Origin of the sequence: Enterococcus sp. 7F3_DIV0205 (assembly GCF_002141365.2) — a bacterium.
Taxonomy (GTDB): domain Bacteria; phylum Bacillota; class Bacilli; order Lactobacillales; family Enterococcaceae; genus Enterococcus_L; species Enterococcus_L palustris.
Genome location: NZ_CP147244.1, coordinates 1730145 through 1787815, shown reverse-complemented (window position 1 = coordinate 1787815; position 57671 = coordinate 1730145). Strand labels below are relative to the sequence as shown.

General features: G+C 34.4%; 59 protein-coding genes, 1 pseudogene and 1 other annotated feature (2 of these 61 cut by a window edge). Of the genes and pseudogenes, 53 read left to right on the top strand and 7 right to left on the bottom strand.

All coding sequences use genetic code 11. The features are described 5' to 3' along the window. Window positions 1-458, top strand: partial view of a Cof-type HAD-IIB family hydrolase gene (locus A5821_RS08510; protein WP_086314119.1) — the 3' portion only. 343 nt of this gene lie to the left of the window's left edge; only the last 458 of its 801 coding nucleotides appear in the window; its start codon lies off the left edge, out of view; it ends in the stop codon at window positions 456-458. A gap of 434 nt (window positions 459-892) precedes the next feature. On the opposite strand, the gene A5821_RS17585 is transcribed toward A5821_RS08510, so the two are convergent. Further along, window positions 893-1015 carry an AgrD family cyclic lactone autoinducer peptide gene (locus A5821_RS17585; RefSeq protein ID WP_422392082.1) on the bottom strand — a complete coding sequence of 41 codons (123 nt, stop codon included), beginning with the start codon at window positions 1013-1015 and terminating at the stop codon, window positions 893-895. A 126-nt stretch (window positions 1016-1141) separates the two neighbouring features. Here A5821_RS17585 and A5821_RS08505 point away from each other — a divergent pair, with 126 nt between their 5' ends. The 12 genes from A5821_RS08505 to A5821_RS08450 all read left to right on the top strand — a co-directional run bounded on the left by A5821_RS08505 (window position 1142) and on the right by A5821_RS08450 (window position 9482). Then, on the top strand, window positions 1142-1879 hold the full coding sequence (locus tag A5821_RS08505) for a LytTR family DNA-binding domain-containing protein (RefSeq protein ID WP_339099103.1): 738 nt from the start codon (window positions 1142-1144) through the stop codon (window positions 1877-1879). Beyond that, on the top strand, window positions 1867-3171 hold the full coding sequence (locus tag A5821_RS08500) for a GHKL domain-containing protein (protein ID WP_339099102.1): 1305 nt from the start codon (window positions 1867-1869) through the stop codon (window positions 3169-3171). Before A5821_RS08505 ends, A5821_RS08500 begins: the two co-directional genes overlap by 13 nt. Beyond that, window positions 3161-3709, top strand: coding sequence for an accessory gene regulator B family protein (locus tag A5821_RS08495; RefSeq protein ID WP_339099101.1), 549 nt, complete (start codon window positions 3161-3163; stop codon window positions 3707-3709). Before A5821_RS08500 ends, A5821_RS08495 begins: the two co-directional genes overlap by 11 nt. A gap of 149 nt (window positions 3710-3858) precedes the next feature. Next, entirely contained in the window at window positions 3859-3990 is a 132-nt protein-coding gene (locus A5821_RS08490) for a hypothetical protein (protein ID WP_283936098.1), read from the top strand. Window positions 3991-4024: 34 nt separating this feature from the next. Further along, window positions 4025-4159 carry a hypothetical protein gene (locus A5821_RS08485; protein ID WP_283936097.1) on the top strand — a complete coding sequence of 45 codons (135 nt, stop codon included), beginning with the start codon at window positions 4025-4027 and terminating at the stop codon, window positions 4157-4159. 42 nt (window positions 4160-4201) lie between these two features. After that, window positions 4202-4336 (top strand): hypothetical protein, encoded by a 135-nt coding sequence (locus tag A5821_RS08480; protein ID WP_283936096.1) that lies wholly within the window; start codon window positions 4202-4204, stop codon window positions 4334-4336. A 67-nt stretch (window positions 4337-4403) separates the two neighbouring features. Continuing rightward, window positions 4404-5696, top strand: coding sequence for a PqqD family peptide modification chaperone (locus A5821_RS08475; RefSeq protein WP_086314118.1), 1293 nt, complete (start codon window positions 4404-4406; stop codon window positions 5694-5696). Next, the gene (locus A5821_RS08470) at window positions 5683-6375 is read left to right on the top strand and encodes an ATP-binding cassette domain-containing protein (RefSeq protein WP_086314117.1); all 693 of its coding nucleotides are present in this window, start codon (window positions 5683-5685) and stop codon (window positions 6373-6375) included. Before A5821_RS08475 ends, A5821_RS08470 begins: the two co-directional genes overlap by 14 nt. Then, window positions 6368-7024, top strand: coding sequence for a hypothetical protein (locus A5821_RS08465; RefSeq protein ID WP_086314116.1), 657 nt, complete (start codon window positions 6368-6370; stop codon window positions 7022-7024). Before A5821_RS08470 ends, A5821_RS08465 begins: the two co-directional genes overlap by 8 nt. Window positions 7025-7035: 11 nt before the next feature. Beyond that, window positions 7036-8151, top strand: a complete 1116-nt coding sequence (locus A5821_RS08460; RefSeq protein ID WP_086314115.1) for a metallopeptidase TldD-related protein — start codon at window positions 7036-7038, stop codon at window positions 8149-8151. Next, window positions 8144-9277 carry a metallopeptidase TldD-related protein gene (locus tag A5821_RS08455; protein ID WP_086314114.1) on the top strand — a complete coding sequence of 378 codons (1134 nt, stop codon included), beginning with the start codon at window positions 8144-8146 and terminating at the stop codon, window positions 9275-9277. The genes A5821_RS08460 and A5821_RS08455 overlap by 8 nt, the downstream gene beginning before the upstream one ends. Before the next feature lie 22 nt (window positions 9278-9299). Next, window positions 9300-9482 (top strand): hypothetical protein, encoded by a 183-nt coding sequence (locus A5821_RS08450; protein WP_086314113.1) that lies wholly within the window; start codon window positions 9300-9302, stop codon window positions 9480-9482. Window positions 9483-9742: 260 nt separating this feature from the next. On the opposite strand, the pseudogene A5821_RS08445 reads toward A5821_RS08450, so the two are convergent. Further along, window positions 9743-10038, bottom strand: a pseudogene (locus A5821_RS08445) (transposase); the annotation flags it as partial. Window positions 10039-10184: 146 nt separating this feature from the next. After that, window positions 10185-10317, top strand: a sequence feature (ribosomal protein L20 leader region). Window positions 10318-10386: 69 nt separating this feature from the next. Between A5821_RS08445 and infC the strand changes: the two are divergent. The 11 genes from infC (at window position 10387) to A5821_RS08390 (ending at window position 23067) form a co-directional block, all read left to right on the top strand. After that, a complete protein-coding gene (gene infC / locus A5821_RS08440) occupies window positions 10387-10908 on the top strand; it encodes a translation initiation factor IF-3 (RefSeq protein WP_010762696.1) in 522 nt (173 codons plus the stop codon). Window positions 10909-11019: 111 nt separating this feature from the next. Then, on the top strand, window positions 11020-11220 hold the full coding sequence (rpmI, locus tag A5821_RS08435) for a 50S ribosomal protein L35 (RefSeq protein ID WP_010762697.1): 201 nt from the start codon (window positions 11020-11022) through the stop codon (window positions 11218-11220). Window positions 11221-11298: 78 nt separating this feature from the next. Continuing rightward, window positions 11299-11658: a 50S ribosomal protein L20 gene (gene rplT / locus A5821_RS08430; protein WP_069639337.1), complete on the top strand. Its 360-nt coding sequence runs from the start codon at window positions 11299-11301 to the stop codon at window positions 11656-11658. Between the two features lie 232 nt (window positions 11659-11890). Then, window positions 11891-14818 carry a glycoside hydrolase family 3 C-terminal domain-containing protein gene (locus A5821_RS08425; protein ID WP_086314112.1) on the top strand — a complete coding sequence of 976 codons (2928 nt, stop codon included), beginning with the start codon at window positions 11891-11893 and terminating at the stop codon, window positions 14816-14818. Window positions 14819-14995: 177 nt separating this feature from the next. After that, window positions 14996-16099 (top strand): UDP-galactopyranose mutase, encoded by a 1104-nt coding sequence (gene glf / locus A5821_RS08420; protein ID WP_170922978.1) that lies wholly within the window; start codon window positions 14996-14998, stop codon window positions 16097-16099. Window positions 16100-16137: 38 nt separating this feature from the next. Continuing rightward, window positions 16138-16845, top strand: coding sequence for a LytR/AlgR family response regulator transcription factor (locus A5821_RS08415; protein WP_086314110.1), 708 nt, complete (start codon window positions 16138-16140; stop codon window positions 16843-16845). Next, a complete protein-coding gene (locus A5821_RS08410) occupies window positions 16842-18155 on the top strand; it encodes an ATP-binding protein (RefSeq protein WP_086314109.1) in 1314 nt (437 codons plus the stop codon). The genes A5821_RS08415 and A5821_RS08410 overlap by 4 nt, the downstream gene beginning before the upstream one ends. 122 nt (window positions 18156-18277) lie before the next feature. Next, entirely contained in the window at window positions 18278-20731 is a 2454-nt protein-coding gene (locus tag A5821_RS08405; RefSeq protein WP_086314108.1) for a glycoside hydrolase family 3 C-terminal domain-containing protein, read from the top strand. Between the two features lie 43 nt (window positions 20732-20774). After that, on the top strand, window positions 20775-21224 hold the full coding sequence (locus A5821_RS08400; protein WP_170923008.1) for a GtrA family protein: 450 nt from the start codon (window positions 20775-20777) through the stop codon (window positions 21222-21224). A 2-nt stretch (window positions 21225-21226) separates the two neighbouring features. Then, window positions 21227-22237, top strand: a complete 1011-nt coding sequence (locus tag A5821_RS08395) for a glycosyltransferase family 2 protein (RefSeq protein WP_086314106.1) — start codon at window positions 21227-21229, stop codon at window positions 22235-22237. A gap of 161 nt (window positions 22238-22398) precedes the next feature. Continuing rightward, window positions 22399-23067 carry a CPBP family intramembrane glutamic endopeptidase gene (locus A5821_RS08390; protein ID WP_086314105.1) on the top strand — a complete coding sequence of 223 codons (669 nt, stop codon included), beginning with the start codon at window positions 22399-22401 and terminating at the stop codon, window positions 23065-23067. A 174-nt stretch (window positions 23068-23241) separates the two neighbouring features. Here A5821_RS08390 and celB read toward each other — a convergent pair whose 3' ends face one another. Beyond that, a complete protein-coding gene (gene celB / locus A5821_RS08385; RefSeq protein WP_086314104.1) occupies window positions 23242-24564 on the bottom strand; it encodes a PTS cellobiose transporter subunit IIC in 1323 nt (440 codons plus the stop codon). A gap of 460 nt (window positions 24565-25024) precedes the next feature. Between celB and psiE the strand changes: the two genes are divergently transcribed. Next, window positions 25025-25477, top strand: coding sequence for a phosphate-starvation-inducible protein PsiE (gene psiE, locus A5821_RS08380; protein WP_086314103.1), 453 nt, complete (start codon window positions 25025-25027; stop codon window positions 25475-25477). Window positions 25478-25547: 70 nt separating this feature from the next. Here psiE and A5821_RS08375 read toward each other — a convergent pair whose 3' ends face one another. After that, window positions 25548-26594, bottom strand: a complete 1047-nt coding sequence (locus A5821_RS08375; RefSeq protein WP_086314102.1) for a YeiH family protein — start codon at window positions 26592-26594, stop codon at window positions 25548-25550. A 106-nt stretch (window positions 26595-26700) separates the two neighbouring features. Here A5821_RS08375 and A5821_RS08370 point away from each other — a divergent pair, with 106 nt between their 5' ends. The 16 genes from A5821_RS08370 (at window position 26701) to A5821_RS08295 (ending at window position 40617) form a co-directional block, all read left to right on the top strand. Then, the gene (locus A5821_RS08370) at window positions 26701-27525 is read left to right on the top strand and encodes a LysR family transcriptional regulator (protein WP_086314101.1); all 825 of its coding nucleotides are present in this window, start codon (window positions 26701-26703) and stop codon (window positions 27523-27525) included. Window positions 27526-27744: 219 nt separating this feature from the next. After that, window positions 27745-28101, top strand: a complete 357-nt coding sequence (locus A5821_RS08365; RefSeq protein ID WP_086314100.1) for a DUF7006 family protein — start codon at window positions 27745-27747, stop codon at window positions 28099-28101. A 359-nt stretch (window positions 28102-28460) separates the two neighbouring features. Then, complete coding sequence (locus A5821_RS08360) at window positions 28461-29264, top strand: PTS mannose/fructose/sorbose/N-acetylgalactosamine transporter subunit IIC (protein ID WP_086314099.1); 804 nt, start codon at window positions 28461-28463, stop codon at window positions 29262-29264. Next, a complete protein-coding gene (locus A5821_RS08355; RefSeq protein ID WP_086314098.1) occupies window positions 29257-30075 on the top strand; it encodes a PTS system mannose/fructose/sorbose family transporter subunit IID in 819 nt (272 codons plus the stop codon). The genes A5821_RS08360 and A5821_RS08355 overlap by 8 nt, the downstream gene beginning before the upstream one ends. 31 nt (window positions 30076-30106) lie before the next feature. Then, window positions 30107-30583, top strand: a complete 477-nt coding sequence (locus A5821_RS08350) for a PTS system mannose/fructose/N-acetylgalactosamine-transporter subunit IIB (protein WP_086314097.1) — start codon at window positions 30107-30109, stop codon at window positions 30581-30583. A 19-nt stretch (window positions 30584-30602) separates the two neighbouring features. Continuing rightward, complete coding sequence (locus tag A5821_RS08345) at window positions 30603-31454, top strand: MurR/RpiR family transcriptional regulator (protein ID WP_086314096.1); 852 nt, start codon at window positions 30603-30605, stop codon at window positions 31452-31454. A gap of 9 nt (window positions 31455-31463) precedes the next feature. Next, a complete protein-coding gene (gene murQ, locus A5821_RS08340; protein WP_086314095.1) occupies window positions 31464-32372 on the top strand; it encodes an N-acetylmuramic acid 6-phosphate etherase in 909 nt (302 codons plus the stop codon). Window positions 32373-32386: 14 nt separating this feature from the next. Further along, window positions 32387-32806, top strand: a complete 420-nt coding sequence (locus A5821_RS08335; protein ID WP_086314094.1) for a PTS sugar transporter subunit IIA — start codon at window positions 32387-32389, stop codon at window positions 32804-32806. A 168-nt stretch (window positions 32807-32974) separates the two neighbouring features. Then, a complete protein-coding gene (locus A5821_RS08330; RefSeq protein WP_086314093.1) occupies window positions 32975-33502 on the top strand; it encodes a MepB family protein in 528 nt (175 codons plus the stop codon). 1106 nt (window positions 33503-34608) lie between these two features. After that, the gene (locus A5821_RS08325) at window positions 34609-34818 is read left to right on the top strand and encodes a hypothetical protein (RefSeq protein WP_086314092.1); all 210 of its coding nucleotides are present in this window, start codon (window positions 34609-34611) and stop codon (window positions 34816-34818) included. Window positions 34819-35015: 197 nt separating this feature from the next. Beyond that, window positions 35016-35270 (top strand): hypothetical protein, encoded by a 255-nt coding sequence (locus A5821_RS08320; RefSeq protein WP_086314091.1) that lies wholly within the window; start codon window positions 35016-35018, stop codon window positions 35268-35270. 84 nt (window positions 35271-35354) lie between these two features. Continuing rightward, window positions 35355-36620 carry an efflux RND transporter periplasmic adaptor subunit gene (locus A5821_RS08315; protein WP_086314090.1) on the top strand — a complete coding sequence of 422 codons (1266 nt, stop codon included), beginning with the start codon at window positions 35355-35357 and terminating at the stop codon, window positions 36618-36620. Next, complete coding sequence (locus tag A5821_RS08310; RefSeq protein ID WP_086314089.1) at window positions 36607-37299, top strand: ABC transporter ATP-binding protein; 693 nt, start codon at window positions 36607-36609, stop codon at window positions 37297-37299. Before A5821_RS08315 ends, A5821_RS08310 begins: the two co-directional genes overlap by 14 nt. Beyond that, entirely contained in the window at window positions 37299-38519 is a 1221-nt protein-coding gene (locus A5821_RS08305; protein ID WP_086314088.1) for an ABC transporter permease, read from the top strand. The genes A5821_RS08310 and A5821_RS08305 overlap by 1 nt, the downstream gene beginning before the upstream one ends. A gap of 11 nt (window positions 38520-38530) precedes the next feature. Then, a complete protein-coding gene (locus tag A5821_RS08300) occupies window positions 38531-39187 on the top strand; it encodes a response regulator transcription factor (protein WP_086314087.1) in 657 nt (218 codons plus the stop codon). Next, window positions 39184-40617 carry a sensor histidine kinase gene (locus tag A5821_RS08295; protein WP_086314086.1) on the top strand — a complete coding sequence of 478 codons (1434 nt, stop codon included), beginning with the start codon at window positions 39184-39186 and terminating at the stop codon, window positions 40615-40617. The genes A5821_RS08300 and A5821_RS08295 overlap by 4 nt, the downstream gene beginning before the upstream one ends. Before the next feature lie 351 nt (window positions 40618-40968). Here A5821_RS08295 and A5821_RS08290 read toward each other — a convergent pair whose 3' ends face one another. Beyond that, window positions 40969-41532 carry a DUF1307 domain-containing protein gene (locus A5821_RS08290; protein ID WP_086314085.1) on the bottom strand — a complete coding sequence of 188 codons (564 nt, stop codon included), beginning with the start codon at window positions 41530-41532 and terminating at the stop codon, window positions 40969-40971. Window positions 41533-41727: 195 nt separating this feature from the next. On the opposite strand from A5821_RS08290, the gene sapR reads away from it, so the two are divergent. The 9 genes from sapR (at window position 41728) to A5821_RS08245 (ending at window position 52796) form a co-directional block, all read left to right on the top strand. Continuing rightward, window positions 41728-42402 (top strand): two-component system response regulator SapR, encoded by a 675-nt coding sequence (sapR, locus tag A5821_RS08285; RefSeq protein WP_086314084.1) that lies wholly within the window; start codon window positions 41728-41730, stop codon window positions 42400-42402. A 13-nt stretch (window positions 42403-42415) separates the two neighbouring features. Then, on the top strand, window positions 42416-43441 hold the full coding sequence (gene sapS / locus A5821_RS08280) for a two-component system sensor histidine kinase SapS (RefSeq protein WP_086314083.1): 1026 nt from the start codon (window positions 42416-42418) through the stop codon (window positions 43439-43441). Between the two features lie 196 nt (window positions 43442-43637). Next, entirely contained in the window at window positions 43638-43955 is a 318-nt protein-coding gene (locus tag A5821_RS08275; RefSeq protein ID WP_212637416.1) for a hypothetical protein, read from the top strand. 104 nt (window positions 43956-44059) lie between these two features. Then, entirely contained in the window at window positions 44060-44923 is an 864-nt protein-coding gene (locus tag A5821_RS08270; protein ID WP_086314082.1) for a GRP family sugar transporter, read from the top strand. 83 nt (window positions 44924-45006) lie between these two features. Next, window positions 45007-46395: an amino acid permease gene (locus A5821_RS08265; protein WP_086314081.1), complete on the top strand. Its 1389-nt coding sequence runs from the start codon at window positions 45007-45009 to the stop codon at window positions 46393-46395. Window positions 46396-46529: 134 nt separating this feature from the next. Beyond that, window positions 46530-47894, top strand: a complete 1365-nt coding sequence (gene fumC, locus A5821_RS08260) for a class II fumarate hydratase (RefSeq protein WP_086314080.1) — start codon at window positions 46530-46532, stop codon at window positions 47892-47894. Window positions 47895-47924: 30 nt separating this feature from the next. Further along, complete coding sequence (locus A5821_RS08255) at window positions 47925-49103, top strand: NAD(P)-dependent malic enzyme (RefSeq protein WP_086314079.1); 1179 nt, start codon at window positions 47925-47927, stop codon at window positions 49101-49103. A gap of 267 nt (window positions 49104-49370) precedes the next feature. Next, entirely contained in the window at window positions 49371-51380 is a 2010-nt protein-coding gene (metG, locus tag A5821_RS08250; RefSeq protein WP_086314078.1) for a methionine--tRNA ligase, read from the top strand. A gap of 183 nt (window positions 51381-51563) precedes the next feature. Next, window positions 51564-52796: a hypothetical protein gene (locus tag A5821_RS08245; protein ID WP_086314077.1), complete on the top strand. Its 1233-nt coding sequence runs from the start codon at window positions 51564-51566 to the stop codon at window positions 52794-52796. Window positions 52797-52874: 78 nt separating this feature from the next. Here A5821_RS08245 and A5821_RS08240 read toward each other — a convergent pair whose 3' ends face one another. Together A5821_RS08240 and A5821_RS08235 are read right to left on the bottom strand one after the other, a co-directional pair. Then, a complete protein-coding gene (locus tag A5821_RS08240) occupies window positions 52875-53465 on the bottom strand; it encodes a hypothetical protein (RefSeq protein WP_086314076.1) in 591 nt (196 codons plus the stop codon). A gap of 163 nt (window positions 53466-53628) precedes the next feature. Then, window positions 53629-55803, bottom strand: a complete 2175-nt coding sequence (locus A5821_RS08235; RefSeq protein WP_086314075.1) for a HelD family protein — start codon at window positions 55801-55803, stop codon at window positions 53629-53631. Between the two features lie 152 nt (window positions 55804-55955). Here A5821_RS08235 and A5821_RS08230 point away from each other — a divergent pair, with 152 nt between their 5' ends. The 3 genes in view from A5821_RS08230 to rsmA are tightly spaced (at most 26 nt apart) and all read left to right on the top strand, a layout consistent with a single transcriptional unit that may run on beyond the window. After that, the gene (locus tag A5821_RS08230) at window positions 55956-56726 is read left to right on the top strand and encodes a TatD family hydrolase (protein WP_086314074.1); all 771 of its coding nucleotides are present in this window, start codon (window positions 55956-55958) and stop codon (window positions 56724-56726) included. After that, the gene (gene rnmV, locus A5821_RS08225; RefSeq protein ID WP_170922977.1) at window positions 56723-57289 is read left to right on the top strand and encodes a ribonuclease M5; all 567 of its coding nucleotides are present in this window, start codon (window positions 56723-56725) and stop codon (window positions 57287-57289) included. Before A5821_RS08230 ends, rnmV begins: the two co-directional genes overlap by 4 nt. Window positions 57290-57315: 26 nt before the next feature. After that, window positions 57316-57671 carry the beginning of a 16S rRNA (adenine(1518)-N(6)/adenine(1519)-N(6))-dimethyltransferase RsmA gene (gene rsmA / locus A5821_RS08220; RefSeq protein WP_010771172.1) on the top strand. The gene runs 526 nt beyond the window's last position, so 356 of the gene's 882 nt are visible here — the first part of the coding sequence; it begins with the start codon at window positions 57316-57318; its stop codon lies off the right edge, out of view.

Here is a 57671-nt window from a genome sequence, read left to right as displayed (position 1 = left end):
CCGAAACTGAACCAGAGTCCTTCGTGAAACATGGTAAAAAATATTACCATCGACTAAAAAAAGTATCAAATTTGTTCGAAGTGAAAGAGGATACTTTATTCAAGTTTGCATTGAGCTTTCCTGTTGAGCAAGTAGGAGAAGTGCTCGAGCAATTACATCTAGCATTAGGCGATAAAGTAATCCCCGTTTCTAGTGGACATGGCGATGTGGATCTAATTATTCCAGGAATCCATAAAGCGCATGGGTTATTGCAACTTCAAGAATTATGGGACATAAAGAATCATGAAGTGGCAGCTTTTGGTGATAGCGGTAATGACATAGAGATGTTGAAACATGCAGAATATAGCTATGCAGTGAGTAATGGACAACCTAAAGTCAAAGTAGCCGCCAAAGAAATTATTTTATCCAATGATGAAAATGGTGTGCTCGTGAAAATAGCAGAGCTACTTGGAAATTAAAAATGATAGATAAGGCTAAATAAACGGTGGGGAAGAAGCAAATACTATGTTTCACTCGGTTCTCTTTTCAAGTAAAACAACAGGTACACAATAAAATTTGGTTTGCGCTAGTTCCGATAAATTTAAGGAAATATAGGTTAAATAAGCTAGCAAACAAGATTGATTCTCACAATAATCTAAAAAAATAGAAGACTGAAAATCTTTTTTACGATTTTCGGTCTTCTATTTTGTGTTTCTTGGAATTTATGTCCCAAGCTCATTAACAATCATAGGAATATCATTTATTTGTATTGATTGTCTAGCTTAATTTTACTACTGATATTGTTATAGGATAAGAATTAGAATAGGACTAAAATGAAGTTAATTGTAGAGAAATTGTGAAATATTTATAAAACAAGGAGATACATTTTTTAATCTTCATTTGTGCTAATAAACTATGGTTTTTTCTTTTTTATTTGAGGCATTTCAGGTGAATATAGCCACCAAAAGGATTTGCTAGTTGCTGTTGATCCAATTGATAAAACCAAATATGAGAATAAAAAAAATATTTTTTCCATTAGAAAAAACTCCTTTCTTAGTGTATAATATAATTAAACTATAAGGTAAGTTTTATATATATTTTGTTTTATTGTTTGTATAGTTGAGATATGTGTATGAATGGTCAAATTATATTTTGAAAGGGTGTGAATTTTATAATTAAGGTAGCCATACTTGATGATGAAATAATTTTCACAAAACAGATAAAAGTTGCACTAGATCAGATTGTATTTAAACTCAATCTAGATATTAGAACAAGGGTTTTTCATAATTCGTTGGATTTTATAAAGGATGTTACTGACAATACGTATCATATTCTTTTTTTAGATATTTCTATGCCTAATATTGATGGGATTACTTTATCTAAAGAGTTAGTAAAATTAAGTCCAGAGACAATAATAATTTTTATTTCAACACAAGAAGATCTAGTCTTTGAAGCTTTTGGAATGAATGTTTTTAGTTTTATTAAAAAAGAAGAATTAAGTAGAAAATTAGAACAAGTATTTTTGAATACTCTAAATTATTTAAAAGAAAATGATAGCTTATTTTTAAAAACTATGGAAGGAAATATTTTTGTAAAAGTAAATGAAATTTATTATTTTAGTTCCATTAATAGAAAAATATACCTTCATACACAACGGGAGTGTTCTAGAGTAAACTATATGTTTTTAAAAATTTTATCTAAAGAACTCCCACCTCTATTTATGTTTATAAATAGATCAACAATTGTAAATGTAAAACATGTAGAAATATATTCTAAAGATAGTGTCATAATATCCAATGACAGTAAAGATAAATTATACATATCTCGTGGGAGACAAAAAGAAGTATTGGAACACATATTAAAATATCGTTCGAAGGACAAAAATATATGGATGCTGTAATAGATATTACTGTGGTTTTGGATTTTATTCTATTATTTTACTTTGGACAGATTTTTTTCACTCCTGTTAATAAAAAGATGAGACTCATTGTTTTAGCTATGGTAGTAATATCGTCAATATTTTTACATGAGACTTTTGGAACAGCTCCTATTGTAATTTATGCTGATTTAATTCTGTGTATTCTCTTTTTAGTTCTTACATTTTATGAGCGCCCCTTAATTCTAATAATGTATGCGGTTATTTTTTATTTAATGTTAGGGATATACAATTTTACTTTAGTAATAATAACCAATATTTTTTTGGGATATGACTATAAGTTTATGGTTTCTTTTTCCGTAGCAAAAATACTATTTATTGTGTTATCTAAATCTCTATTGATTGCGATATTCTATATTTTTAAAACCAGTATAAGGGATGGCTTGTTTTTTCATCTAACTCGAAATTATAAAATTATGAATATTATTTTAGTACAGACATTAATTATGATTATGACTTTATTATATGGCAGTACGGTACAATATGCTTTTACTCACGCAACAGTATATTCGATTTTAATTTGTTTCTTTATAGTATGTATAATAATAATAATTTTTAGTATATTTAAATTAATAAGTAAAAAAAATGTCGAAAATAATAGATTAGAATTTATTTCAAATGTTAATGAGATGAACAATGATTATTTTCGGGAAGTAGAAAAAAACCAAGAAATAATTAAACATATGAAGCATGACATGAAAAATGTGTACCTTCATATTTTATACCTCATAGAAGAACAGGACTACATTAAAATAAAAGATACCTTAAATAAGCAAATAGGATTATTGAATAATACAATGACTGTAATAGATACTAATAATAAAATTATAAATTTAGTTTTAAACCATTATATTTCTAAATATCCAACTGTAAAATTTAATTTGAATATATCTATAGATAAAAATAAATATATAGACGATTTAGACCTGATTAATATTCTATGCAATTCTCTAAATAATTCCGTAGAAGCTTGTGAAAAATTAACCAAAGAGAAACGTGAAATAAATTTATTTATTAATTTAATTTCTGAAAACTTAATTCTAAGAATAAGTAATCCTTTTAAAAATGTTAATATAATAAAAGGGAAAATAAAAACGACAAAAAAAGAACCCGTGAATCACGGATATGGTTTATTAACAATTTCCTCTGTTGTTAATAAGTACAATGGTGAAATTGACATAGATACAACTAATAATGTATTTACAATACTTGTGTGTATACCTATTAGTGAGGAGGAATCTCATAATGTTACATAGGTTATGTAACTATTTAAGCCATAAATTTAATAGTTGGGGATATATAGAAGCAGAACAACTAGAAATTTTTCGTTTTGGACTTGAAATTATAATTAGCCAAGGAACAGTTTTTGTCTTTTTATTAATTTTAAGTAATTACTTAAATATTTTTCATTTTGGATTAATTTTTACTTTAGTATTTGGTTATCTTAGAAGCACGATTAATGGGTATCATGCTACTTCGTTTATTGGATGTTTGACTTTTACAACAGGAATTTTTTTATTATGTAGTATACATCAAATACTGTCTTTATCAATTCAAACAATGATTTTTTTATTTCTGTTTATTGTTATTTTAAACGTACTAATAATATTAAGGTATAAAATTCTGAAGTTTAACTATAAAAAATATTTTCTATTGATTTTATTAGGGGTGTTAATACTTTTCTATAAGAATAATCTGGATATAGCACTCTTAATAAATAATGCTATATTTTCTTGGATTTGCATATCATTTAAAAATATTGTTTCAATTAATGAAACGAAAGTGGGACAATAATCAGGTTTTTTCTGATTATTGTTCCACTTTTTCTTGTTTTTAGATGAATATTTTTTATTCAAACGAAAATACTCACAATTCAAACAAGAACATCAAGATATCTTATTTTTTCTATTATATTTAGAGCATAGAAAGGGAGGTGAAACTATATGCAAAAACCAGAAATTCTAAGCTGTAATCTTGGTGTGTGTACGATCAATCCAGGATTAGCAACAATTGGATTTGCTAATACTCCAGCAATGATTGCTATTTGTGGCGGTTTAGCAACATTAATGGGCTAGTAGAAATTATTTATACGATAAGAGAGGTGTAAAAATGGAAAAACCAGAAGTACTACAATGTAATATCGGAGTTTGTTTATACAACCCAGCTTTAGCAGCATTATCTGTCAAGTTAGGTGCGGCTGCCCTTATAGCTGCTTGTGGCGGACTTGCTTCAGCAATTGGATAAACTTATGGATCAATATAATTATGTATAAATGGAGGTCATAAAATGCAAAAACCGGAAATTTTAAATTGTAATATTGGAGTTTGTATTTATAATCCAGCTCTTGCAACGCTTGGTGGCAAGTTTGGTGGGGCAGCACTTGTAGCCGCTTGTGGTGGACTTGCTTCAGCAATTGGATAAACTTATGGATCAATATAATTGTGTTGGATTATATTGATCCATTCATCTTATAAAAAAGGAGATCTTTATGTATTATTTTTTAAAAAACAGTGCAAGAATACAAATTAGTTTAGATAAATATTACCTTTCTTTTATTGAATCAAACACAAAATGTATCGTGGAATTAAATAAATCAGGATTTGAAATACTGTCACTTTGTAATGGGAAAAATACATTGGATATGATTATTAACCAATTATATAAGAGATATCCTGCTGAGGATACTGCAATATTTATAAAAGAATTCCTGCAAACATTTGAGAATAGTAAAGTTGTAGAAAAAAAGGCAGAACGATATAGTGGCCAAAATCAGGTGATCTATGGGACTAATGAATACTATTGCCCAGTCTCAATTATGTTAGAACTAACAAATTATTGTCCTCTAGATTGCTTACACTGTTATTTAGGTAAAAAGAAAAATCAGCATATGGGAAAGAATGATTTAATAAAAATTCTAGAGTCTATTACTTCATTAGGTGTTCAATACATCCAATTAACTGGGGGAGAAGTTTTGACATATCCTCATTTAGAATATGCAATAGATTATTTAGTTAGTAATCATGTTCAAGTAAATATTTCAACCAGTGGAATTATTGTGAATGATAATATAATAGAGACTGTTTCAAAAATAAAAAATACTGGCGGTATAATTAGAGTTAGTTTAGACGGTTTACCTGAATATCATAACAAGATTAGACAAAATAAAAAGAGTTTTCAAAACGCTACCGAATTTTTGAAAAGAATAATGACTAAAAAAATTCCTTGTGAAGTTGCAACATGTATAATTGATCAAAATAAAGAGGATATTTTTGAGTTAGTAAAATTTACCAAAGAGCTAGGTGTTCATAAGCATGCTTTTGAATTAGTTTATCTTCAAGGAAATGCACAAAATAATAACATAGAAAGTAATTATAGATATAGAGATTTTGAGATTCTATTAGAAGAATTATCAGAAGAATATGATGATAAAAAATTCTCTATTTCAAAAGCAGAAGAATGTCATGAAGCAACAAACTGTGGAGCAGGATATAAAACATATAAAATTTCTTATGATATGAAGGTAACCCCCTGTATCACGATGAATTATGAACTAGGTGATTTAACAGAATCCACATTTTCTGAAATAATAAGCAAACATTATGAGTCATTTCAAAATTTACAAGCACCTTGTAAAATGGTTTGTGGTGATTGTGAGCTGGTAAAGCATTGTGAAATGTGTATGTCTAAAGCACTTCAATATAAAGATAGTGTCAAGAATTGTTCGTGGTTTAAATCGCAAAATGTACTTGTAGACAAGGAGCAAACATATGTTAAAAATTAGTAATTTAAACTTTTCATATAACTCGAACGAGTGTGTGTATAAAAATTTCAATATGAGTTTTGCTGCTGTTGGAGTCAATGTTATATTAGGGCATAATGGGGCAGGAAAAACTACTTTATTAAAATTAATAAGTGGTGAATTACAAAGATCTACAGGCAAATTTCAATTTGATCATAGAATTGTAAATAATGCAGAAGATATTTTTTATTTACCTGAATATTATGGATGTTATCAACAACTAACTGTAAAACAAAATTTTGAATTCTTTTCAGGTATTTCTAAGAAAAATATGGATATTGAAGCCATTTTAAATCAATTCAAATTAAAAAATAAAGTAAATAGTAAAGTTGTTGATCTATCACAAGGACAAACAAAACGGGTGGCTTTAGCTAATTCTGTTTTGATTGGTGCAAAATTTATACTGTTAGATGAACCAACAAATGGTATAGACCCAGAAACGAAAGATATCTTAATAAAGACTATTAAAGAATTAGCAGCTCAGAAAAGATATTTTATCATTTCTACTCATGATCTAGAATTTGCATCTGAAATTGCAGATTTTATTCATATTTTAAATAATGGAAGTATTGTTTGGGATAATAAACTAAATGGTACAGATTCAAAAGATTTAAAGAGTATCTATTTACAATATACAGATGAGGAGAATAAAAATGATTAAGATGGGTGTGATTTTAAAAAAAGATTGGATAAATACTTTTGCTCAGAGAAAATACATTATTATGATGTTAGTTTTCTCCATAGGAATTCCTTGTTTAATTCCGACCATTAGTGGCAACAGTTTTTTACAACTTTTTTCAGTAACTATATTAGCTTATATTATTCCTTGTTTCACTTCAATTATATGTTCATCGCAACTAGTCATTAATAATTACCTCGAAGATATAAAGTCAAATATTTCTTTGATAACTTTATATTCAAGAATAAATATGGGGATATATATATTTAGCAAAGTAGTTTATGCAGTGATTTCAGGGAGTATCTGTGCAATTATTTCGATGCTTAGTTTTCATTTTTTTGTTCAAAACATCACAAATAGAGATATGTTATATATAATCATTATCTCTGCTTTATGGTCGATTGCATCATCTTTACTATCTTTTCTATTGACTACATTAAAACTAAAAAATGAAATTATCTTAACGTATCTAATGATGGTTGTAACGTATGGTTTTTATGCTTGTATAACCTACATTTCTAGCCCAGTTGATAAAATGGCACTACATATCATACTAGTTCTAATAATATCAATTTTAAGTGTTTTAATAAGTCTAATTTTCATAAAAAAAGCTAAGCTTGTCATAGATTAATGAGGTGAATCATGTTTATTCAGGAAGTTCAAGAAATTGAAATAAAAAATATGTATGGACACTACTTTATTGATAGAAAACATGAAAAAGGTAGCTCTGAATACATAAATGGAATTTTAAAAGCAAAAACATTAAATGATTTTCAATTATCCTTTGATGAAAAAATAGTTGAAAACGTAATAAAGATATTTGACAAATGCTACGATTGGACAATATTCAATAGTGATAATTTAATTTTATATTATAAAAAACATCATGAGATAGTAAATATGGATGATAAGATAAACGAAAGAGGTTATTCTTTTGTTCGAATCGTTTATAAGAATAGGCTGCATGCTACATTAGTGGAAGAATTAGAGTTTGATAATGATGAGTTTTGTTTGGATAAAGTAATGGATGGAATAAGAAAATTGGAAAAACATTTATCTTATATGTTAAATCAAACTAAAACAAGGTTTAGTAGTACTAATTCTGTGATACTGTCTCCAATTTCATCAGGTTATTTTGTTCATGAAATAATTGGGCATCTTTTAGAGGATGACTTATTTTACCATAAACAATCTATCATCAATAAATCAATTCAAGCATCTAAAATGCTAAATGTCAGTGATATTGTGACAGAAAATATAGATATTAATGATTTTGATGATGAAGGAAACCCCTGTAAAGATATTGTACTAATAAAAAATGGTGAAATTATCAATTGTATGTCTAAAGCAAGTGGAAATCGGCGACGACAAAATTATAAATTTCCATGTACTACAAGAATGAGAACAACATACGTACATCCAGTAATTGAAAAAAAAGTAGATCAGTTTATTAGTGAATCAGATGGTGATATATATTTTGATAGAATTATATTCGGACACATGAACCCATTGACAGGTGATTATTTAGTAAGTGGGTACGGGTATAAAATAACTGATGGTCTAAAGACAAACTTTATTAGCGATCTTACTATAAGTGGTAATATCATTGAAGATTTAGTAAAAATTCAAGAAATTGGAAATGATTTATTTAAACAAGGTAGTGAGTGTTTAAAGCTCAGTCAAGTTATTAGGGTAAACTGTCTATCACCTTCTATGAAACTTGAAAATATAAATATTATGGGAGAAATATATGAATGATGTAAGAAGGTTAACTTTGTTCTTAATGAAGAACACGGATGACTTTAGAATAATCCATTATATAAAAAAACAGATTAAATATACAAAACTTTTAGGTGATAATAATTATCAAGAAAGTGAGGAAAGTAATTATAAGGTTTATGTTAAGAAAACAGGAAAAAATTATTGTATTGAGTCGAATGATTTAAAAAATCTTGAAAATCATATCAAAATTTGGCTTGAAAAACTTAAAACAACGCAAGAATACTTGTGGAGCGAACAAGATTATCAAAATCAGTCAACCAGTGAATATACACGAAATAAACAAATTTATGATAACTTCTCGTTTGAAGAGTATGAACTTTGGTTAAACGATTTGAGTCGAAATATGACAACTAAGCAAACATTTCAATATTATTGCACTATACTAAAGTCTATTATGATTAGTGAGAAACAAACTATGGAGCAATATATTAATACCTCTCAACTACTGTACTATGATACTGTTAAAAATAATTTTGTATTAAAAAATGATAATGTTTTTTGCGGAGAATATCCAGTTGAGATAGTGGAATATGATACTTTAAATAATATTGCGTTATCTGATGTGGATTTTTCATTGGAATCTATAAATACGTTAGTTAGTGGATTAGGAAATTATTTTTTTGGAGAATCTATAATAAACAATGCCTCTTTCATAACTAAAGAAATGTTTAAAAAAAGAGTATTTGATAAAAATGTTGACCTGAAAGCGATACCTGTGTTATCTTATGATAGAAATGGATTGCAAAAGAAGCCGTCTTATCTTCTGAAAAATGGTGTTGTTAATACTTTTATAAACAGCCTAGAGAGTTCAATTATTTTAAACCAAAATGGTGGAGGGAATTCACTTTGGTTGGAAGCTTATGAATTAGAAGGGTTTGAATTTGAGCTAACAGTTCCATTTAAAAAGTATAAAGAAAGAAATATACTTATTGAACAGATAGAACAAATACAATTTAATTTTGATTCTAATGAAATTAATACGGAAATAAAATGCTTGATCAATAAAAATGGTGAGAAATATAAAACCGAGATGTTCTTTAGTTTTACAGATTTTATGAATAATTTATGGATGGATGAGAATTATTATTTTTATTTGACATAAAATATTATGATGGAGGTTGTCTATGAAAAAAATACAATTTGTTTTGCTAATGGTTACTACAATTTTTATTTTTTTAATTCCTAAGTTAAATTTGACGAAAGAATCTCTAGATAATGTAACATATGTTTCATTAGGGATTTATTTTGTTCTGTTAGCAAATTTAACTAATAATGTGTTAAAAAATATAGCTAGTAAAAATGAATAAGTCGAACTTTGTAGTGCCCGCATAAAGCTAGACTATTGAAAGCTAAGCGTAACAACTGCTTGGCTTTTTTGTCATAGTATCATTTTTAAAAGATATTCTTCAGGAGAAAGCCAGTTTAATTTCTTGTTTGTTTTTTGTTGTAGATGAATCATCCAGTCGTTAATTTTTTGTTATTAACATTTCATAGTTTGTAAAAGTATATCTATAGTAAATTTCTTATTTAAGCACTCCAAAAAAATTCTCTATCACAAAATCATCGTGACAGATTCCTTGTTAATCACATAATTTGCAATCAACTGAGGACGAAACAAAACGAAAATTTTGGCTAAAAGCTGAGCGGTCGTTTCATGGCTTTGGAATCAGTTGACCGTGTGACAGCCGATTTGTTCGTGGTTGAATAACCAACGCATACTGTAGCTAGTGTCTAGTAAAAATTCAATCTTTCTATTAGAAAATACTCGTTGAGTTTACACATAAAGAATAATTTTGAGCAATATTTTTGGGTGATAGATTTTAATAGAGAATTGACCGCAAAAGCGACGTCCGTTTCTAGAATAAATTGTCCAACACTCTAGGAATTCAAATAACCGGTAGAAGCGAAAGTAACGCCTTCTTATTTCTCAGAGTTAAACACTCTGTCCAAAGCTCAGTAAAAATAGTATTGACAAAAGTTAATTCGTATCTTATACTAGTAAAGTTGAGAAATGAAAGCAGAAGCACCCGCTTCTCGCCTTAGCTGACAATGTCACTGGGCTAGATATTGGATTCTTTATATCAATCGATATGAGTCCGAAAATCGCGGGATCTGTATACAGAGCCTGTTTTTTATTTTATTTTTATAAGATAACAGACTTTTGGAATAAGAGTTTCAGCAACGATTTTCTCTTAAAAAACTTGGAGGTGAATGACCATAGCAAAGGATATGATGGTGAACGACGGCATTCGTGCACGCGAGTTACGTTTGATCGGACAAGATGGCGAACAACTAGGTGTAAAAACAAAAGTGGAAGCATTACAAATTGCTGAAACAGCCAATCTAGATTTAGTTCTAGTAGCGCCTACTGCAAAACCGCCTGTTGCGCGAATTATGGATTACGGTAAATTCCGTTTCGAAACGCAAAAGAAAGAGCGTGAAGCTCGTAAGAAACAAAAAGTGATCAACGTAAAAGAAGTACGTTTAAGTCCAACAATTGATTTAAATGACTTCAATACAAAACTTCGTAATGCACGTAAATTCTTAGAAAAAGGCGATAAAGTGAAAGCTTCGATCCGTTTCAAAGGCCGTGCCATTACCCATAAAGAAATTGGTCAGAAAGTTCTTGATCGCTTAGCGGAAGAAACTGCAGATATTGCTACAGTGGAACAAAAAGCGAAAATGGACGGACGCAGCATGTTCCTAACGCTGGCACCGAAGAATGAAAATTAAGCTAACAAGCTGATAACTAGTTAATGAAAATTTTTGAGGATGCTAGTTCAACTTTTTTAACTAATTTAGTTGAACTGTATGCGAAATGAAAATGTAGGAGGAAAATTAGTCATGCCAAAACAAAAAACACACCGCGGATCAGCAAAACGTTTCAAACGTACTGGTAACGGCGGGTTAAAAAGATTCCGTGCGTTTACAAGTCACCGTTTCCACGGCAAAACAAAAAAACAACGTCGTCAATTGCGTAAAGCAGGAATGGTTTCATCAGGCGATTTCAAACGTATTCGTCAACAATTAGCAAGAATGAAATAAGCAAGCTGAAAAATTCTTGTACTAACCTAGCAATTAAAATAACTCATAGAGATAACAGATATTTAGGAGGAATTAACCATGGCACGTGTTAAAGGTGGCGTAGTAAGCCGTAAACGTCGTAAAAAGATCCTTAAATTAGCGAAAGGCTATTACGGATCAAAACATACTTTATTTAAAACAGCAAAAGAACAAGTAATGAAATCTTATAGTTATGCATACAGAGATCGTCGTCAAAAGAAACGTGATTTCCGTAAATTATGGATCGCTCGTATCAATGCAGCGGCTCGTATGAATGGCTTGAGCTATTCTAAATTAATGCACGGTTTGAAATTGGCAGAGATTGATATCAACCGTAAGATGTTAGCTGAATTAGCAGTTAACGATGCAGCAGCATTTACAGCATTAGCTGACCAAGCTAAAGGTGCTTTAGCTAAATAATTAAATTCTTGTTGATGTATCAACATGTTTACCCACTCATTTAGAGTGGGTATTTTTTTTCTTTTATATTTTGTGTGGGTGTCATTGATCGACCAAACAAGTTATGAATGAAATGCTACAGTTTGCGAAGGAAACGTTTTCATGTGGTGCTTTGCTAGATATAATCTTGTTGTAATTAGAGAAACAATTGACGATACGATCGGTATTCTCTAAAGAACAAGGAGGAAAACATGTGAAAAAGCTAAAAATGACTAAAAAGAAATGGGCAATACTGGGAGGCTGGCTTGCGATTGTCGCACTTATTTATCTTTATTTATTTAACCATGGCAAAGCGAGTGGAAATAACCCGTCATTTGGTATTAATGTACAATTTTTGGTTGGCTGGATTACTAAAATCATTTTCGTACTAAGTATTTCTTTGGTTGTCTATTCTATTTATAGAATTATCAAGATTCGCAAAACAAGGAAGATTTTATATGTCTTATCCTGCTTATTATTGGCTGTACTAATTATCTTTAATGGGGCAGTAAATCAATATGCAATGATTATCAATACTTATTTTTCTGCTTCACAAATCGATCAATCTGAAGTAAAGAAAACGACAGAACAAGCCATGGCTTTAACTGAAAAAGTGGCAGGAGAAGGTTCTGTTCTTTTAGAAAACAAAAATGAAGTATTACCCTTACAAGGAAAAAATGTAAACATATTTGGCTACGCATCTAGAAATGTTGTTTATGGCGGAACTGGTTCTGGCGGCGGTAAAGAAGATAACAATATCGATTTACAAAAAGGACTAGAAAATGCCGGCTTCAAAGTAAACGATCAACTAACAAAGTTCTACGATGAGCGATATGTTCCTAGAGAAAAAATCAACATTCATAAATTAGTCGGTGGTGATTTCAATATTCATGAGCCAAAAGTGAGTGAATATAGTGAATCGCTAATGAAATCAGCAAAAGAATTTAGTGATACAGCCTTAGTCGTTTTTTCTAGAAATAGCGGTGAAGGTGCTGATATTACAAATGAAATGAAAGATTACACCGGTGGAACAAAAGGGAAACATTATCTAGAACTTTCAGAGAATGAATCAGCTACCCTTGATCTAGCAAAAGAAAATTTTGATAAAGTTGTCGTGATTCTAAACTCATCATTCCCAATGGAACTTGGCTTTTTAGAAGATGAAAAAGTTGACGCTGCCCTTTGGATCGGCGGTCCTGGTTCAACTGGGTTTAATGCAGTAGGAGAAATTCTATCTGGAGAGATCAATCCATCTGGTCGATTAGTCGACACATATGCGTATGATGAAACAAGTGCCCCTTCTTTCAATAACATTGGAGAATTTCCTTACTCTAATTCAGAATTTGATTACGAAAAAAATACTTGGCATTATAAATATGTAGATTATGCCGAATCTATCTATGTAGGCTATCGTTATTATGAAACACGTTACATCAACAATGAGACTGGAAAAATGGACGAAGCAGCTTATGAAAAAGCAGTCCAATATCCATTTGGCTATGGTTTATCCTATACAGACTTTAAACAAGAAATTTCAGATTTTAAAGTAGATGGTAAGGAAATCAACATGACGGTCAAGGTGACCAATACTGGGAAGCATTCAGGAAAAGATGTCGTACAATTGTACTACACGCCGCCTTACACGATTGGTGGACTTGAAAAATCTCATGTTGTATTATCTGGATTTGCGAAAACGAAGGAGCTAGCTCCAAATGAGTCAGAAGAAGTCAACCTTTCTTTTGATGTAGAAGATATGGCTAGTTATGATGAAACACAGCACAAAGCTTATGTTCTTGAAAAAGGAACATACAACATTAATTTAATGAATAATGCGCATGATGTCATTGACTCAAAAAATTATGAAGTACCAAAAGATCTTGTCTTTAATAAAGAAAATAAACGTGAAAGCGACCAACGTTCAGCAACGAATCAATTTGAAGATGCCAAAGGAGACGTCCAATATGTATCTCGTTGGGATTGGGAAGGCACAATACCCAAAGAAATGGCAAAACCAAAAGTTGCTTCTAATGAACTTTTAAAAGCGTTAAAAGATCAAAGTGTGAAAGAAGCAAAAGCCGATTCAATCAAATTTAAAAAGTACGGATTAGAGTTATACGATCTAAAGGGTGTTGATTATGATGATCCAAAATGGGATCAGTTACTAGAACAATTATCTGTAAAAGATATGGAGAACCTAATCACGTATGGCGGTTTCCAAACACCGGCTATTAATTCGGTGAAAAAACCAGCTACAATCGACGCTGATGGACCAGCAGGAATCAATCATTTAGTTAGTCAAGCGCATGGGAATCAATATACTAGTGAAGTAGTTGTAGCTTCTACATGGAATACAAAATTAGTAGAAGAAATGGGTGAAAGTCTTGGCAAGGAAGCAAAAGCTTCAAATATTACCGGTTTATATTTACCTGGTGTAAATATCCATCGTTCTCCGTTTGGCGGACGAAATTTTGAGTATTATTCAGAAGATGCATTATTATCTGGAAAAATCGGCTCTAGCTTGTCTAAAGGAGCGATGGATCAAGGAAGTTATGTCTTTATGAAACATTTTGCAATGTACGATCAAGAAACACGAAGATATGAATACCCAACAGGTGCTGCGACTTGGTCGACAGAACAGGCAATGAGAGAAGTATTCTTAAAACCATTTGAAATTGCCGTGAAAGACTCAGGAATCACAGGGATTATGTCTTCTTATAACCGAATTGGACCTAAATGGGTTGGTGAAAGTGATGCTCTGTTACAAAACGTTTTGAGAGACGAATGGGGCTTTAAGGGAACAGTGATTTCTGATTTTTACAAACCGCAATATATGAATGTGGATCAAGGTTTGAGTGCAGGAAATGATTTAGTCCTTTACTTGTTACCGACGAAACTAAACAAAGTGACGACAGGAACAGATTGGGGACAACAAAATATGCGGAAAGCTAGTCATAACATTCTTTATACAGTGGTCAATAGCCATGCATATGAAGTAGCTGAAACCAATGTTCCGAACTGGATATACTTACTCGTAACAATCAATATCACGGTATTCACTTTCTTGATTTTTTGTTTTACGAAAACAACGCATAGAAAAAAGCCAGCAAGAAAATTTAATTTTTTTAAGAAGAAAAAACCATAAATAATAAGTTCTTTTAATAGAAACTGAGAAATCACTTTAAAAGGATTTCTCGGTTTCTATTTAGTAAAAAATAAACGCGCAATGGTATAAAAGTCACTTTTTAATAGAAGGATGCGCTTGATAGAAAAGATTATATCCTCTATTATTTAAAACTATATGCATGAAAGGCGGATTGGATTGGCACATTACTTAGTTGTAGGCTCAGGACTATTTGGTTCTGTTTTTGCCCGCGAAGCAGCAATCAAAGGACATAACGTGACAGTCTTAGAAAAAAGAAATCACGTAGCTGGGAATATTTATACAAAAGAGATAGAAGGGATACAAGTTCATCAATATGGGGCACACATTTTCCATACCTCAAAAGAAAACATTTGGACATACATCAACCAGTTTGCAACATTTAATCACTTCATTAATGCACCGATTGCTAGTAGTAGGGGGAAAATCTATAATTTACCCTTCAATATGAATACCTTTTCTCAAATTTGGGGAACGACAACGCCAGAAGAGGCACAGCAAAAAATCCGTGAGCAGCAACAGGTGTTACAAGGGAAAAAGCCGAGTAATTTGGAAGAACAAGCAATTTCTCTTGTTGGCCGTGACGTATATTTAACGTTGATTAAAGAGTATACGGAAAAGCAATGGGGAGAAAGTTGTACGAACCTACCGCCATTTATCATAAACAGATTACCTGTCCGTTTTGCATATGACAATAACTATTTTAACGATAAATATCAAGGAATTCCTAAAGAAGGCTATACTGCGATAATTGAACGAATGCTCGATCATCCGAATATAACTGTTCATCTAAATGAAGATTTTTTAGTGAATAAAGCAAAATGGAAGGCGGACTCAGATAAGATTATTTACACTGGAATGATCGACGAATATTATGATTATTGTTTTGGCAATTTGGATTATCGTTCATTGACTTTTAAGCACGAAGTAATAGACCACGAAAATGTACAAGGAAATGCTGTTGTGAACTATATTGATAAAGAAATTCCCTTTACTAGAGTGATCGAACATAAACACTTTGACTTTGGGAAACAGAAAAAAACAGTGATTACAAAAGAGTACCCGATTGCCTTTAAAAAAGGCTTGGAACCTTATTATCCAGTGAACAATCCTTCGAATTCGCTACTATATAAAAAGTATAAAAATTTAGCAGAAGCAGAACCAACTATTATTTTTGGTGGAAGATTAGGCATGTACCGCTATCTTGATATGGATGACACAATCGAACAGGCCTTATTATTAGTGAAAAGAGAACTTTCGTAGTAACAGGTAAAATTTTAAATAAATGCTTGGGGGAAAAGATGAAAATAGCTATTTGTGAAGACAATCAACAAGAACGAAAAAGACTAAAAGAATTTATTCTCCGATATAGTGAAGAAAAGAATCTGTTGGTCAACATCGATGAATACACTGATGGAATTGAACTGATCGATAATTATAATAAGCTTTTTGATATTGTTTATTTAGATATTGAAATGGCAATGATGGACGGCATGTCGGCGGCCGAAAAACTGAGGAAGCATGATGAAAATGTCATGATAGTTTTTGTGACGAATTATGTTCAATACGCCATTCGTGGATATTCAGTGAATGCATCAGACTTTTTATTGAAACCACTGACTTACTTTAGTTTTGAAGAACATTTTAAAAAAGTTATGTATCAGTTTGAGAAAAAGAAAGAAGTATTTATCTCAGTAAAAACCAACAATGAAATGAAGCGTATCGATGTGGATCAAATTTTATTTGTAGAAAGTCAAGGACACTATCTATATTTAAATTTAAAAGCAGATATTTTTACTATCCTGGATACCATGAAAAATATGGAAAAGCGCCTATCAGACAAAGGTTTTTTTCGATGTAACAATGGTTATATTGTTAATTTAAAATATGTCAGGAGTGTGGATAAGAATATCGTTGATGTCGGAGGACATTTATTAACGATCAGTCGACCTAGGAAAAAAATATTTATGGAAGCATTAACTGATTATATTGGAGATGATTTATTATGATCGAGAATATTCCTGGTATTCCCAGAATTTATACTGCTTTATCAGAATGGCTTGCCTGCTTAATTATTATTCTACCTTTTTTAAGAGGAAGATGGACTTTACTTAAAGCGTTTACGTTAGTTGGCACATTAGTTATTCAGATTCTTTTCCAATTAGGAGCAGGTATGCTGCCAATCATCTTGTGGATTCCTGGAATGATTGTCAATGTTTTGTGGATGTATATTACTCTAAAATACTTCACAAGACAAAGTTTTAAAGCAACAATCTTTTTATGCTCCAAGGCATTTATACTTGCAGAATTCTCAGCGGCGATTTGCTGGCAGTTATTCTATCAATTTTCACTAGGGCAAGATGTAGAGAAAGATAGTGCGTTTCCTTATATGATCATAGGGTTAGTCATTATTTTTTTCATATTCTTGATTGTAGAACTTCGAACGAACCAACAAGAGGTCCCGATACAGCTTCGGAATAAAGAAACATTAATGGCGATTTTGACAGCGCTGATTATCTTTATTTTAAGTAATAGCGGCTATTGGTTATCTGATACACGTGTTTTTTTTGGAAATGCAGTAGGTATTTTTTCTGTCCGTTCGTTTGTCAATCTTTCTGGTATTTGTTTATTATATCTTCAAGAAACGCAGCGAAAAGAGGATTATTTGAAGAAAGAATTATTGTCGATCAACAACGTATTCCAAACACAGTATCAACAATATGTTGCCTATAAAGAAAACAGTGATATTGTGAATCGAATGTGTCATGATTTGAAACATCAAATAGACGTGATTCGAGCAGAAGACGATCCAGTTAGACGAGAGCACTATTTAGAAGAAATGGAAAAAGAAATTATCGACTTTGAGTCGCCAGTGGAGACTGGACATCCAGTATTAGACACTATTTTGACAAGGAAAAATCAATTTTGTTTAGAACATGGAATCAAGTTGTCATGCTTTGTTGATGGGCAGTTGTTGTCGTTTATGAATGTCATGGACATTTGTAGTTTATTCGGTAATGCGCTAGATAATGCGATTGAGTCGGTTCAGGAATTGCCGAATAAGGAACAGCGTTTGATTCATTTACGAGTAGATGAAAAAAATGGATTTGTGATCATTAAGTTGAATAACTATTCTGTCAATCAAATAGATATCGAAGATGGTTTACCAGAAACCACGAAAAAAGACAAAATGAGACATGGCTACGGCCTAAAAAGTATCTCACAAACTGTTGCAGTCTACGATGGTACAATGACGATTTCTACAAAAGAGAATTGGTTCATTCTAAAGATTTTATTACCCAATAAAATCTTTCGTTGATAAAAAATGGGCGTACAAATTACGTATGAATCAACACAATCTGTGAGGAATCTATGCTGTCTTTTATGATCCATTGTTAGAATGGGTGGAAAAGATGAATACCTATTTTGAAAGGAGTATTTATGGAAAATCGTGAACGAATTGAAAAAATGACATTAACTGAAAAAGCTAGAATGATGTCCGGAGCATCTATTTGGAAGACCGTAGAGCTTCCTGATTTGGATATCCCAGCACTTTTTCTTTCAGATGGACCAACTGGATTAAGGAAACAAAGTGGTTCTGGCGATCATCTGGGGTTGAATGCTAGCATTCCCTCAACTTGTTATCCAACTGCGGCAACGATTGCCAACAGTTGGGATCTAGAGTTAGCTGAAACGATCGGCAGATTTCTTGGAGATGAAGCATTAGAACAAGGAATCGATGTTATTTTAGGGCCAGGATTGAATACAAAACGCAGTCCTTTGTGTGGTCGTAACTTTGAATATTTTAGTGAAGATCCTTATTTATCAGGTAAAATGGCGGCCGCGTATATTAAAGGAATCCAAGAAAATGGTGTGGCTGCTTGTCCTAAACATTTTGCGGCGAATAGCCAAGAATTACGACGAATGGCAAATAATTCAGTTGTAGATGAAAGGGCTTTAAGAGAAATTTATTTGACTGGGTTTGAAATAGCTGTAAAAGAAGCAAAACCAAAAAGTATCATGACAGCCTATAATCGAATCAATGGCATTTATGCTAATGAACATCACTATTTACTTCGAGAAATTTTAAAAGACGAATGGGGATTTGATGGTTTTGTCGTATCTGATTGGGGCGGCAGTAATGATCATGTGGACGGTGTAAAAAATGGTAGCCACTTGGAAATGCCTGGAACAGGAAATGCGGGTGCTTTAGAAATTGTTGAAGCAGTCGAATCTGGCGTTCTTAGTGAAAGTATTCTTGATGAGCGAATAGATGAACTGTTAACCGTTACTCTAGCTATCCATGATCAAAAACAAACGCAACAAGTTAAAACAACAGCCAAAGAACGCAATGCATTTGTTCGAACAGCTGCAGCGCAAAGTGTTGTGCTACTTAAAAATAATCAAGAAACATTGCCATTAAAAGCGTTGGAGAAACTTGCGATTATTGGTGACTTTGCCAAAGATTCAAGATATCAAGGCGCAGGTTCATCACTAGTAAATCCGACAGAAGTTGATACGATATTGGAAGCTGTTTCTGACTACGACCTTGAAATCGTTGGTTTTGCCCAAGGCTATGATCGGAAAAATAAGTTGGATAATGGATTAGTGAACGAGGCTAAAATTGTAGCGGAAAAATCAGATATGATTTTACTCTTTATGGGATTGACTGAGATTAGTGAAGTAGAAGGACTGGATCGAGAACATATGAAGCTTCCAAAAAATCAAGAAGTTTTACTGCACGAATTAGCAAAGCTGAATAAAAAGATCGTTGTTATCTTGTCTGGCGGTTCTGCTATTGAAATGCCTTGGCTAGAAAAAGTCGATGCAGTGATTCATTGTTATTTAGGAGGACAGGCGGGTGCACACGGAGCGTTAGATGTCTTAACTGGCAAAGTAAATCCATCAGGTAAACTTAATGAGTCTTATCCACTCAGTTATTCAGATACGCCAGCAGCATATTATTATCCAGGAAAAGAATACGATGCTGAGTATAGAGAATCTATTTTTGTTGGCTATCGTTACTATGATAAGGTGAAAAAAGAAGTGCTATTTCCCTTTGGATTTGGTCTAAGCTACACGAACTTTTCTTGTACAGATTTTGTCGTAACAGAGCAAGGTATTTCATGTTTAGTAGAAAATAATGGGAAACTGGACGGAGCCGAGGTGTTGCAGCTTTATATAGGGAAAAAGGATTCAGCGATTTTTCGACCAACCAAAGAGCTAAAAGGATTTAAAAAAGTATTTTTGAGACAGGGTGAAAAAGCCACAGTCACTATTCCGTTTGATATATACACATTTAGATTCTTTAACCCAGAGTCGAATCAGTGGGAAATTGAAGCCGGAGAGTATACGATTTCTGTTGGGACGAGTAGTCAGGATTTACCATTTGAAACGACTATTGAGCGAGAAGGTGTGACGTTAAAAACGATTTACGACAAAGAAAATTTAGCGCCGTATTTTAGTGGTGAAGTGAATCGTTTATCTAAAACTGATTTTGAAATTCTTTACCAACATGAAATTACAGGAAGTATGTGGGAGCGGGAAAAAGAATTAGGCATGAATGACACGCTCAGCCAAATGTTTTACGCAAAAAGCATGCTCGCAAGAGGGATATATAAGATTTTAACTAGAATGAAAGACAAGAGCATAGAAAAGGGTGAACCGAATTTAAATATCTTATTCAATTACAATATGCCGTTTCGTGCAATGGCTAAAATGACTGGGGGCAATATTAGTCAATCGATGGTAAAAGCGATTCTGCTGATTGTAAATGGTCATTTATTTAAAGGAACGAATAGATTGCTGAAAGGCTATTTTCTAAATAACAAAGTGAAGAAAATAAAAGATTTAACCAAGCTTGAAAGGAATTTAGAAGGTGAAAAAAGAAAATAGAGTAGTTCAAGCATTCAAAAATTGGAAGAAAAAACATCCTGAAATGTATGAGTTCCTCTTATTTAATGTGATGAGTAATGTTGCGACTATTACGAATTTCGCAGTATTATGGATAAGTTCAGGTTTACTGCCGATGTTTATTAAAAATTCAGCTTTTCAGTGGTTTATTTTTAAGTACCCAACTTCTGAAGGGGGAGTAGTTGGTTTTATCAGTTTTTTAATTGCGTATGTTTGCGCGCAGATCGTGAATTTTATTGTACAAAGAAAAATTGTTTTTGGCTCAACAAATAAAATAGGAAAGGCTTTGCCGTGGTATATTTTGACGGTAGTTGTAGCTGGAATTATTTCTGTTTGGTTGCCACCGCATGTGATCGGGTTGATAAAACCTGTAACAGGGAATGTTGCACCAACGATTGCTAACTTTGTGAATATCATCATCCAAGTGGTGATCAATTACCCAATGATGAAATTTGTGATAATGAAGAAGGATTGAAAATGAAAATACTAAGTGTAATTGTTCCAGCTTATAATTCAGAAGATTATCTTCACCGAGCAGTTGACTCTTTATTGAAGGAAGCTGCCAATGTAGAAATTATTATTGTAAATGATGGTTCAACGGATAAGACAGGAGAAATTGCCAACCGCTATAACCAGCATTATCCCGATACAGTAAAAGTTATCCATCAAGACAATGGAGGACATGGAGCTGCAGTGACAACAGGGTTACAAGCTGCTACAGGTCATTATTTTAAAGTGGTAGATAGTGATGATTGGGTGGATAGCACGGCTTATAGTCGTGTTATCCATCAATTAAAGCAACTAACGAATGATCGAAAAATCGATATGTTGGTGACAAACTATGTTTATGAAAAAGTTGGTGCTTTTCGTAAAAAAAGAGTGTTGTACAAACGGGTCATTCCAGAAAATAAAATAGTTGGCTGGAGTGAGACAAACTTCCGACAAGGAAACTATTTATTAATGCACTCCATCATATTCAACACCGACTTATTAAAACGAATCAATCTTCGTTTACCTAGACACACTTTTTACGTGGATAATTTATTTGTTTTTGAACCAATGCAGTATGTTAGAAAAATCTATTATTTAAATGTAGATTTCTACCGCTATTTTATTGGTAGAGAAGATCAATCGGTCAATGAAAATAAAATGATCAAACAAATCGATCAGCAACTTTTAGTGAATAAAAAAATGATTGAGTTGTATAGCTCTAACCAGATCGAAGATGAATCGTGTAGGCAATATCTTTTTCAATTTCTAGAGATTGTCACGACTGTGTCTTCAGTATTGGCATTGAAGAGTAATACTGAAGAGAATCTTTGGAAAAAAGAAATGTTGTGGCACTATATCGAAACGATTGATCCTACTTTATATGAACAGTTAAGAAAAAGATTTTTAGGCGCTTTGCTTTCACGAAAAGGATTTGGTATTCGCTATTTTGTTTTGCGTATCTATAAAACCTGTCAGAGGATTTATGGATTTAATTAAAATAAGAACAATAAACTACCCGATGAATACAGTGTGCTTAATGTAAATGGAGTTTTCTAGGCGCACATTCATTTTACGTGTATCCGTTTTACTACTCAATCATAGTTTGTTATTATGAAAGATATACTCAAAAGTATATCTAAAAAAAGGAGAGTAATGGGATGACGTATGTTAAAAATTTTTTTATTTTGGTTGGATTGTTTCTATTAAGTCAAATTAGTATGACCGCATTTGGGGTAGCAAAAGGAATTTCTCAAGGAATCGGCGAAGCAAATTTATCTTTGTTTGTATCTATTTTGCTGATACTGATAGTAATCGGAAATATCTGGCTTTTGATATTTTTAGGAAAAAAACTTGGGTTCTTAAGCTTAAAATGGAATTTTTTTACTAAGAAAAATGTTGGGATCATTGTAGGAGGATTTATTTTAGCAAGAGTGATTGCTATTGGCGGAACGCTTTTATTAAATACTCAAGGATCAGAAACTACTGCAAATGATGCAGCTATTCAAACAATGTTTACAGGAGAGAATCCTCTATTGATCGTATTATTGATTGGGATCTCAGCACCAATCATGGAAGAAATTGTATTTAGAGGTGGAATCATTGGTTTTTGGCTAGAAAAATTTCCGATGATCGGTATCGCAATTAGTTCAATTTTATTTGGTTTGATTCATGGTCCTACTAACCTGATCAGTTTTTTGATTTATGGATCGATGGGCTTGATTCTTTCTCTGGCTTATTATAAAACTCAACGTTTAGAGATCAGTATGTCTATTCACTTTTTAAATAACATATTGCCTGCGATTGTGATAGCCTTTGGAATGATCTAGTTAATAAGGGCAATAAAAGAGGATGGGACAGAAGTGTTTATTTCCGATAAGATTGCTTCTGCTCCCACCGTTTATCCGGATTCCAAGTGAGTGGGACATGACTCGAAGAGTTATGTCCCACTTACTTTTATATTCACAACTAGGCTGTCAAAGAATGTATTCTCTGAGTTCCATTTAAGCTTTCTCAGTAATATCTACTTCTAGTTCCCCGTCATATGCTGCTTCCCCTTCCATTTCAATCTTATATGCTTTTGCATCTTCCATCTTAAAAAATGGATAATACAATCCAATACTTAATAAAATTTGCACAACTTGTAACAAAGCGCCTCGCCAACCACTAACCATCAATCCAGCAATGATCGGAGGCATGGTCCACGGTAAGTTAACCCCATTAGCTAAAGGAACAATCCCGGTTGCCATGGCTAGATAAGCTACGATACACATCAAAAGTGGTGCAATGATAAAAGGAATCAACATCATGGGATTTAAAACAATCGGAATACCAAAAACTAAGGGTTCATTAATATTGAAAATTGCAGGAGCAAAGGAGAGTTTTCCTAGCGTTTTAAACTGAGAGGATTTTGCAAAAAATAAACAAGCAATTGCCAAACCAATTGTCGCACTAGAGCCGCCAAGTTTAACAAAATTACTATAAAATTGATAGTTGACAATATTCGGTAGTTTTTCTCCAGCTGCAAAAGCTTGCGCATTTTCTACGGTCAGAGCAATCCAAATCGGCTGCATCACAGCGCCAACGATATTTGAACCGTGGATACCAAACGACCATAATAATGCTTCAAATAATAATATGATTAATGTCGCAGGCAGTGAGCTTCCTAGAGCCAGAAGCGGTGTTTGTAGGACCTCGAAAATAAAATTTTGAGCAGTTTCATATGAAGTGAAGGTAAAACCAATCCGAATCAAATTAAAAACGATCACTACGAAAAATCCCGGAATCAATGCTGAAAAAGATTTTGCAACATTAGAAGGAACTGAATCAGGCATTTTGATCGTCCAACCTTTTTGAATCACCCAACGAAAAATTTCAGCAGCTAGAATAGCAGTGATCATACCGACAAATAGACCTGATGCACCAAAGTTTCCTAAAGGTAAAAATGAACCATTATCAGTCACCGTAATCGGTGTTAGCACTAGAAAAGCAACTAGAGAAATTGCTTGAGTAGAGCCTCGGTCTACAGAATAATACTTAGCCATCTCACTAGCAATGCCTAAGATAACAAATAAAGTCATTGCATTCATCGTCATATTGTTGACTTGTAAAAATAGTCCCATCCAATCTTTGCCTAAAACAGATTCCATAAAATTAGTATACGGCTCTATCGGTAATTGTGTAACGAGTAAAAACATAGAACCAATGATCAATAAAGGCATAGCGACAAAGAACCCATTTTTAATGGCTGAAAGATAACGATTAGAATCAAGTTTGTAAGCGATCGGACCTAATTTTGCTTGAAGTTTATCTAGAAATGTATTCATGTTATTCCTCCTTGCATAAATTTTTGATAAAATATAAGTGACTAGTACTTCTTTTTTTGTAAACCCTTACATTCGCGAAGGGAAAAAAGATGTATAAATTTATTCTATAGTATGCCTATGTCAAAATCAATATATCAAAGTTGTTTTCTTTAGATAAAAAGACTGATATAGTTTATAGTTGTATTGAATCGTATTCCTAGCTTTATAACAGAGTAAACTACCTATGATTGTATTGATTTTTAAGTGAAATACTCCCAATAGTTTGTTTTGTTTTCACAAAAAATGATTCCAAGTCATTGCCGTGTCTGCTTTTCTTTCAGATTTAGATTTTTACATCATATAAAAAAAATGTTATATTATTCTTATAAGGGAAGAATAGTATTCGTCTTAAAGAAGATTGGCGGAACTAAATTTTTTTATCTAGCTTAAAGCTAGCGCTAAAAACAAAAGGAGGACGAAGATGAAAGAAGAACAAAGATTTGGGATAATGAAAAAATATGTCAATTGGGTTTTGGACGTTGTTTTAGGCGCACTTGCCCTACTTATTTTGATTTTTATGATACGTCAATTATTTGATATCAGTACATTTATCACAAAACCGATGACACCCAAAAACTTATCGATCGTGATGCAGGAAGTTGTGGCATTTTTCATGTTATTTGAGTTTATCATGATGGTGATTCGCTATATTCAAGAAGGACATCATATTCCAATTAGATATTTGATCCTGATTTGTATTACGGCTATTTTAAGACAGTTAATGGTTTTACATGGCGATGCTGTCCAAACTTTATTATTATCAGTATCGATTTTATCACTGGTGATTGTATTATTCGTACTTAATCTGAGCGGTAATAAATCCTATGTTGGATTTAAGAGCCATATAGATGAGAAGCATGAGTCAAACAAATAAAATTAGGCAAAACATAGAAAGGAAATGTATCAATCAGATACATTTCCTTTCTATGTTTTATTCATTTAAATTAAATAGCTAGTAATGCAATCAAAACGATTGCTAAAACCACTTGAATCAAACCGACCGATAAGCCATAAATCAAAAACCGTTTTCCTTCTTTGAAGAATTTTTGAAAATCTAAACGTAAGCCGATGGCAGCCAATGCAGTGATTTCAAACCAACCGCTGAAAAAGTGGGCTGTTTCGCTGAGACTGGCTGGCAAATGAATCAGACTATTTATAACACAAAACAACACAAAACCTACAACGTACCACGGTAAAGCAGAACTCTTTTTTTTAGGGGAAGTGTTAGTAGTGGCTGAAATGTCAGATCGTTGATGTTTGAATTTGCCAAAAAGATAAACGACCACCACAAGCAGCATAATCCGCATGATTTTAAATAGCATAGCAAGCTCTACGACTTGTTCATTAACCATACTAGCACTTGCAACCACCTGCCCTACTGATTGCAAAATACCACCGATCAAAGCACTCTTAGTTAAAACATCACTCCCATAAATAAGAGAGCCGATAATAGGGAGCAGCAACATAAGAATTGTTCCTAATAAGTTGACCAGTGTGATGATCTGTCCTTTTTCTTCTTCTTTAGCATGAATAGCAGGTGCAATCGAAGCAACCGCAGAAGAGCCGCAGACCGCATTTCCGCCAGCCATCAATAGGGACATATTATCTGAAAACTGCATCTTTTTACCAAGTACATAAGAAGCAAGAATCGTTAAAGTCATTTGCAAAAGAATAAAAATACCGCCTTTAAAACCAATTTGAGCGATAGTTTGAAAGGTAACAGTTGCTCCTAACAATACAACCGAGAATTCAAGGAGCTTACCTTCGGCTATTTTGGTTCCCTTTTCCAAAACAGGATTTTTCAAAAAAGTATTGCCTAGTAAAATACCGAGCAAAATGGCGATAGTTGCAGCACCTAAGGTTGGGAGCCAAATAGCTGCAACTTTACTGATGACAGCTACGATAAAGGCTGTCATTAATCCAGGGAGAATAAGCATTGCCTTTGTTAAATATGAGTACTTTGTATTATTGTTTTCCACTAAATCATTCATCTTCTTTCCTTGTCTAACTATACATCCAGTATAACGAAATAATTTGCATTTGAGAAATAAATAGTTAAAATATTATCTATAACTAAAACGAATGGAAAGGGTCTCTATGTTTAAATTACTGAAAACATTTCGCTCTGTATACGAAACAAAAAACTTTTCAAAGACTGCGGAAAATTTATTTATTTCCCAACCAGCAGTATCTAACCAGATCAAACAACTAGAAGAAGAGTTAAATATTCAATTATTTATTAGAAATGGTCGGCAAGAAATCAGTGCGACAAAGCAAGCCGATATTTTATACCATCATCTGCTTAATTTATCGGATGATTGGGAGGATACATTACATGCGTTACAAATTCAAACGATTCCCAGAGAAACGTGTAGAATCGTTGCTTCAAATACATTTGCGGTTTACTATCTGCCAGAATTAATGAAACAATTAAGTCAGCAATTTCCAGCAGTCTCATTTATTTTAGATATGGATAATTCAGAGCAAGTGCTAGATAGAATTGAAAAGCACCAAGCACACTTTGGGTTTATTGAAAAACCGTTAATAACAAACTTGATTATACGACAACAAATTTTAACGGATGAACTAGTTCATGCAGGTGATTTTACTCAAGATTTATGGCTAGTTCGAGAAGAGAATTCTGGTGTTTTTCATTATACAGAGCGCTATTTTTTAGAGCATAATCTGACTCCACAGAAAATGTTGATCAAAAACAATGAAATGATCGTCAGGTGTTTGGAACAAGGTATCGGGCAATCAATCTTATCAAAGAAAGCGTTGACTGAAAAAATAAAATGGAATCCTTTAAGTAAAGAATATCAAAGGAGTTTTTACTTTATCAAAAGCCAGCATATTGAATCAGTTCAATTACGAGAGGTTGACCGATATATCAGTCATTACTATGAACAAAATAATTTGTAATGTATTCAAAATAGTGACAAAAAAAGAGAAAAAGAATAATATCCTTTATTTATGTTGAAAAAATAGCCATTTTAATGGAAAAAAATAGGTTGCTTGTGCTATCTTAGTAGGAGATATTTAATAGGAAATGAAAAAGAATAAGTGATGTCTAAATTTTTTTATTTTATCTGTTTGTTGGGGGAAGAGGAATGGAATAATTGTAGGATGGGAGGAAACATCGTGGAAGCGTTTATATGGAATATTTCGCTAAAAGAGTATGTCGCATCAGTGGACCAAACAATCAAAATCGATCAAGAATTTATTGATTATTATCAATATTTAGAAGCAGAAGCAAGTCAGCTAGTTGAAAAAATAAATTCGACAACTTTGGCTGCTACTTTACCAAAATTGATGGCTATAGATGAAAAATGTACACTGGTGATTTTTTATATTTTTAATGGATATGCATTAGAAAATGATACAGCGAGCGACACGATCCAATTGATTGAAAAAGAGTATAAAAAAACACATAGGGAAAAATATATTTTTGATATGCCAGAATATGAAACATGGTCGATTTCTCAAAGAATTCAGTGATCTATATAATGACAATTACATAAGAAGTCAGTGGATAGCTATAGAAATATTCTTGATTTTTCTTACCAAGCAGCAAGATAGTTGATGAATAAAGTTGAAATAACTCAGTTTATTTTTTTCTGCTCATTTAGATATAGAACAGAATGTGGAGCAAAACGATAGTCAGTTTTGCTCCACATTTTTTTGTATCCATTTAATGAAATTTAATTTCTTTATTTTTTAAAAAAATAAAAGTGTTGAAATTTGGTTTCTTAAATGGTATTCTGTTTATGAAGAAAGCGCATTCTTTTTTGTTCATGAGTTACTATTTTTGAGAAAATGAAACAGAACAGTGTTCTATCTACAAGGGGGAATTAAAAATGGAGATTTCTATCGGCATTATTCTTATTTTATGTATCTATACGGCAGTAGGTGTCTTAGATCAAATTTCTATACAAATTGGTCCATATACACCATTATTTGCAGCAACCTTTACAGGTTTGGTTTTGGGTGATGTTCAAACAGGTTTGATGATTGGCGCGACCTTACAATTAATGACGCTTGGTGTGGCAACTTATGGTGGTGCAACAGTTCCAGATTTTCTTTCTGGTGCAGTCATGGGAACGGCTTATGCAATCATTTCTGGACAAGGAGCTGAATATGGGATCGGCGTTGCTGTGCCGATCGGGTTACTCTTGACGCAATTGGATATCCTTGGCAGAATGACGAACACATTCTTTCAACATAAGGCAGATAAATACGCAGAAGAAGGAAATTACAAAGGTGTTGAGCGTTGCAATATCTTGGGCATATTTCCATGGACACTATCACGAGTGATTCCAGTGTTTATTGGATTAACGTTTGGCGAACAAGTTGTAACCGTGATCAATGAATGGATTCCAGTATGGGTCATGAATGGACTAAAAGCAGCTGGTGCAATTTTACCTGCGATGGGAATTGCAATCTTGATGCGCTATCTACCAATTAAAACGTATTGGCCATATTTTATTATTGGGTTTGTATTGTTAGCGTATGGTGCAGCGTTCTTCTCTGTTTTAGGAGTTGCATTAGTTGGTTTAGCATTAGCTGCTATCTATGTTATGAATCAAAACAATAGAGGAACTGCAACTTCTGCTGGAACAGTAGTCTACGAAGACGATGAGGAGGTAGAGATCGATGACTAACAAATTAACGAAAAAAGACATCAAGAAAGTGTACTGGAGAAATCTATTCAGTTTACAATGGGGATGGAATTACGAAAAAATGCAAGGACTCGGTTACTCGTATGTGATCATGCCGGCATTGAAACGCTTGTATAGTGACGATCCTGAAAAAATGAAAAAAGCACTTAAAACTCAAATGGGCTTTTTTAACACAACACCTGCCATGTCTCACTTGATTATTGGTGCTGATATGGCTTTGGAAGAAGAGATCGGGATTGAAGATGATCAAGCAATCACTGGATTAAAAACAGGATTGATGGGTCCGTTTGCAGGTGTGGGTGATACGCTATTTATTGCAATTTATCGTGCAATTGTTTTTTCAATTGCTGCTTATATGGCACAAGGAGGACAAGCCTTTGGTTTAATGATTCCACTTATAGCAGGGGGAGTTGTTCTCTGGGTACGTTATAAGTTTACGTGGATTGGGTATAATCAAGGGAAAAAAATCGCAACTGAATTTGCTGACAAAATGAAACTACTGACGCAAGCTGCGGCAATTCTTGGATTAACGGTTGTTGGAGGATTGATTCCTTCTGTCATAACTTATAAACTAGAGTTGACCTATAAAATGGGTGAAGTGACCTTATCTATTCAAGAAATGTTGGATAAAATTTTGCCAGCGTTGATTCCATTATCGATCGTAATGCTCTCATACTGGTTACTGGGCAAGAAGAAAATGAATTCAACGCGTTTGATCTTCGTTTTGATTTTACTTGGAATGGTTTTAGGGAATTTACAAGGAATTACGTCTTGGATCGGAAATCTCTTTTAGATAGAAAATTTTAAAAAAAGGATGATGAACAATGTCAATAAAACATGCACGTGTAGATGAACGTTTGGTCCATGGTCAAGTCGCAACAGTTTGGACGAATACCTTAGGAGCCCAAAGAATTATGGTTGTAAACGATTTAGCAGTCAAGGATCAAATGCAAATAGGCGCTTTGAAGATGGCAAAACCAGCAGGCGTTAAGTTGTCGATTTTATCTAAACGAAAAGCAATCGAAAAAATCTTGGCTGGTAATTATGATGATGAAAAAGTTTTCTTGATTACTAAAGACATACAAGATATGGCAGACTTGATCGATGGCGGTGTCCCATTAAAAGCCTTCAATGTTGGGAACATTTCGCAAAAAGCAGGTAGTAAATCAATCAAAAAATCCGTGGCGGTGACTGAAACAGACATTCAGACAATCAAACGTTTAAATGAACAAGGTATAAAAATCACAGCGCAAATGGTACCGTCTGAATCAGACGAATCAATATTAAATTTTATTAAATAAGAAGTAGGAGTTGAGCTAGATGGATGCAATCAAAATTATCCGACAAAAATACAAAAACTTTTCTAAGGTCAATCGAAAAATCGCTGATTATATTTTGAAAGATCCCACACTGGTCCTTTCATTAACAGCGAATGAAATTGCATCCAATAGTGAGACATCTCCAGCCTCAGTAACCCGTTTTTCTAAGTTACTGACATTTGATAGTTGGGAAGAATTAAAACTTGCGATTGCGACCAAACAAGGAGCAGATCACGCTCCAAAAAAAATCGATCCGATCGTATCAACGGATGATTCCATCGAAACCTTATGCGCTAAAGTTGAGTCATTGCTAAATACGACAATCGAGGATTTATTTGATCTTGTTGATAAATCAGCCTTAAAACGATCGATTGATGGAATCAAGCAAGCAGAAACTATTTATCTGATGGGCATAGGTTCTTCGTCTTTAACAGCATATGATTTGTATCATAAATTCAATCGAGCTGGAAAAAAAGCCGTATTTAATTACGATGTTCATATGCAATTTGAATTTTTGAATTATTCTAAACCTGACGATGTTTTGGTTGCAATTTCTTATAGCGGTCTTTCTAAAGAAGTTTTGATTGCGTGTGAAATTGCTCGACAAAATAAAACCAAAATCATCTTTATTACTAGAAATGAAAGTGAACGGATCATTGAGCTAAGCGATGAAGTCCTGCTAGTACCAGCAAATGAGCATTTACTAAGAGTTGGCGCAATTGCTTCGATTGCTTCCACTATGGCAGTGGGGGATGTGCTGTATTTAGGCTCTATTCAGGATGATTTAGATACGACGGTTGAAAAAAATATGACAGATACAAGAAAACTAGTAGAGAAACTGAAAGAAAAGTAGGGATGAACGATGAAGTTAGACGAATTGACAACTGAAACTCGGAATACACGAAGCATGAATATCGATCAGTTATCAACGATCGATATGATAACGATCATCAATCAAGAAGATCAAAAAGTTGCATTGGCAGTAGAGAAAGTGTTGCCTGAATTAGCAGAGGCGATTGATCAAGCTGCTGAGCGTTATAAAAAAGGTGGACGTTTGATTTATTGCGGTGCAGGAACATCTGGGCGTTTAGGAGCATTGGATGCAATCGAGTTGACGCCAACATATAGTGTTTCACCAGATAAAGCATTTGGTCTTATTGCTGGGGGAAAAGAAGCGATGTTTCACGCTGTAGAAGGCGCTGAAGATTCAAAAGAACTGGCTGAAGCGGATTTAAAAGCACATCAACTGACGGAGAAAGATGTGCTCATCTCGGTTGCAGCTAGCGGGAGAACACCTTACGCAATCGGAGCTATTGAATATGCTGAAAAAGTGGGTGCGCTGACAATAGCTATCACCTGTAATGAAGCGAGTGAAATGAATAGAATGGCAACTTTTGGCATTGCACCAGTAGTTGGACCAGAGGTGATCACTGGATCAACACGTATGAAAGCAGGGACTGCACAAAAAATGGTTTTAAATATGTTTTCAACAGGCGTGATGGTGAAAGTTGGGAATGTGTATCAGAATTTAATGGTCAATGTTCAACCAACAAATGAAAAACTGATCCAGCGCTCAATCCATATTATTCATGATGCAACAGGAGTTGGTTTAGCCACTGCAAAAGAATACTTGGCACAAGCTCAAAACCAGGTAGCAGAAGCGATTGTCATGATTAAAGGAGAAGTCGAGTTGACAGAAGCCAAAAAGCTATTAAAGCAAAATAATCGACGTATCTCAGATGTCCTTGATGATTTAAAAAAGGATGAGTAAGTGGAGGAACAACAATGAAACCAAAATTGATTTTGATGAGCCATGGGAACATGGCGGCAGAAACATTGCATTCAGCAAAAATGATCGTTGGAGAGTTAATAGATGCGGAAGTAGTGTCAATGACCGAAGCTGACGGGATGTATGGTACAACAAAAAAATTAGTACAAATCCTTGATAGCTTAGGGAATCGACAGGTATTGATATTAGCTGATCTAAAAGGTGGAACCCCATGTAATGTGGGAATGATGCAAATGAGCGAGCATCCGAATCTACGCGTGTTATCTGGATTGAATCTGGCTATGGTGATCGAAGCGGCTGTTTCACAAATTGAGCAGATCGATGAACTTACAGATTATTTGTGTGGCATCGGAAAAAATGCCATAGAGAAAATCGAGCTTCCAGAATTAGATGATGAAGATGGGTATGAAGAATAGGTTCAATAAAAAAGCTGAGATTTCGCCGTTAGAGTGATGTCTCGGCTTTTTAAAATTCGAATAAAGGCTCTTTTTTTCAAATTGCAAATAGTTGAATGGTATAATCCTTTATGTCCAGCAGACCTACATGATAAAATAAAACGAACTCTTCTGGAAAGGAATGGATCTATGGAGTCATTGGAGTATTTAACAAAAATATTGGATAAAATCAGTTGTTCATCCCTTGAAAATATCCAAATTGAAGAACAAAATAAAGAGTACGAAGGAATAACCTTTTCAATAGGAAAACAAACTTTTAGAAGTAGAAAGGCAAAAAAAACGCCCAAGAAATCAGGATATTTTGTTGTTTTTTGGGAGAAAGATGAGGACAATCGAAATCAAGCCTATACTTCTTTGACTGCACCAGATAAGCTAGTCATCACGGTATTTGATCAAGAAAAAATCGGACAATTCATTTTTCCTAAAGAGATTTTAGTGAAAAAGCATATTTTAAGCCACGAAGAAGTAATGGGCAAGATGGCCTTGCGAGTCTATCCTGACTGGGCTCAAGACTTGAACAGCACAGCTGCTGCTACTCAAAAATGGCAAAGTCCCTTCTTTATCGATCTAACAAATAAAATTGATTTTGAAAAACTAGAACAGCTCTATTTTGCTTCAGAAGATTTGCCGGCTAAACAAAAAAGAAACTGGAAATAAGCCTCTGAGCTTATTTCCAGTCCTAATAGTCATCAATAAAGAAAATACAAACAATGATATTCATATAAAAGGAAGTATTGAAAAAGGTTACGTTGGTTTTTAATCATTGTGTTTTCTTAAAGAATACTTGGGAGTAGTATATGACTATTATTTTAAAGAATCACTGCTTACTTACTAAATCATCCAGGAGAATGGGTAAAAGACTGGTTGGGATCAGCTTTTAATATAGTCAATGGTTGGTTGACAGTTATATGTTATGATCTAAAAAGTAAGCAAGCGTTCTTTCAAGATAGAAACGAATAGATAAAAAAATGGCGTTGGATACACATCCAACGCCATTGTAAGTTCAATAAATAAGCATAAACATCCCAAAGTCAGAAAAAACTAGTATAAACCTCTAGAAATTTCTGTCAAAATTGAGTAAAATGGAAGATGTCAATGTATAAATATTGGCTTAAGCAACTTGATTGGTCAGGTGTTCACTGACTGTTCAGGGCTTCATGATTTAGTTGGTAGCTAAATTATGAAGTGCTTTTTTTTGTCCTATTCGTTTCTATCTATCATCCATTTTATAGGAAAACCCTTTTAGGGTCAATAAAGGGTTGAAAAAAAACTAAATAGTTAGAATTATATTTTCAAAAGTCATATTAAATAGCAGCGAATATCTACCCATGCAAAGACTGTAAAACGAATAAAGAAAAGTATCAAAGGTGTTAAGGATGAAATTAATCCTATTGTAATAGTATCAAGAAAGGGGTTTAAATAGTCCCAATATATGTGGAAAATAGTATGAATTAGCAGTAATAATTGTTATACTTTTAGTGAAAATAGTAGTAGGGATCTGGAAGGAAGAGAAGGAGTTGTAATTCATTTAGCTTTATCGAGGAGCAACTTAATTTTACTTTGTATGTCTACATAATTTTTTTTGGAAACATATATAGTATTAAGAATGGCGACATGATCAAACAGAATACGGCCATTAACTGGTTTATCACATGTTGAGAGAGGCAAATTAAAGTCTGATCTATTTTAAAAGAGATTGTTTCTGATTAATAGTGTAAAATGTAAGTGGATACAAAAATGAACGAGTTTGTGAGGAGAAAAAAATGTTGATAGAACTAGTTATATTGCTAACGATTTTTACATATGGCAGTAATTTTATCTTATATTTGATTCTTAGGACAAAGGAAAAAATCCAAGGAATCGAAAAACTGTCGATCTTTTTTGGTGTGAATATGACAATTTTACTTTTAGATGGTGTTTTTTTGTTCATTGGAAAAGCACTGGCTGATAGTGGTGTGATAGTTTTAGAATAGTAGTATTTATACAGTTGTTAGAACCACCCGATGCAGATAAAAACGCATTGGGTGGTTTTTATCTATTAAAAAGAATTCCTTTTATTGAAAAAAATAGGTAAAAAATAGATAGGCTTTAGAAGAAATACAGATGGCTTGTCTATAATAGATTTTGTCAGACAGATTACGAAATCAATAATTGGAAGGAACGATTTGATATGAAAAAAGTAACTAAATTAGTACTAGCATTGGCAATTACGACATCACTAAGTACATTGACAGGATGTAATAAGAAAGAAACAGCGGAAAATGAAGGATATAAATCCAAAGAAGAAATGATCGATAATATCAAAGACAAGAAAAAGGTAACAATAGACGGGGAAGAAATGGACGAATTTACAATGAACGATGGGATGAAAGTTCAAGGAGCAGGACTTGAAGAGGGACTAGAAGGATCAAAAGATTCTGAATAAAAAATAAACTAAAAATAGGGAGGGTTTCAAGAGAAAAAATCTGTACTTCTCTTGAAACCATTTTTTATAAGGAGATAAACGATTATGAGGACTGCAGGAAAAAACAGTAAAAAACGAATCATAGTATCAAGTTTCATCATTGTTGTAATAATAGTAGTAGCAATTATTGGCATTAAAGGATTGAGTCCATCAAGTGAACAACCGATAAATGCGTCGACACCAGAGAATCAAGTAGAGGAAAAAATAGTAAAAGCACTAATTGAAGAAAGCAAAACGTCAGATTTGATTTTAGCAGGGAAAGTAACCGCGAATAATACCAATAAAATTAAAATTGATCCAGATAAAGGCACAGTCAAAGAAATCTTAGTAAAAGAAGGCGACAAAGTAGAGAAGGGTCAAGCACTATTCACTTATCAAACTGATCAACAAATGAAAACCAAAGAAGCCGAACTTGATGCTGAAGCAAAAGCTAGAGCTGTCGAAGTAGCTAGAAGTAGCGCAAGTATAAAGTGGGATGCATATAATAAAAAGCTTTCACAATTAAACAAAGCAAGAGATGACTATAATAAGGAAAATTCAGAAGAACTGAAAAGTGAGATCAAGTCACTTGAAAGTGAAGTCGATCAAGCATATACAGAAGGATTGACAGGGGATAATGAAGTTAAAAATGCTGAAAGTGATTTGGAAAAAGCACAATTGATGCAAACAAATGAACAAGAAAGACTCGGAGCCGACACAATTGTTGCAGATAATGCTGGGACAATCAAATCTTTGAATGCAGATTTAATCAATCAATCCAAAGAAAAACAACGAGAAGAAAATTTTATGGAAATCATTGATGATTCAAATCTGTTTGTGAGTGGTGACATCAATGAATTTGATCGGGAAAAAGCTTCAGTCAATCAACCTGTTGAATTGATCGATAGAAAAAATAAAGAAAAGACATGGAAAGGAAAACTTGTACAAGTGGCTAATTTAAGTTCTGATGAGGCGGGGAATGACAAAAAACAAGACGAAGATCCCAATTTATCTAAGTTTCCATACAAAGTATTAATTGATAAAGAAGGGGAAATGCCAATCATTGGTTCACATGTGTATGTAAAAGTCTTACCGAAAGAATTTGAAAAGGGCAAAATTATTTTGAACAAAAAATATGTACTATCAAAAGACGACAAACAATATGTTTGGAAAGTTGAAAATAAAAAGATTAAAATGCATGTAATCAAAGGGACACCTCTTGGTGAAAACTTAGTAGAAGTCAATGAAGGTTTAGCACAGACTGATAAAATCGCCATACCTAAGGACGGAATGGAAAATGGAATGGAGGTAGGTGAAGATGTTAAACCTTAAAGAAATAAAAAAATCTTATTGGCAAGGACAAACGGAGATACCTGTTCTAAAGGGAATTAACCTGAATGTAGCAGAAGGAGAATTTGTTGCTATTATGGGTCCTTCAGGTTCAGGGAAATCTACATTAATGAATATTGTTGGGTGTTTAGATAAAGCAACTAGTGGTGAATATAAAATTGAAAATGTAGAAGTCAACACACTATCGGATAATGAATTAGCTGATTTAAGAAATCAAAAAATTGGTTTTGTGTTTCAAAATTTCAACCTTATGCCTAAATTGACAGCTTGTCAAAATGTTGAATTGCCACTTACGTATAGTAAAGTCAGTAAACAAGAACGACGAGAGCGAGCGTTAGAAATGTTGGATTTAGTTGGTTTAAAGGACAGAAGTGAATTTAAACCAATGGAACTTTCTGGTGGTCAAAAGCAGCGCGTTGCCATTGCGAGAGCACTTGTAACAGATCCAAGTTTTATTTTAGGAGATGAACCAACGGGCGCTTTAGATACGAAAACTAGTGTACAGATTATGGACTTATTTAAAAAATTTCACTTAGAAGGCAAAACAATTGTTTTAATTACTCATGAGCCTGAAATCGCAGAATTGTGTGAGCGAACTGTTATCTTGCGTGATGGGGATATTACAAGTGATACGGCAAAACAAAAAGAGGTGAAGGTGTGATGGAAGAAATCACAGTAACCCTACAATCAATAGTAGCACATAAAATGCGGTCAATTTTGACGATGCTTGGAGTGATTATCGGTATTGCCGCAATTATTTCTATTTTTAGTATTATCGAAGGAAATACAGCAAATATGAAAAAAGAAATGATTGGCGGCAGTAACAATACAATGGAAATAGAATATGACAAGAAAAGTTCGTTTGATCCGAAGTTGCGTTCTGAAAAAGAAGCGAAAAAACCTAATTACCTTCCGACAATTGGGGAAGAACAAATAAAAAAAGTTCGAGAAGTACCTAACGTTATAGATGCTGGACTTTCATACCAGACAGATACGAAAGTCTATTATAAAGCGAAAAAAAGTCAAGGGATTGTCGCTGTGGTGACTTCAAACATTGACCGGTTGAAACAGTTGAAAATCATTGAAGGAGAAGGTTTTGATTCAGAGGCTTTTAAAGAAAATAAACAAGTTATTTATTTAGATCAAACATTATATGAAGAATTATTTAAAGGGCAAAACGGGATTGGGCAATATGTAGAAGTCAAAGGGGTACCATTCGAAGTGAAGGGCATTTTTAAAAAGGAGCAGGCTGAAAATGATGCGTATAGTTTTGCTGAAAAAGAAGCCTATATTCCGTTAGAGCAGGCGTATAAAATTTTTAATGAACTTGATATTGCACCTAAAGTGATCATCCAATCAACCGATACGGATAAGTTACAAGTGGCTGCAAAGCAAGTAGTGAAAGTTTTAAACAAGGAAATTCCAGTGTCTGACTATGGCTATGGTATTAGAAACTTAGAAGAGTTACAGAGTAGTCTTGAAAAATTCAATCAGTCTAACTTTATCCTTTTAGCAGGAATTGCGAGTATTTCTCTTTTGGTAGGAGGAATCGGAGTAATGAATATTATGTTAGTTTCGGTCACGGAGAGAACGAGAGAAGTTGGCGTTAAAAAGGCATTAGGAGCGAGAAGAAAGATTATATTGAAACAATTTCTAGTAGAAGCAGTCGTAATCACATTGCTTGGCGGAATTTTGGGTGTAATCATAGGAATGCTTGGCGGATATATCATCACTAATTTACTTGGATATCCGTATATTGTATCGATTCTATCGATCATTGCAAGCTTAGCATTTTGCTGTATAATTGGAATAGTATTTGGGCTGTTGCCAGCAATGAAAGCTTCAAAATTAGACCCCATCGAAGCATTACGTTTTGAATAAGGAGTAGTAGAATGGTAAAAATTCTAGTTGTTGAAGACGACGATATGATAAATCAAGTAGTAACAGAATTCTTAAAAGAAAAAAATTATGAGGTTGTCTCTGTTAGAGATGGAGAGCAGGCGCTTGAGGAGTTTGATACGCAAGAATTTGGCTTACTTTTGTTAGATATTATGCTACCTTCTATCACTGGCATCGATATTTTAAAAGAAGTTAGAAAAACATCCAATGTACCTGTGATTATGTTGACAGCGATCGATGATGAATATACGCAATTGGTAAGCTTCAACCATCTGATCAACGATTATGTAGTAAAACCTTTCTCACCTGTGATTTTAATGAAACGCATCGAGAATGTATTAAGGATGAATAGACCTAGCGCTGTCATTGAGTTAGAGGGTTATTTGATCAATTTAGAAGACTGCATTGTGACGTATGAAGGACAAGAGATCACTCTTACAAAAAAGGAATATGAAATCCTAGCGGTTTTAGTCAAGAGAGCTGGGAACTTAGTGACGCGTGAACAGCTTGTTTATCAAGTTTGGGGATATGATGATTATATGGATAGTCGTATACTTGATAACCATATGAAAAATTTACGAAAAAAATTACCGTTTTTATTGATTCAAACTGTTAAAGGAATGGGGTACAAGATTGAGGTAAACAAATGAAAATCACATTGAAAAACTTTCTGTTTTCAATTTCTATCATTTTCATGGTAACAACTGTTTCGTTGATGATTCTGTATTTTGTGATGCCAATCTATTATGAACATACAAAATTAAATGAAGTAGCTAATGAATTCAACAAAATAACTCAACAATTAAACAACGAACCTTTAGATAGGATGAAAAAGAAAATCGACAAAGAAGTTCTTGATAGAAAAGAGATGATTACCCTGATTATCTCAGATAAAAAAGGAAAAATGATTTATCCCTTTACGTCAGATGACGGAGAGTCATTTAATATTCAAGTTAGGGAAGGTGACACTGTTGAGAATGTAGGCACTTCTGATGGTATGAATGTGCAGTTGACAAGAGCCGATCGAAATAATGGAAAAACAATGAAGCATGAAATTAAAGATAATCAAGGCAACGAGTATTATTTATTGGGGATCTACTCCTTGCAACCTGTTTCAGATGCAAGTAAGATATTGTTGCAGATTTATCCGGTTTTATTATTGATTGATTTTTTGATTGGCGGAGTAGCTGCCTATTTCTACAGTCGTTTTTCTACAAAGCGGATCAAAGAGCTTTCTATAGCGACGAATCAAATGCTAAGTTTGGATCATACAATCAAATGTGAAATCAAAGGACGCGATGAATTGGCAACATTGGCCCAAGACATCAATCAGTTGGATCATACTTTGTTGATGACTATTGATGCACTGAAGGCTGAAGTTGCCAAGGTCGAAGAGATCGAACGTTCTAAAGCTGAATTCATGCGTGTAACTTCTCATGAATTAAAGACACCTATCACATCCTTGATGGGGATTATTGATGGGATGATTTATAATGTGGGTAAATTCAAAGATCGTGAGCATTACCTAGAAGTTTGCAAAGAGATTTTGCAGCAGCAAACAGATATGATTCAAAATGTTTTAACCGTTTCAAAACTGGATATGATTTCAATTGAGGAACAGGAGAACGAACTGTTTTCATTGAAAGAGGTAATCGAAGCAAAACTTAAAACATTTATACTTTTGGCAGAAGTGACCCACGTAGAGTTGATTGTCCATCTAGAAGAGTGTGAACTTGAAGGAGATAAGGAAGAAGTCGGAAAAGTGATCGATAATCTTTTAAGCAACGCTTTGCGCTATACTAGGCAAGATGGTCGGATCGAGTTATTTTTAAACCAGCAAACACTAATCATTGAAAACGAAGCGACGAAAGTTCTTACCAAAAATGAACTAAGCCAAATATTTGAACCATTTTACCGACCTGATTTTAGTAGAAACAGGGATACGGGCGGTTCTGGGTTAGGTTTATTCATTGTAAAACAAATATTAGATAAACAAGGCTGGAATTTTTCTTTTAAAGAATTAGAAGGAGAACGAATGTGCTTTTCAATCTATTTTGACACAGATAGGATGATTCTTTAAATAAAGAGAAGAGAAGACACGTTTTTAGCACTACGAACCAAGTAAACACTGTCCATATCAACTCATAGCTTAGAAGATTTATAGCAATAAGAAGGAACACACTAAAATGACAAAAAACAAAGAATTTATAAATTCAATGTTAATGATTCATGTGTGGTGTCATTCAGGCTATTTTTTCAGATTTAGATAGCGTAACAAAACGGATTTATAGTTTTGTTACGCTATCTTTTTTTAGGTGGTTTTTGTGTATAGTATGTAGTTGCATTTGAACATAAAAACCTTAAAAACCAATCATCAGAGGATAAAGTGTTGGTTTTTAAGGTTTTTACTTTTTAGTATATAGATTCTGTTTTAATTCTTTTTATAGCCCATTTCAAACAATAGTTTTTCCGCTTCATCAATATTTGGTGTTTCTGCAAAAAATGAAAGAAATGCAATTTTTTCTGGATCAGCTTTAGTAAAGTCGATTTTGTAGGACTCGATAGCACGATCTTCATGATATTCAATCGAATAGGAAACGCCTTCAACTCCTTCTAACTCCTTTTGTTTTTCAGAAAGCAATTCTTCAGCTTCTTGTTTGTTTTTGATATTAAATCCAGCATATGGGATTGTTTCTACGGTATCTTCTGAAGTTATTTTTCCATTTTCATAAGTCACTTTTTTTTCGAGCTTGTTTTCCTTGCCGCCTAGAGTTTGGGTATAAGTAGCACTCCCTGTTTTCCCTCCACTTTTAGGTGATTCATTACTAGAATCTTCTCTTGGCTTAGAGGAACTCTCCAAATTAAATTGTTGTTTAGATTCACTCGTTTTAGCATTGTTTGTATTGTTCTCATTTGGTGTACAAGCAACTAAAGTTACCGTAGTCGATAATGCTGCTAATAGAAAAAAACGAGAGAATGATTTTCTGTTTTTCATAAGTAAAAACTCCTTTCAAATATATCTATAACGTAGGTTACCATAGAAAGAGGGCAGTTTAAGGAGAAGTAGATAATCCATACAAAAAATACAGAAAAAAAATACATCGGAGTGGTTTATCGGCTAAAAGTCCTATTTAAATGACGAGGATTTTCTGATAAGGTACAATAGAAAGAAACAACTGGAGGGTAAATGATGGCAAAAATCATGATTATAGAAGATGAAACAACGATCCGTGAACTGATCAGCGAAGAATTGCAGAAGTGGCAATTTGATACATTTGGAACAACAAACTTTAATAATGTTTTAGAAGATTTTCAACGAGAAGACCCGCAATTGGTTTTATTAGATATCAATCTTCCTGTTTTTGATGGCTACTATTGGTGCCAGAAAATTCGCGAGATTTCAAAAATTCCAATCATTTTCATCTCTAGCCGTAATACCAATATGGATATGATCATGGCAATGAATATGGGCGCTGATGATTTTGTTACAAAGCCATTTCAAATCGATGTGCTGATTGCAAAAATCAATGCATTATTGCGCCGTTCATACAATTATTCAGAAGTCGGCAGTGAGATTATGTCACATAATGGAATTACGTTGAATGTTGATAATGGTAGTATGGAGATCAATGGCGAAGTGATCGATTTAAGTAAAAATGAATATCGCCTATTGTATATTTTGATCAAGAAACACGGGAAAATTTTAACGAGAGAGAAATTGTTGCGTGCGTTGTGGGAAGATGAGCGCTTTGTAGATGATAATACCTTGACTGTTAACATCAATCGTTTGAGAAAAAAAATCGAACAAGCTGGACTTGAGGGGTATATCGAGACGAAGGTAGGACAAGGCTATATTGTGCCATAGATAGGAGAAGAGAATGACAATTTGGAAGTATTTAAAAGATCATTGGCTTCTGTTGATTGGTTGGCTGTTTTTTATTGGAGTTACTTGCTTTATTTTATGGCTTTCTCCAGATATGGTCGTGAATCCATCGGTAATCGGTTATTTGGTATTATTGCAAGGATTATTCTTATTACTTTTTCTAGCAATCGATTATTCATTAAAAAAACGTTGGTGGCGCTCCTTGGATATTTCAGAACATCCACCTTCTCTTGAGCTTTATTTAGAAGAAGCTTCAAAAACCGAAGAGAAGCTGGTTCAAAATTATATTAATGGTTTATTGATTGAGCATCAACAAACGATGCAACAAGCAATCAACAATCAACAAGATCAAAAAGACTATATCGATTCATGGGTTCATGAAATCAAAGTTCCTTTAGCCGCAGTGAATTTGATTTTACAATCAATTGAAGATGACATTCCAGAAAAAAAATATTATTTAGTCGAAAATGAGTTAAGTAAAATCGATGAGTATGTCGAACAAGTTCTTTATTATGCTAGATTGGACAGTTTTTCTAGAGATTATTTGATTCAGGAATATTCGTTAAAAGAAATTGTTCAATCAGTGATTCGTACGCAGGGAAATTATTTTATTCAAAAGAATTTGCGTTTTTCAATTGAAGGAAACGACCAAATGGTATTGACGGATGCTAAATGGGTAGCGTTTATTTTTAAACAATTAGTGAGCAATGCAATCAAATATACACCGGCTGGCGGTGAAATCACGGTTACACTTTCACGGACGAAAGAAGGCGCGTGTTTGTCTTTGAAAGATAACGGAATCGGAATCCCCAAAGAAGATCAGCATCGAATCTTTGATAAAGGATTTACAGGTGAAAATGGTCGGACAAGTGAGCAGCATTCAACAGGATTAGGCTTGTATTTGGCGAAAAGTCTTGCGGATAAGTTAGGACATCAGCTGACGATGGAATCCGTTGAAGGAGAAGGCACAACGATGAAATTGTTGTTTCCCTTTTTGAGTTATTTTAATGAGCGAAGATAAAAATAGTGTTGGAACAGACCGTTTCTTACTTCTAGATAAAGTGCCTCGCTATTTTTATTTCATGATCAAGTTTTTCGATTTTCATTTGTTCTGTTTGCACTAAATAGATAAATTCTGTAAATCGGCTGAACGTTGTACCCGAATAGGTAAGTTGAATCATTTTACTAAAAACGATTTGAAAGAGAAATAGGTAAGAATGGATAATATAAAAGTAATAACATTGTGTGGTTCGATAAAGTTTATGAAAGAATTTAGACAAACAGAAGCAATGCTAACACGGATGGGGTTTGCAGTGATAACGCCATTCTTTTTTGAGCAAGGTGAAGAAGTTGAAGTCACAAAAGAAGAAGCTCTGTTATTGGGAAAGATACATTATAAAAAAATAGCGATAGCGGATGAAATTTTTGTAATCGATGTTGACGGATACATTGGAGAAAGCACAAAAAAAGAAATTGAGTATGCAAAGCTAAATAATAAAAATATAAGCTACTATTCAAATCGATCAACTTTATAATAACCATGAGAGAAATTCTATTTGAGTTTTTTCTAACTTATGCTTGTATAGAGAGCGCTTTTATTGTTAGACTAAACTTATCATACTTTTGATAGGAGTATATTATGGAATTATTAGTGGCTTTGATCCCGATGTTTGCTTGGGGCAGTATTGGTCTTGTCAGTGGCAAAATCGGTGGTAGCGCCAATCAGCAGACACTAGGCATGACCATTGGCGCATTGTTTTTCTCGATAATTATCTTTTTGGTTGTCCAGCCCGTGATCACTATCCAGATGATCGTGATCGGCATTTTATCGGGATTGTTCTGGAGTGTTGGGCAAAATCAACAATTCCACGGCATGAAATACTTGGGTGTATCTGTAGGATTGCCTGTTTCAACGGGAATGCAGCTGATCGTCAATACGATTGCTGGCGCTGTGTTTTTTCATGAATGGAAAGGCAGTCGAGATTTTCTTTTAGGGTTTATTGCACTTGGGTTATTGGTGTTGGGGGCGTATTTAACAGCTCGGCAAGATGATGACAGTGGTGTGAAAACAACGAACAAGATGCTTGATTTTAACAAAGGATTGCGGGCATTGATCGTCTCGACAATCGGTTATGGCGCATATACGATCATTATCAATGCAGCTGGACTTGATCCGATGGGCATTATTTTACCTCAAAGTATTGGTATGGTGATTGGTGCTAGTTTCTTTGCCTTTAACAAGGTCAAATTGGATCGCTTTGTTTGGCGGAATATGAGTTGCGGTCTTTTGTGGGGCTTAGGGAATATCTGTATGCTATTAACGATGCGTCAAATTGGTTTAGCAATCAGTTTCTCATTGTCTCAAATGGGCATTATCATCTCAACTTTAGGCGGAATCTACCTACTTGGGGAGCACAAGTCTAAAAAAGAAATGAGATATGTCATTATTGGTTGCTTATTCGTTATTTTAGGTGGTATCCTTTTAGGGTATATGAAAGCGTAAATGTCATATTTACGCTTATTTTTATGAGGAAATTTTGCAATTATTAAGACTAGAAAACGGATTGATTTATTGGAGGAAAAGAAATGTCGATGTTTCGGAAAAAAGAGCTGACGGCGGTCTCAAGTGAGCCAAGCTCAATGAAAAAGGATTTAAAAACAATGGACTTGATCATGCTTGGGATCGGTGCGATTGTTGGAACAGGAATTTTTGTCGTGACAGGCGTTGCGGCTGAACAATATGCGGGGCCTGCGTTGTCACTTTCATTTTTAGTTGCGGCAGGTGCGATTATTTTAGCTGGATTGTGTTATGCAGAATTTGCATCAAGAATTCCAGCAATTGGTGGGCCGTATGCTTATATGTATGTTGTGTTTGGTGAACTGGTTGCTTGGATGACAGGTTGGTTAGTGATTTGTGAGTTCTTTTTAGCGGTCTCTTCGGTGGCCTCTGGTTGGTCTGGTTATGTTCATGGCTTTTTAAATAGCTTTGGTGTGGATTTACCGAAAGCGTTGAGCGGAGCATACAACCCAGCGAATGGCACCTATGTTGATTTGATTGCAATGTTGGTTCTGTTAGCTGTTACATTTTGGGTATCACTGGAAGCGAAAACAGCGTTGCGTTTAAATAATGTGATGGTTTTTGTTAAGTTTGGAATTATTGCGCTCTTTTTAGTAGTCGGTATTTTTTATGTGAAACCTGATAATTGGCAGCCATTTATGCCGTTTGGATTTTCAGGCGTAGTCAGTGGAGCTGCAGTTGTTTTCTTTGCCTTTTTAGGTTTTGATGCCGTGAGTATGACCGCAGAAGAAGTAAAAAATCCGCAAAAAGATATCCCAAAAGGAATTATTGGTTCAATCATTATTGCTACTGTTTTATATGTGATCGTAACATTAGTGTTAACAGGAATCGTGCCGTTTGATGCACTTGGCGTGAAAGATCCTGTAGCGTTTGCGATGCGTTTTGTTCAACGTGATGGTGTGGCTGGTGTGATTTCTGTAGGGGCGATTTTAACACTGTTGACTGTGACGATTTCTATGATGTATAGTCTAGCAAGAATTATTTATGCCATCAGTAAAGATGGTTTATTGCCGAAGTTTATGAGTAAAATCGATGAAAAAAATCGTACACCGAAAAATGCAACGTATGTAGCAGGGATTTGCACGATGATTTTTGCGGGCTTAGTCCCGATGGAGTTACTAGCTGAATTGACGAATATTGTGACCTTAATGTATTTGATCGTGATGGCGATTGGGATTATTCGTTTAAGAAAAGTAGCTGGCGATCCTAAACCGGGGGAATTTAAAATTCCATTTGTTCCGTTTGTCCCGATTTTATTAGTCATCGTTAGCATTGGTTTGATGCTGCAATTACAGGCTGCGACTTGGAAGGCTTTTGTAATAGCATTAGTTTTAGGCTTTGCAATTTATTTTGGGTATGGCTATAAACATAGTAATGAAGGTAAGGTTAAAAATTAAAAGTAGAAATCAGTGATCGAAAGGATTGCTGATTTTTTTCTGTCTTTTTCCTGAATAAAGGAATTTTACTGTAAATCGTGATTGGTTTACAGTATAGTGATAGTAAAGTGTGAAAAAAGGGGAGGATCACAAGCATGTCTTATCGTATTGAACAGGATTCTATGGGAGAAATTCAAGTTCCTGAAACGGCACTTTGGGGAGCACAAACCGAGCGTAGCCGCCAAAATTTTAATATTGGGATAGAAAAAATGCCGATAGCTCTGATTCGGGCATTAGCATTAGTAAAAAAGAATGCAGCGAAAGCGAATGAAGCAACCGGAAAATTAGACACAGTAATCAGTCAAGCCATCCAACAAGCTGCAGATCAGATCATTAAAGGCGAGGTAGATGAGCATTTTCCATTATCTTTATGGCAAACTGGTAGCGGTACGCAAACCAATATGAATGTTAACGAAGTGATTGCCCATTTAGCAGCTAAATCTGGCGTAACTGTTCATCCCAATGATCATGTCAATATGTCTCAAAGTTCAAATGATGTGTTTCCAACAGCGATTCATATAGCAGGTGTGCAGTTGATCGAGCAACAATTATTTCCTGTGATGAAACAAATGCTTGAAACGTTACATACACTTGAAACTGAAAATGAAAAGATCATTAAAATCGGACGGACCCATTTACAAGACGCAACTCCAGTGACTTTTGCCCAAGAAATCAGCGGTTGGCGTTCGGGTCTTGAACACAGTTATCAGATGCTAGAGTTAACGCTGAGTGAGCTTAAACAATTGGCACTTGGCGGCACAGCTGTAGGAACTGGGTTGAATGCGTCTAAAGAATATATCCAGTCATTTTTTACTCACTTGAATCAAGAAACGAGCAATCAATTTTCAGAAGATCCCAATAAATTTCATGGTTTAGCTAGTAAAGACGCGATTGTTTTTACTTCTGGTGCCTTAAAAGCGCTAGCTGCCAATGCAATGAAAATGGCGAATGATATCCGCTGGATGGCAAGTGGTCCGCGAAGCGGTTTGGGCGAAATCACGATTCCCGCCAATGAGCCAGGCAGTTCTATCATGCCTGGGAAAATCAATCCAACACAATCGGAAGCTTTGACCATGATTGCCATACAAGTGATGGGAAATGATACCACGATTGGTATTGGAGCTTCACAAGGAAACTTTGAATTAAATGTCTACATGCCGGTAATGGCGTATAATTTGATCCAAAGCATTGAATTATTAACCGATGGATTGCGTTCTTTTGATCAAAACTGTTTGGTAGGGATCAAGGCAGATCAGGAAAAAATGACTCAATACGTGGAACAATCACTAATGCTTGTCACAGCTTTAAATCCACATATTGGATATGATAATGGGGCGAAAATCGCCAAAAAAGCTTTTACAGAAAACACAACACTAAAACAGGCAGCAATCACTTCAGGTCTAGTAACCGAAGCAGAATACGAAAGCTGGGTCAAACCAGAGCAGATGTTAGGCAAATAAACAGAGTAATCTTGGAAAGGAAAGAGAAAAATGGCAGATATTTATGAAGAAGCATTGAAAGCACACGCAAAATGGCGAGGAAAGATCGACATTCATTCAAAAGCCAAAGTGAAAACAAAAGAGGATCTATCATTAGCTTATACACCAGGTGTGGCTGAACCATGTAGAAAAATCCATGACAATCCGAATTCAGTGTACGATTATACGTGGAAAGGCAATACTGTAGCAGTCGTAACCGACGGTACAGCTGTTCTTGGGTTAGGCGATATTGGTCCTAAAGCGGCATTGCCAGTTATGGAAGGAAAAGCATTGCTGTTTAAAGAATTTGCTGGAATCGATGCGATTCCCATTTGTTTAGATACGAAAGATCCTAAAGAAATAATTGCGATTATCAAAGCAATGGCTCCAACCTTTGGCGGAATCAATTTAGAAGATATCTCTGCTCCACGCTGTGTAGAAATTGAGCGTACATTAATGGAAGAGCTGGATATTCCGGTCTTTCATGATGATCAGCATGGAACAGCAATCGTAACGATTGCAGCGTTGATCAATGCGTTGAAAATTGTGGATAAAAAAGTCGATGATATCAAAGTGGTTGTATCAGGAACAGGTGCAGCCGGCAGTGCAATCATAAAAATGTTGCATCATTTTGGCGTGAAAAATATCATTGCGTTCAATATTGACGGTGCATTATCCAAAACAATGGATAGATCGATGAATTTTTTAGAGAAAGAAATTGTTGAAATCACGAATCCTGAAAACTTTAGTGGATCTTTAGGAGAAGCCATGGTTGGAGCAGATGTGTTTATCGGCGTTTCTGCACCTAAATTGGTGTCAAAAGAAATGGTCGCCTCAATGAATACAGGTGCTATTGTCTTTCCAATGGCTAATCCTGAATCAGAAATCGATTATCAAGATGCAATTGATGCAGGCGCGGCAGTTGTAGGAACAGGGCGTTCGGATCATCCAAACCAAATCAATAACGTTCTCGCTTTCCCAGGTTTGTTTAAAGGTGCCTTTGTCGCGGGAGCAACAAAGATTACTGAAAACATGAAACTGGCTGCAGCAAAAGCCATTGCAGAAATTATTCCAGAATTAGAACTTACGAGTGAATACATTATTCCCTCTCCTTTTAATCAAGAATTAGTGGATGTCATCATACGTGAAGTCGCTGAAACGGCTGTTCAAGATGGCGTTATTAGAAGGTAAACATAAAAATAGCTAAAAGAGTGCCAGACAAAACTAAAACGTAATAAACGGTGGCCAAAAGTCAGGTTCTTAGGCAATTTCGTAAAAAACGAGCAATACGAAAAGCGTATTGTTCGTTTTTTACGAAATTGCTCGAACCTAAGCGACTTTTGGCTCAACCTCTTTTTTATCTTGAGAAAATATCAGGATTTCTAGTTCAATAAAGCCAAGTGTGGTATACTATTTAGGAGTAAATTCAAGAGAATGCTAGAAGGAGGATGTTTCTACATGTCAGAAAAAGAAACATTTTATATCACCACCCCGATTTATTATCCAAGCGGACAACTACATATCGGCAATTCTTATACAACGATTGCTTGTGATGCTATGGCCCGTTACAAACGTTTGATGGGCTTTGACGTATTTTACTTAACAGGTGTGGATGAACATGGACAAAAAATTGAAAATAAAGCCTCAGAATTAGGCGTTACCCCTAAAGAATATGTGGATAAAATGGCAGCAGATGTCCAAAAATTATGGAAAACACTGGATATCAGCTATGATAAATTCATCCGTACAACGGACGATTACCATAAAAAAGCCGTTCAGCAAATCTTTGATCGCTTATTAGAACAAGGAGATATCTACCTTGGCGAATACGAAGGTTGGTATTCTGTTTCTGATGAAGAATACTTTACAGAAACACAATTAGCAGAAGTCTATCGTGATGAAGAAGGTAAAGTGATAGGTGGTAAAGCACCAAGTGGTCACGAAGTGGAATTAGTCAAAGAAGAATCGTATTTCTTCCGTATGAGTAAATATGCGGATCGTTTATTGGCTTACTACAATGAACACCCAGAATTTATTCAACCTGAATCACGTAAAAATGAAATGATCAACAATTTCATCAAACCAGGTTTAGAAGATTTAGCCGTGTCGCGTACGACATTCTCATGGGGAATTCCATTATCGAATGATCCGAAACATGTGGTTTACGTTTGGATTGATGCGCTATCTAACTATATTACCGCTTTGGGTTATGGATCAGAAGATGACAGCCTATTTAAAAAATACTGGCCAGCAGATGTTCATATGGTCGGAAAAGAAATCGTTCGTTTCCATACGATTTATTGGCCAATTATGTTGATGGCTTTAGACTTACCGTTACCTAAGAAAATTTTTGGTCATGGTTGGTTGTTGATGAAAGACGGTAAAATGTCTAAATCTAAAGGCAATGTGGTTTACCCAGAAATATTAGTGGATCGCTATGGCTTAGATGCGCTGCGTTATTATTTATTGCGTGCGATTCCGTTTGGAAGTGATGGCGTCTTTACGCCAGAAGATTTCGTTTCTCGTTTAAATTACGATTTGGCGAATGATTTAGGAAACTTACTAAACCGTACGATTGCGATGATCAACAAATATTGTGAGGGACATGTTCCCACATACGCTTCAAAAGTTACGCCGTTTGACAGCGAGTTATCTACTACTGCTGCAAATGTGATCGGAAAATACCATGAAGCAATGGAAAAAATGGAATTCAACACGGCGATTGCCGAAGTTTGGACGTTGATTTCACGCGCGAATAAATATATCGACGAAACACAACCTTGGGTTTTAGCCAAAGATGAAGAGAAGAAAAATGAATTAGATAGTGTTATGGTCCATTTAGCTGAAAGTTTGCGTATTGTAGCGATTCTGTTACAACCTGTGATGACTGAGACACCAACAAAAATCTTTGAACAATTAGGGTTAGATCCTGATACGATGAATATGGAAGAGATCCATTTTGGTGAATTTCCAACTGAAGTCAAAGTGGTTGCGAAGGGAACACCGATTTTCCCACGTTTAGAGATCGATACAGAAGTACTTTATATTCAAAAGAAGATGTCTCAAAATGCGCAAACAACAACGGAAGAAATCAAATGGGATCCAGAAGAAACAGAACTTATTTCTACAAAAGAAAAAGAAATCAAATACGAAGATTTTGATAAAGTAGAGCTAAAAGTAGCCGAAGTCATTGATTGTAAAAAAGTCAAAGGTGCTGATAAGTTACTACAATTCCGTCTAGACGCAGGAGATGAGCAAGACCGTCAGATTCTTTCTGGTGTGGCTGAGTTCTATCCAGATCCAAGTGCATTAATTGGTAAAAAAGTTGTGATTGTAGCCAACTTGAAACCAAGAAAAATGCGTGGTCAGATCAGCCAAGGAATGATTCTTTCTGCTGAATCGCCAGAAGGAAAGTTACAAATCCTTGATGCACCAAAAGAAATGCCAAACGGAGCAATCATCGCATAATTGAAGTAAGATAAAAACAACCAAAGTGTCAGTCTAGTTCAACTATAGGCAAACACTTTGGTTGTTTTTGCTAAACTTAATAATTTGAAAAATATGATTGAAATTTATATCAAAAGAATATAATTTATTGTATCATTATGATAGAACCAAAAAATTTAAGTCAAGAAATAAGGAGAATGTTGGATGAAAATGAAGAAATATCTGTTGGGGATCATCACGGGGGTAGCGATTTTTCTATTAGCCGCGTGTGGATCAGATCCAAGAAAAGATTTTACAAAAGAGTTATTTAGCTCTAAAGGTGAGGAGTATAATGCTTCTAGCTTTAAGATGAAGATCAAGGATTTAACTTACGATGGTGACGATGGCGGGGCATATGTCAAAATGATTGCCAGTCAGCTAAAAGACATGAGCATTGACGGGAAATATGCGATCGATGATAAAAAAGAGATGATGAAAATGGAAATCACAGCCAATCTATTTGGTGAGAAATTACCATTTCAATTTGTTGGAAATGCAGATAAATATTACATGTCCACTAGTTTTGTTTCAGGTCTGATGGATTTAGCAAATTCTTTCGGTTATCCAGTTGAACTTAACAAGAGTGAATTGAATAAACTAAAAGGAAAGTATATCGATCTTGCTAAAGCTGGGGACACTTTAACTTCAGGTGAATTAGAGAAGAAAACAAATCCAATAAAGAATAAGATGTTTACAAATGCTGAAAATTCTAAAATGGGTAGAGAAATCAAAAAGTTGATCGAAAGCTTTGATAAAAAAACATTTACAAAAGACAAAGACGTTGTTACGCATACCTTTACCAAAAAAGAAATCATCCAAATAATGGAAAAAATCGATGAAGTTGCCAAAGAAAATAAAGACTACAAAAAATCAGGCGACCAAAAAGAAATGCAAGATGCAATCAAATCGTTGAAAAATGATTTGGATAAAATGGATATAAAAATCAGTATCAATCAAAAAACTAAAGCATTTGATATGGAAATGTCTATAGCTGCGACAGATGAAGAGAAAGCTAAAATGGGCATCGTGATGACGATTGCTGTTACACCAGAAAAAAATAGTAGCAAAATCAAGATGCCAAGCAAAAAAGAAATCATTAGCCAAGATGAATTAGATGCTATCTTAGCGAATATTACTGGAACTATTTCTGATGATTCAGATGTAGATTTAGAGGATGACTCAATCGATTACAGTGATTTAAAAGACGATCCAGAAATTCAAAAGTTGATGGATGAACAGTTAGATGAAATGATCAAACAAATAGAAGCTAATCCAAGTGCTATAACAGAAGAAAATGCAAAAGAAGCGCGTGAAGGTGCAAAAGATATCTTCAATGAAGAACAAATGAAAAAATTAAATGATGCCTTAGATAAAGCATTGAAAGCTGGAACTGTTTAAAGAGATTGAAAAAAGTAGACTGCCTCATTTTTATGTGAGGCAGTCTACTTTTTAGTCTATATTTCATTGTCTGCTTTACTAAAATTTTAGATTCTTATTTGATTTCAATCTACGGAAACGTGTTGGCAAAAGCATGATCAATAGCGAAAAAGGAACACTAATGATCGACCAAGTCAAAGTTCGGCTCAAACTATTATTTTTATATAACCAGTTAAGCAAAAAATGTAGTCCCACTATACTAACCGCAACAAAAGCTAAGACTGCATAATCAGTCTCATTTTTAACAACAACACGAATGATACCGCCAATTAGAGGTACTAAATAAAAGTACGCACCCGTCAATGAAATTCGCCAACTTTTTGCGACAGTTCCAAGGTTTATTATGAAAAATACAATAGAGAGTAAAATCCCTAGCGGCGGAAAAAATGCGAGTAACGCTGAATAAATAGCCCCCCACAAAAGCATCATAGGTCCTTTTACTATCGCTGCAAGAACAATGAAGACGGCAATCAAAAGGAACTGCTGTGTCATGGTTCCATAAGCCAATAGACCAAAAAGAATCAGCAGTAGCCAATGCCAGACTGTATTGACTTGAGGTTTTCGTTGAATAGTTACGTTCTCTCGGATCGTTGATTTTAAAAAGTCAGATTCTTCAAAGAAATTTTTCAAACAGCATTCACTCCTATCAAATTGAAAATCAGACTGGAGTTAAGTTTACTGTGGAATAGGGAAAAAAACATCGGGCTAAAGTCTGTGTTTTTAGCCCGATGTTTTTAAGAATTTATTACGGAAAATGGAATGATTTTACGATTTAGAGTCTTGAAGAGAATGATTACTCAGTTTTCAACAACTCAGAAATCTCTCCAACATAAGGCAGAAACACCTGTTTCATCCCGCGAGAAATCGCTGTATAAAGAATCTTTTTCTCTCTGTCAGTCGTTCCATAACGTAATTTTGAAGGATCATGGATGATGACATTATCAAACTCTAGTCCTTTAGCCATATCAATTGAAAGAATTTGAGTATCGATCGCGCTATTTTTTTGCGCAAGTTGTTGTTTCAATAATTCTGCATCTGAGGCTGTTTTTGTGATCACCACAGTATCTTCTGCTTTTTCCAATGAAGCCAAAAGGGAAGTTAAAGTATCAAGATACGCTACTTCATCGTCACATTCAATAAAAGCAGGTTTTTCGCCATCTTTTCGGATCGATACGATTTTAAGCTTTTCATGATTGGTCACTAAAGTCTGAAATAACTGAGTGATCTCTTTACTTGAACGGTAACTATTTAATAACTGATAAGACGTAACAGAACGGCTAGATGCCGATAGTAATTCTTTCAACCCAATAAAACTGACTGACGTATTAAAAATCGCTTGATTTTCATCTCCTGCCAAAGTAAAGTTCGCTTGTGGGAATAATTTAAGTAGTAAAAGAATTTGAGCTTCTGTATAGTCTTGGACTTCATCCACTAAAATAAATGCCATTTGTCGATTGGATAAATCCTCAATAAATTTATCTTTAAGCAATAACAAAATCACTACTTCATCTGCAGTATAAACGGTCGTTGTTCTTTGATACGCATCTTGTTGATAATGTTGATATAAAGCTTCAAAAAGTAACCATTGGTCAAACCAAGCAATATTCGTAATCCCATCCACTACTTTGCGGTATTTTTGCTGTAGTCGTTGAAGTGCATACTCCACTAATTGTTCCTCGTCTTCTGCATCAAAAGTTGTGTCAAAGTAGCGTAACTGTTCGGCTTCAGTCAAGTCTTGCATTTGATCGATCATTTGCTTGGATTTTGACTGTTTAATCAAATAACGATTCCACAAACTGGATAGTTTTTCTTTTGTTGCGGAAAGTCGATCTCGGATCGATAAAGTCGTTGGTGTTTCTTGATATAAATTGAAAATCAGTTCAGCTGAAAAGATCGGTTTACGTTTGAATAAAATCGGTTTGAATAATGATTGTTGAATTAGGGAAGCATCTTCGAAAGAGTGAATAAAATCAACAAATTTTTGTGATTGAATCACTCTTTGCTGGGCACTTACCTGTTCAGCAGTGATTCGTTTGAAATAAGCTGATTCACTTTCAATCGGTGCTTTTTCGCGAAAGGTAAATTTAAGGAACTGTAATAAAGTCAAATTCAATGGATTTCGTTCACCTAAATTCGGTAACACCTGAGAAATATAATCAATAAAGGTAGAGTTAGGAGAAAGCAGTAAAATATCATCAGCAGTAATCTTGGTTCGATGATTATACAGTAAATAAGCAATTCGCTGCATGATCGCTGACGTTTTCCCGCTACCTGCAATTCCGTTGACTAAAAGCAAAGGATGACGTTCGTCCCGAATGATCTCATTTTGTTCTTGTTGGATCGTTGTTGTGATATCTTTCATGTATTGAGAAGAATCCGCTTCTAGTGAATGAAGTAAAATATCATCTTGGATCGCTAGGCTAGTATCAAAGAAATTAATCAAACGATCTTCCTCAATAATCAATTGCCTTTTTAGATTTAACGTAACAGGAATCTCTGTCTTATTGACAAGGTAACTGCTGTCACCTAAAACATTATTATAAAAAAGGGAAGCAATCGGTGAACGCCAATCGTAGATCCGTGATTCACCTTCCAGATTGGTAAAATCATTCATCCCGATATAAAAAACATCCCGATCAGAATCTGCATCTAAGAATGTGACATCAATTTTTCCAAAATAAGGAACTTTCAGTAGTCGTTCAACTTTTTCCAGTTGCTTAGCAGCAGTTGCGTTTTGGATGTTTAATTGGTCGATCTCCCTGTTTTTCATTTCCATCATGGCAAACGTCTCTAAGTTATCTGAGTAACTATCAAAATTTAGTTTTGTATCACCGCTAAACTGCTCTAGCACTGACTTTCCTGTGGTGTTGACTTCATCGATAGCGGTTTGATAGGTATCTTTTGCTTGAGTTAATTCTTCGTAAACCTGATGTAGATGATGCGTTTCTTGTGTGCGATCGTTTGACATATTGGTTCCTCCTGACATAAATTGCCGTGACCGAATAGTATAAGCTATTTTTTTTAATAAAGCAATTATAAGAAGCTGATAATTTATCGAAGCTGTCCATTCAGCTTTTGGTTAAAATGTGATAAAGTATAGAAGACAAAGGAGGGGTTTACTTGATTTTTGATTCTCATACCCATTTAAACGCAGAACAATTTAATGAAGATATTCCAGAAACAATTGAACGTGCAAAAGAGTTAGGTGTAACAGAGATGGCAGTGGTTGGTTTTGATACGCCGACGATCGAAAAATCTCTAGAACTTAGCCAACAATATAAAGAAATCCAAAGTATTATCGGCTGGCATCCAACAGAAGCTGGAAGTTATACGCCGGAAGTCGAGAAAAAACTTCAGCAGTTATTAACAACACCAAAAGTAGTGGCACTTGGCGAAATTGGTTTAGATTACTATTGGATGGAAGACCCAAAAGAGGTGCAAGATCGTGTGTTTCGTCGTCAAATCGCAATTGCCAAAGAAATGAACCTGCCAATCAGTATCCATACACGAGATGCGATGGAAGATACGTATAAGATTTTAAAAGAAGAAGATATTCGTGATATCGGTGGAATTATGCATAGCTTTAGTGGTGATCCTGAGTGGATGGCGAAATTTTTAGATATGGGGATGCATATTTCTTTAAGCGGTGTTGTGACGTTCAAAAAAGCAGTAGAAGTGCAAGAAGTGGCCAAAGCAGTTCCATTAGATCGCTTACTGGTAGAGACCGATGCACCTTATCTAGCACCTGTCCCTTATAGAGGTAAACGTAACGAACCAGGCTATACTCGTTATGTAGTAGAGAAAATCGCAGAATTAAGAGAAGTTCCATTGGAAGAAATTGCAAAGCAAACGACAACGAATGCGCATCGTTTATTCAGGTTAGCCGAATGACAGAAAAGTTGAGAATCGAAGAAATCATTGTCGTTGAAGGAAAAGACGATACCAGACGGATTCAAGAAGTTGTTGACGCGGATACGATCGAGACAATCGGTTCAGCGATCAATGAGGATATTTTAGAACAAATCGAGCATGCGCAAGAAACGCGCGGTGTCATCATTTTTACTGACCCTGATTTTTCAGGTGAAAAAATTCGTAAAACAATCATGGAAGTTGTGCCTGATGCTAAGCATGCCTTTCTCTCGCGGCAACTTGCAGCACCTAAAAAGCGTGGCTCAAGTTTAGGCGTGGAACATGCCAGTAATGAAGCGATTTTAGAAGCGCTGGAAAAAATTGTAACACCTATCAATGAGACCGATGACTATCAAGAAATCCCTAGACAAACCTTGATCGAATATGGTTTAATAGCGGGAGCTCGTGCAAAAGAACGCCGTGAAAAATTAGGCGATGAATTGCGCATTGGTTATACAAACAGTAAACAATTAACGAAACGTTTGAAAATGTTTCGCATCACTGAAAAAGAATTAAGAGATGTCATGAATAACTTAAATGAATGACCTAGTGAAAAATCGGAGGAATCAATTTGACAGAATATAAAGAAATAGCCACCCCTTCAAGAACCAAAGAAATTTTGAAGCAACACGGCTTTTCATTCAAAAAAAGTTTAGGACAAAACTTTTTAACAGAACCGAATATCTTACGGAAAATTGTTGAGACAGCAGGAATCGATACGCATACCAATGTGGTGGAAGTCGGACCTGGTATCGGTGCTTTAACAGAACAGCTAGCCAAAAATGCTGCACAAGTTTTAGCATTTGAAATCGATGATCGCTTGATTCCTGTTTTAGAAGATACGATGAGTCCCTATCCAAATGTCACAGTTGTTCATAATGATGTGCTTAAAGCAGATCTAGTTGGTACAACAAAAGAGGTTTTTAA

What these genes read in the sequence shown, in the direction of transcription:
- A5821_RS08300 (WP_086314087.1), top strand. Translation starts at nt 38,531, where the DNA reads ATGGTAAAAATTCTAGTTGTTGAAGACGACGATATGATAAATCAAGTA.
- A5821_RS08270 (WP_086314082.1), top strand. Translation starts at nt 44,060, where the DNA reads ATGGAATTATTAGTGGCTTTGATCCCGATGTTTGCTTGGGGCAGTATT.
- A5821_RS17585 (WP_422392082.1), bottom strand. Translation starts at nt 1,015, where the DNA reads ATGGAAAAAATATTTTTTTTATTCTCATATTTGGTTTTATCAATTGGA.
- A5821_RS08345 (WP_086314096.1), top strand. Translation starts at nt 30,603, where the DNA reads ATGGATGCAATCAAAATTATCCGACAAAAATACAAAAACTTTTCTAAG.
- A5821_RS08370 (WP_086314101.1), top strand. Translation starts at nt 26,701, where the DNA reads ATGTTTAAATTACTGAAAACATTTCGCTCTGTATACGAAACAAAAAAC.
- rplT (WP_069639337.1), top strand. Translation starts at nt 11,299, where the DNA reads ATGGCACGTGTTAAAGGTGGCGTAGTAAGCCGTAAACGTCGTAAAAAG.
- A5821_RS08315 (WP_086314090.1), top strand. Translation starts at nt 35,355, where the DNA reads ATGAGGACTGCAGGAAAAAACAGTAAAAAACGAATCATAGTATCAAGT.
- A5821_RS08330 (WP_086314093.1), top strand. Translation starts at nt 32,975, where the DNA reads ATGGAGTCATTGGAGTATTTAACAAAAATATTGGATAAAATCAGTTGT.
- A5821_RS08410 (WP_086314109.1), top strand. Translation starts at nt 16,842, where the DNA reads ATGATCGAGAATATTCCTGGTATTCCCAGAATTTATACTGCTTTATCA.
- A5821_RS08390 (WP_086314105.1), top strand. Translation starts at nt 22,399, where the DNA reads ATGACGTATGTTAAAAATTTTTTTATTTTGGTTGGATTGTTTCTATTA.
- A5821_RS08255 (WP_086314079.1), top strand. Translation starts at nt 47,925, where the DNA reads ATGGCAGATATTTATGAAGAAGCATTGAAAGCACACGCAAAATGGCGA.
- A5821_RS08475 (WP_086314118.1), top strand. Translation starts at nt 4,404, where the DNA reads ATGTATTATTTTTTAAAAAACAGTGCAAGAATACAAATTAGTTTAGAT.
- A5821_RS08275 (WP_212637416.1), top strand. Translation starts at nt 43,638, where the DNA reads ATGGATAATATAAAAGTAATAACATTGTGTGGTTCGATAAAGTTTATG.
- A5821_RS08455 (WP_086314114.1), top strand. Translation starts at nt 8,144, where the DNA reads ATGAATGATGTAAGAAGGTTAACTTTGTTCTTAATGAAGAACACGGAT.
- A5821_RS08480 (WP_283936096.1), top strand. Translation starts at nt 4,202, where the DNA reads ATGCAAAAACCGGAAATTTTAAATTGTAATATTGGAGTTTGTATTTAT.
- A5821_RS08310 (WP_086314089.1), top strand. Translation starts at nt 36,607, where the DNA reads ATGTTAAACCTTAAAGAAATAAAAAAATCTTATTGGCAAGGACAAACG.
- murQ (WP_086314095.1), top strand. Translation starts at nt 31,464, where the DNA reads ATGAAGTTAGACGAATTGACAACTGAAACTCGGAATACACGAAGCATG.
- A5821_RS08350 (WP_086314097.1), top strand. Translation starts at nt 30,107, where the DNA reads ATGTCAATAAAACATGCACGTGTAGATGAACGTTTGGTCCATGGTCAA.
- A5821_RS08290 (WP_086314085.1), bottom strand. Translation starts at nt 41,532, where the DNA reads ATGAAAAACAGAAAATCATTCTCTCGTTTTTTTCTATTAGCAGCATTA.
- A5821_RS08325 (WP_086314092.1), top strand. Translation starts at nt 34,609, where the DNA reads ATGTTGATAGAACTAGTTATATTGCTAACGATTTTTACATATGGCAGT.
- A5821_RS08360 (WP_086314099.1), top strand. Translation starts at nt 28,461, where the DNA reads ATGGAGATTTCTATCGGCATTATTCTTATTTTATGTATCTATACGGCA.
- A5821_RS08415 (WP_086314110.1), top strand. Translation starts at nt 16,138, where the DNA reads ATGAAAATAGCTATTTGTGAAGACAATCAACAAGAACGAAAAAGACTA.
- A5821_RS08375 (WP_086314102.1), bottom strand. Translation starts at nt 26,594, where the DNA reads ATGAATGATTTAGTGGAAAACAATAATACAAAGTACTCATATTTAACA.
- infC (WP_010762696.1), top strand. Translation starts at nt 10,387, where the DNA reads ATGACCATAGCAAAGGATATGATGGTGAACGACGGCATTCGTGCACGC.
- A5821_RS08295 (WP_086314086.1), top strand. Translation starts at nt 39,184, where the DNA reads ATGAAAATCACATTGAAAAACTTTCTGTTTTCAATTTCTATCATTTTC.
- psiE (WP_086314103.1), top strand. Translation starts at nt 25,025, where the DNA reads ATGAAAGAAGAACAAAGATTTGGGATAATGAAAAAATATGTCAATTGG.
- A5821_RS08450 (WP_086314113.1), top strand. Translation starts at nt 9,300, where the DNA reads ATGAAAAAAATACAATTTGTTTTGCTAATGGTTACTACAATTTTTATT.
- A5821_RS08490 (WP_283936098.1), top strand. Translation starts at nt 3,859, where the DNA reads ATGCAAAAACCAGAAATTCTAAGCTGTAATCTTGGTGTGTGTACGATC.
- A5821_RS08460 (WP_086314115.1), top strand. Translation starts at nt 7,036, where the DNA reads ATGTTTATTCAGGAAGTTCAAGAAATTGAAATAAAAAATATGTATGGA.
- A5821_RS08320 (WP_086314091.1), top strand. Translation starts at nt 35,016, where the DNA reads ATGAAAAAAGTAACTAAATTAGTACTAGCATTGGCAATTACGACATCA.
- metG (WP_086314078.1), top strand. Translation starts at nt 49,371, where the DNA reads ATGTCAGAAAAAGAAACATTTTATATCACCACCCCGATTTATTATCCA.
- A5821_RS08400 (WP_170923008.1), top strand. Translation starts at nt 20,775, where the DNA reads ATGTATGAGTTCCTCTTATTTAATGTGATGAGTAATGTTGCGACTATT.
- A5821_RS08405 (WP_086314108.1), top strand. Translation starts at nt 18,278, where the DNA reads ATGGAAAATCGTGAACGAATTGAAAAAATGACATTAACTGAAAAAGCT.
- sapS (WP_086314083.1), top strand. Translation starts at nt 42,416, where the DNA reads ATGACAATTTGGAAGTATTTAAAAGATCATTGGCTTCTGTTGATTGGT.
- celB (WP_086314104.1), bottom strand. Translation starts at nt 24,564, where the DNA reads ATGAATACATTTCTAGATAAACTTCAAGCAAAATTAGGTCCGATCGCT.
- A5821_RS08235 (WP_086314075.1), bottom strand. Translation starts at nt 55,803, where the DNA reads ATGTCAAACGATCGCACACAAGAAACGCATCATCTACATCAGGTTTAC.
- A5821_RS08500 (WP_339099102.1), top strand. Translation starts at nt 1,867, where the DNA reads ATGGATGCTGTAATAGATATTACTGTGGTTTTGGATTTTATTCTATTA.
- sapR (WP_086314084.1), top strand. Translation starts at nt 41,728, where the DNA reads ATGGCAAAAATCATGATTATAGAAGATGAAACAACGATCCGTGAACTG.
- rnmV (WP_170922977.1), top strand. Translation starts at nt 56,723, where the DNA reads ATGACAGAAAAGTTGAGAATCGAAGAAATCATTGTCGTTGAAGGAAAA.
- A5821_RS08495 (WP_339099101.1), top strand. Translation starts at nt 3,161, where the DNA reads ATGTTACATAGGTTATGTAACTATTTAAGCCATAAATTTAATAGTTGG.
- A5821_RS08335 (WP_086314094.1), top strand. Translation starts at nt 32,387, where the DNA reads ATGAAACCAAAATTGATTTTGATGAGCCATGGGAACATGGCGGCAGAA.
- A5821_RS08465 (WP_086314116.1), top strand. Translation starts at nt 6,368, where the DNA reads ATGATTAAGATGGGTGTGATTTTAAAAAAAGATTGGATAAATACTTTT.
- A5821_RS08305 (WP_086314088.1), top strand. Translation starts at nt 37,299, where the DNA reads ATGGAAGAAATCACAGTAACCCTACAATCAATAGTAGCACATAAAATG.
- A5821_RS08395 (WP_086314106.1), top strand. Translation starts at nt 21,227, where the DNA reads ATGAAAATACTAAGTGTAATTGTTCCAGCTTATAATTCAGAAGATTAT.
- rpmI (WP_010762697.1), top strand. Translation starts at nt 11,020, where the DNA reads ATGCCAAAACAAAAAACACACCGCGGATCAGCAAAACGTTTCAAACGT.
- fumC (WP_086314080.1), top strand. Translation starts at nt 46,530, where the DNA reads ATGTCTTATCGTATTGAACAGGATTCTATGGGAGAAATTCAAGTTCCT.
- A5821_RS08470 (WP_086314117.1), top strand. Translation starts at nt 5,683, where the DNA reads ATGTTAAAAATTAGTAATTTAAACTTTTCATATAACTCGAACGAGTGT.
- A5821_RS08245 (WP_086314077.1), top strand. Translation starts at nt 51,564, where the DNA reads ATGAAAATGAAGAAATATCTGTTGGGGATCATCACGGGGGTAGCGATT.
- A5821_RS08355 (WP_086314098.1), top strand. Translation starts at nt 29,257, where the DNA reads ATGACTAACAAATTAACGAAAAAAGACATCAAGAAAGTGTACTGGAGA.
- A5821_RS08265 (WP_086314081.1), top strand. Translation starts at nt 45,007, where the DNA reads ATGTCGATGTTTCGGAAAAAAGAGCTGACGGCGGTCTCAAGTGAGCCA.
- A5821_RS08485 (WP_283936097.1), top strand. Translation starts at nt 4,025, where the DNA reads ATGGAAAAACCAGAAGTACTACAATGTAATATCGGAGTTTGTTTATAC.